This is a genomic window from Ruegeria lacuscaerulensis (genome assembly GCF_013034745.1).
GTDB lineage: Bacteria > Pseudomonadota > Alphaproteobacteria > Rhodobacterales > Rhodobacteraceae > Ruegeria > Ruegeria lacuscaerulensis_B.
On sequence record NZ_WQGP01000007.1, the window covers coordinates 1 to 55805 of the forward strand.

The 55805-nt window shown below is 59.9% G+C and carries 56 protein-coding genes; 26 read left to right on the plus strand and 30 right to left on the minus strand.

What is annotated here, in order from left to right; translation table 11 throughout:
• Window positions 1-229 precede the first annotated feature (229 nt).
• Window positions 230-976, plus strand: coding sequence for an FkbM family methyltransferase (locus GOV79_RS14410; RefSeq protein WP_170790302.1), 747 nt, complete (start codon window positions 230-232; stop codon window positions 974-976).
• 54 nt (window positions 977-1030) lie between these two features.
• Here GOV79_RS14410 and GOV79_RS14415 read toward each other — a convergent pair whose 3' ends face one another.
• Both GOV79_RS14415 and rpe read right to left on the minus strand, forming a co-directional pair.
• Window positions 1031-1249, minus strand: a complete 219-nt coding sequence (locus tag GOV79_RS14415) for a hypothetical protein (protein ID WP_170790303.1) — start codon at window positions 1247-1249, stop codon at window positions 1031-1033.
• Between the two features lie 114 nt (window positions 1250-1363).
• Window positions 1364-2050 (minus strand): ribulose-phosphate 3-epimerase, encoded by a 687-nt coding sequence (gene rpe, locus GOV79_RS14420; RefSeq protein WP_170782970.1) that lies wholly within the window; start codon window positions 2048-2050, stop codon window positions 1364-1366.
• Window positions 2051-2213: 163 nt separating this feature from the next.
• Here rpe and phnC point away from each other — a divergent pair, with 163 nt between their 5' ends.
• From phnC to GOV79_RS14445, 5 genes are all read left to right on the plus strand, one after another.
• Window positions 2214-3035, plus strand: coding sequence for a phosphonate ABC transporter ATP-binding protein (phnC, locus tag GOV79_RS14425; protein ID WP_170790304.1), 822 nt, complete (start codon window positions 2214-2216; stop codon window positions 3033-3035).
• Between the two features lie 63 nt (window positions 3036-3098).
• Entirely contained in the window at window positions 3099-4001 is a 903-nt protein-coding gene (gene phnD, locus GOV79_RS14430) for a phosphonate ABC transporter substrate-binding protein (RefSeq protein WP_170790305.1), read from the plus strand.
• A gap of 69 nt (window positions 4002-4070) precedes the next feature.
• Entirely contained in the window at window positions 4071-4952 is an 882-nt protein-coding gene (gene phnE / locus GOV79_RS14435) for a phosphonate ABC transporter, permease protein PhnE (RefSeq protein WP_170790306.1), read from the plus strand.
• Window positions 4949-6307 carry a phosphonate ABC transporter, permease protein PhnE gene (gene phnE / locus GOV79_RS14440; protein ID WP_170790307.1) on the plus strand — a complete coding sequence of 453 codons (1359 nt, stop codon included), beginning with the start codon at window positions 4949-4951 and terminating at the stop codon, window positions 6305-6307. The genes phnE (GOV79_RS14435) and phnE (GOV79_RS14440) overlap by 4 nt, the downstream gene beginning before the upstream one ends.
• Window positions 6308-6316: 9 nt before the next feature.
• Window positions 6317-6931 (plus strand): LbetaH domain-containing protein, encoded by a 615-nt coding sequence (locus GOV79_RS14445; RefSeq protein ID WP_170790308.1) that lies wholly within the window; start codon window positions 6317-6319, stop codon window positions 6929-6931.
• A 161-nt stretch (window positions 6932-7092) separates the two neighbouring features.
• Here the strand turns inward: GOV79_RS14445 and phnF are convergent, their stop codons facing one another.
• Complete coding sequence (phnF, locus tag GOV79_RS14450; RefSeq protein WP_170790309.1) at window positions 7093-7803, minus strand: phosphonate metabolism transcriptional regulator PhnF; 711 nt, start codon at window positions 7801-7803, stop codon at window positions 7093-7095.
• A 103-nt stretch (window positions 7804-7906) separates the two neighbouring features.
• On the opposite strand from phnF, the gene phnG reads away from it, so the two are divergent.
• Genes phnG through phnN form a run of 9 tightly spaced genes read left to right on the plus strand, consistent with a single transcriptional unit; the run spans window position 7907 to window position 13893 of the window.
• Entirely contained in the window at window positions 7907-8365 is a 459-nt protein-coding gene (gene phnG, locus GOV79_RS14455; RefSeq protein WP_170790310.1) for a phosphonate C-P lyase system protein PhnG, read from the plus strand.
• Window positions 8365-8940 (plus strand): phosphonate C-P lyase system protein PhnH, encoded by a 576-nt coding sequence (gene phnH, locus GOV79_RS14460; RefSeq protein WP_170790311.1) that lies wholly within the window; start codon window positions 8365-8367, stop codon window positions 8938-8940. Before phnG ends, phnH begins: the two co-directional genes overlap by 1 nt.
• Before the next feature lie 3 nt (window positions 8941-8943).
• Entirely contained in the window at window positions 8944-10035 is a 1092-nt protein-coding gene (locus GOV79_RS14465; protein ID WP_170790312.1) for a carbon-phosphorus lyase complex subunit, read from the plus strand.
• On the plus strand, window positions 10032-10628 hold the full coding sequence (locus GOV79_RS14470) for an HAD family hydrolase (protein ID WP_170790313.1): 597 nt from the start codon (window positions 10032-10034) through the stop codon (window positions 10626-10628). Before GOV79_RS14465 ends, GOV79_RS14470 begins: the two co-directional genes overlap by 4 nt.
• Window positions 10625-11485, plus strand: coding sequence for an alpha-D-ribose 1-methylphosphonate 5-phosphate C-P-lyase PhnJ (locus tag GOV79_RS14475; RefSeq protein ID WP_170790314.1), 861 nt, complete (start codon window positions 10625-10627; stop codon window positions 11483-11485). The genes GOV79_RS14470 and GOV79_RS14475 overlap by 4 nt, the downstream gene beginning before the upstream one ends.
• Window positions 11482-11886, plus strand: coding sequence for a VOC family protein (locus GOV79_RS14480; protein WP_214646777.1), 405 nt, complete (start codon window positions 11482-11484; stop codon window positions 11884-11886). Before GOV79_RS14475 ends, GOV79_RS14480 begins: the two co-directional genes overlap by 4 nt.
• Before the next feature lie 4 nt (window positions 11887-11890).
• Window positions 11891-12661 (plus strand): phosphonate C-P lyase system protein PhnK, encoded by a 771-nt coding sequence (phnK, locus tag GOV79_RS14485; RefSeq protein WP_170790315.1) that lies wholly within the window; start codon window positions 11891-11893, stop codon window positions 12659-12661.
• 3 nt (window positions 12662-12664) lie between these two features.
• Window positions 12665-13348, plus strand: coding sequence for a phosphonate C-P lyase system protein PhnL (gene phnL / locus GOV79_RS14490; RefSeq protein ID WP_170790316.1), 684 nt, complete (start codon window positions 12665-12667; stop codon window positions 13346-13348).
• Window positions 13345-13893 (plus strand): phosphonate metabolism protein/1,5-bisphosphokinase (PRPP-forming) PhnN, encoded by a 549-nt coding sequence (gene phnN, locus GOV79_RS14495; protein ID WP_170790317.1) that lies wholly within the window; start codon window positions 13345-13347, stop codon window positions 13891-13893. Before phnL ends, phnN begins: the two co-directional genes overlap by 4 nt.
• Here the strand turns inward: phnN and GOV79_RS14500 are convergent.
• Window positions 13875-14558, minus strand: coding sequence for a DUF1045 domain-containing protein (locus GOV79_RS14500; RefSeq protein WP_170790318.1), 684 nt, complete (start codon window positions 14556-14558; stop codon window positions 13875-13877). The genes phnN and GOV79_RS14500 overlap by 19 nt on opposite strands.
• A 52-nt stretch (window positions 14559-14610) precedes the next feature.
• On the opposite strand from GOV79_RS14500, the gene GOV79_RS14505 reads away from it, so the two are divergent.
• A complete protein-coding gene (locus tag GOV79_RS14505; RefSeq protein WP_170769870.1) occupies window positions 14611-15750 on the plus strand; it encodes an alpha-D-ribose 1-methylphosphonate 5-triphosphate diphosphatase in 1140 nt (379 codons plus the stop codon).
• 22 nt (window positions 15751-15772) lie between these two features.
• On the opposite strand, the gene GOV79_RS14510 is transcribed toward GOV79_RS14505, so the two are convergent.
• The 7 genes from GOV79_RS14510 to GOV79_RS14540 are packed head-to-tail and all read right to left on the minus strand — an operon-like array spanning window position 15773 to window position 22264.
• Window positions 15773-16249 (minus strand): class I SAM-dependent methyltransferase, encoded by a 477-nt coding sequence (locus GOV79_RS14510; RefSeq protein ID WP_170790319.1) that lies wholly within the window; start codon window positions 16247-16249, stop codon window positions 15773-15775.
• Window positions 16246-17013, minus strand: coding sequence for a polysaccharide deacetylase family protein (locus GOV79_RS14515; protein ID WP_170790320.1), 768 nt, complete (start codon window positions 17011-17013; stop codon window positions 16246-16248). The genes GOV79_RS14510 and GOV79_RS14515 overlap by 4 nt, the downstream gene beginning before the upstream one ends.
• On the minus strand, window positions 17010-18152 hold the full coding sequence (locus GOV79_RS14520) for a glycosyltransferase family protein (protein WP_170790321.1): 1143 nt from the start codon (window positions 18150-18152) through the stop codon (window positions 17010-17012). The genes GOV79_RS14515 and GOV79_RS14520 overlap by 4 nt, the downstream gene beginning before the upstream one ends.
• Window positions 18149-18733: a histidine phosphatase family protein gene (locus tag GOV79_RS14525; RefSeq protein WP_170790322.1), complete on the minus strand. Its 585-nt coding sequence runs from the start codon at window positions 18731-18733 to the stop codon at window positions 18149-18151. The genes GOV79_RS14520 and GOV79_RS14525 overlap by 4 nt, the downstream gene beginning before the upstream one ends.
• Complete coding sequence (locus GOV79_RS14530; protein WP_170790323.1) at window positions 18730-19806, minus strand: glycosyltransferase family 4 protein; 1077 nt, start codon at window positions 19804-19806, stop codon at window positions 18730-18732. Before GOV79_RS14530 ends, GOV79_RS14525 begins: the two co-directional genes overlap by 4 nt.
• Window positions 19806-21053 carry a glycosyltransferase gene (locus tag GOV79_RS14535; protein WP_170790324.1) on the minus strand — a complete coding sequence of 416 codons (1248 nt, stop codon included), beginning with the start codon at window positions 21051-21053 and terminating at the stop codon, window positions 19806-19808. Before GOV79_RS14535 ends, GOV79_RS14530 begins: the two co-directional genes overlap by 1 nt.
• Window positions 21050-22264 carry a glycosyltransferase family protein gene (locus GOV79_RS14540; protein ID WP_170790325.1) on the minus strand — a complete coding sequence of 405 codons (1215 nt, stop codon included), beginning with the start codon at window positions 22262-22264 and terminating at the stop codon, window positions 21050-21052. The genes GOV79_RS14535 and GOV79_RS14540 overlap by 4 nt, the downstream gene beginning before the upstream one ends.
• A gap of 367 nt (window positions 22265-22631) precedes the next feature.
• On the opposite strand from GOV79_RS14540, the gene GOV79_RS14545 reads away from it, so the two are divergent.
• Window positions 22632-25004, plus strand: a complete 2373-nt coding sequence (locus tag GOV79_RS14545) for a mechanosensitive ion channel domain-containing protein (RefSeq protein ID WP_170790326.1) — start codon at window positions 22632-22634, stop codon at window positions 25002-25004.
• Between the two features lie 88 nt (window positions 25005-25092).
• On the opposite strand, the gene GOV79_RS14550 is transcribed toward GOV79_RS14545, so the two are convergent.
• The 5 genes from GOV79_RS14550 to GOV79_RS14570 are packed head-to-tail and all read right to left on the minus strand — an operon-like array spanning window position 25093 to window position 32313.
• Window positions 25093-26448 carry a CoA transferase gene (locus GOV79_RS14550; protein WP_170790327.1) on the minus strand — a complete coding sequence of 452 codons (1356 nt, stop codon included), beginning with the start codon at window positions 26446-26448 and terminating at the stop codon, window positions 25093-25095.
• Window positions 26445-27599, minus strand: a complete 1155-nt coding sequence (locus GOV79_RS14555; RefSeq protein ID WP_170769880.1) for an ABC transporter permease — start codon at window positions 27597-27599, stop codon at window positions 26445-26447. The genes GOV79_RS14550 and GOV79_RS14555 overlap by 4 nt, the downstream gene beginning before the upstream one ends.
• Window positions 27596-28624: an ABC transporter permease gene (locus tag GOV79_RS14560; RefSeq protein ID WP_170790328.1), complete on the minus strand. Its 1029-nt coding sequence runs from the start codon at window positions 28622-28624 to the stop codon at window positions 27596-27598. Before GOV79_RS14560 ends, GOV79_RS14555 begins: the two co-directional genes overlap by 4 nt.
• A gap of 13 nt (window positions 28625-28637) precedes the next feature.
• A complete protein-coding gene (locus GOV79_RS14565) occupies window positions 28638-30548 on the minus strand; it encodes an ABC transporter substrate-binding protein (RefSeq protein ID WP_170769882.1) in 1911 nt (636 codons plus the stop codon).
• Window positions 30541-32313, minus strand: a complete 1773-nt coding sequence (locus tag GOV79_RS14570; protein ID WP_170769883.1) for an ABC transporter ATP-binding protein — start codon at window positions 32311-32313, stop codon at window positions 30541-30543. The genes GOV79_RS14565 and GOV79_RS14570 overlap by 8 nt, the downstream gene beginning before the upstream one ends.
• Window positions 32314-32546: 233 nt before the next feature.
• Between GOV79_RS14570 and GOV79_RS14575 the strand changes: the two genes are divergently transcribed.
• The 7 genes from GOV79_RS14575 (at window position 32547) to GOV79_RS14605 (ending at window position 40514) form a co-directional block, all read left to right on the plus strand.
• A complete protein-coding gene (locus GOV79_RS14575) occupies window positions 32547-33044 on the plus strand; it encodes a class I SAM-dependent methyltransferase (protein ID WP_331252079.1) in 498 nt (165 codons plus the stop codon).
• A gap of 11 nt (window positions 33045-33055) precedes the next feature.
• Complete coding sequence (locus GOV79_RS14580; RefSeq protein WP_170790330.1) at window positions 33056-33685, plus strand: glutathione S-transferase family protein; 630 nt, start codon at window positions 33056-33058, stop codon at window positions 33683-33685.
• A 111-nt stretch (window positions 33686-33796) separates the two neighbouring features.
• Window positions 33797-36199: a GcvT family protein gene (locus GOV79_RS14585; RefSeq protein WP_170790331.1), complete on the plus strand. Its 2403-nt coding sequence runs from the start codon at window positions 33797-33799 to the stop codon at window positions 36197-36199.
• Window positions 36200-36201: 2 nt separating this feature from the next.
• On the plus strand, window positions 36202-37752 hold the full coding sequence (locus GOV79_RS14590) for a trimethylamine methyltransferase family protein (RefSeq protein ID WP_170790332.1): 1551 nt from the start codon (window positions 36202-36204) through the stop codon (window positions 37750-37752).
• On the plus strand, window positions 37753-38427 hold the full coding sequence (locus tag GOV79_RS14595) for a TetR/AcrR family transcriptional regulator (protein ID WP_170790333.1): 675 nt from the start codon (window positions 37753-37755) through the stop codon (window positions 38425-38427).
• Window positions 38424-39728, plus strand: coding sequence for an NAD(P)/FAD-dependent oxidoreductase (locus GOV79_RS14600; RefSeq protein WP_170790334.1), 1305 nt, complete (start codon window positions 38424-38426; stop codon window positions 39726-39728). The genes GOV79_RS14595 and GOV79_RS14600 overlap by 4 nt, the downstream gene beginning before the upstream one ends.
• A gap of 54 nt (window positions 39729-39782) precedes the next feature.
• Entirely contained in the window at window positions 39783-40514 is a 732-nt protein-coding gene (locus tag GOV79_RS14605; RefSeq protein WP_170790335.1) for a hypothetical protein, read from the plus strand.
• On the opposite strand, the gene GOV79_RS14610 is transcribed toward GOV79_RS14605, so the two are convergent.
• A complete protein-coding gene (locus GOV79_RS14610) occupies window positions 40511-40870 on the minus strand; it encodes a DUF3307 domain-containing protein (RefSeq protein ID WP_170783009.1) in 360 nt (119 codons plus the stop codon). The genes GOV79_RS14605 and GOV79_RS14610 overlap by 4 nt on opposite strands.
• Window positions 40871-41114: 244 nt before the next feature.
• Here GOV79_RS14610 and GOV79_RS14615 point away from each other — a divergent pair, with 244 nt between their 5' ends.
• Window positions 41115-44111: a cyclic nucleotide-binding domain-containing protein gene (locus tag GOV79_RS14615; protein ID WP_170790499.1), complete on the plus strand. Its 2997-nt coding sequence runs from the start codon at window positions 41115-41117 to the stop codon at window positions 44109-44111.
• On the opposite strand, the gene GOV79_RS14620 is transcribed toward GOV79_RS14615, so the two are convergent.
• The 9 genes from GOV79_RS14620 to GOV79_RS14660 all read right to left on the minus strand — a co-directional run bounded on the left by GOV79_RS14620 (window position 44108) and on the right by GOV79_RS14660 (window position 52260).
• Complete coding sequence (locus tag GOV79_RS14620; protein WP_170770588.1) at window positions 44108-44395, minus strand: ArsR/SmtB family transcription factor; 288 nt, start codon at window positions 44393-44395, stop codon at window positions 44108-44110. The two genes, GOV79_RS14615 and GOV79_RS14620, sit on opposite strands and share 4 nt — an antisense overlap.
• Before the next feature lie 109 nt (window positions 44396-44504).
• A complete protein-coding gene (locus GOV79_RS14625; protein ID WP_170790336.1) occupies window positions 44505-45737 on the minus strand; it encodes a mandelate racemase/muconate lactonizing enzyme family protein in 1233 nt (410 codons plus the stop codon).
• A gap of 6 nt (window positions 45738-45743) precedes the next feature.
• Window positions 45744-46838 (minus strand): Zn-dependent alcohol dehydrogenase, encoded by a 1095-nt coding sequence (locus GOV79_RS14630; RefSeq protein ID WP_170790337.1) that lies wholly within the window; start codon window positions 46836-46838, stop codon window positions 45744-45746.
• Window positions 46839-46920: 82 nt separating this feature from the next.
• Complete coding sequence (locus tag GOV79_RS14635) at window positions 46921-48120, minus strand: TCR/Tet family MFS transporter (RefSeq protein ID WP_170790338.1); 1200 nt, start codon at window positions 48118-48120, stop codon at window positions 46921-46923.
• Between the two features lie 61 nt (window positions 48121-48181).
• Complete coding sequence (locus GOV79_RS14640) at window positions 48182-48916, minus strand: alpha/beta fold hydrolase (RefSeq protein WP_170790339.1); 735 nt, start codon at window positions 48914-48916, stop codon at window positions 48182-48184.
• 11 nt (window positions 48917-48927) lie between these two features.
• Window positions 48928-49716 (minus strand): 3-oxoadipate enol-lactonase, encoded by a 789-nt coding sequence (gene pcaD, locus GOV79_RS14645; RefSeq protein ID WP_170790340.1) that lies wholly within the window; start codon window positions 49714-49716, stop codon window positions 48928-48930.
• Between the two features lie 59 nt (window positions 49717-49775).
• Window positions 49776-50750: a threonine ammonia-lyase gene (locus GOV79_RS14650; protein ID WP_170790341.1), complete on the minus strand. Its 975-nt coding sequence runs from the start codon at window positions 50748-50750 to the stop codon at window positions 49776-49778.
• Entirely contained in the window at window positions 50747-51574 is an 828-nt protein-coding gene (locus tag GOV79_RS14655; protein ID WP_170790342.1) for an alpha/beta fold hydrolase, read from the minus strand. Before GOV79_RS14655 ends, GOV79_RS14650 begins: the two co-directional genes overlap by 4 nt.
• Window positions 51571-52260, minus strand: a complete 690-nt coding sequence (locus GOV79_RS14660; RefSeq protein WP_170790343.1) for a haloacid dehalogenase type II — start codon at window positions 52258-52260, stop codon at window positions 51571-51573. Before GOV79_RS14660 ends, GOV79_RS14655 begins: the two co-directional genes overlap by 4 nt.
• Window positions 52261-52368: 108 nt before the next feature.
• Here GOV79_RS14660 and GOV79_RS14665 point away from each other — a divergent pair, with 108 nt between their 5' ends.
• Window positions 52369-52797, plus strand: a complete 429-nt coding sequence (locus tag GOV79_RS14665) for an FKBP-type peptidyl-prolyl cis-trans isomerase (protein WP_170769899.1) — start codon at window positions 52369-52371, stop codon at window positions 52795-52797.
• Between the two features lie 17 nt (window positions 52798-52814).
• Here the strand turns inward: GOV79_RS14665 and GOV79_RS14670 are convergent, their stop codons facing one another.
• From GOV79_RS14670 to fabA, 4 genes are read right to left on the minus strand one after another with little or no spacing between them, the layout of a single operon-like run.
• Window positions 52815-53006 (minus strand): hypothetical protein, encoded by a 192-nt coding sequence (locus GOV79_RS14670; protein WP_170769900.1) that lies wholly within the window; start codon window positions 53004-53006, stop codon window positions 52815-52817.
• Window positions 53007-53065: 59 nt separating this feature from the next.
• Complete coding sequence (locus GOV79_RS14675; RefSeq protein WP_170769901.1) at window positions 53066-53857, minus strand: enoyl-ACP reductase FabI; 792 nt, start codon at window positions 53855-53857, stop codon at window positions 53066-53068.
• Between the two features lie 5 nt (window positions 53858-53862).
• Window positions 53863-55092, minus strand: coding sequence for a beta-ketoacyl-ACP synthase I (gene fabB / locus GOV79_RS14680; RefSeq protein WP_170354844.1), 1230 nt, complete (start codon window positions 55090-55092; stop codon window positions 53863-53865).
• Between the two features lie 31 nt (window positions 55093-55123).
• A complete protein-coding gene (gene fabA / locus GOV79_RS14685; protein ID WP_170326986.1) occupies window positions 55124-55633 on the minus strand; it encodes a bifunctional 3-hydroxydecanoyl-ACP dehydratase/trans-2-decenoyl-ACP isomerase in 510 nt (169 codons plus the stop codon).
• Between the last annotated feature and the right edge of the window lie 172 nt (window positions 55634-55805).

The following is a 55805-nucleotide window of genomic DNA, read 5'->3' on the forward strand; positions in this document are numbered from 1 at the left end:
CGATCCGCGAAGGCGGCCGCACTGTCGGCGCCGGCGTTGTGTCGAAAATCACTGAGTAATCAGTGAAGGTGCTGAGATTATTCGTCGAATAATCTCGGCCCTAAACGTTGAACTAAAGAAGGCCGTTCCATAGGGGGCGGCCTTTTTCGTTGTGCTTGTGGCAAAGCGATGTTTCTTTAGCTCGACTGCTTCGCCGACTGTGTTAGGCGCGCCAACGGAGAATTCACCTATGGATGACATCGAAATTCGATTGGCTCGGCGTCTGAAACGTCGCGGCTATCAAGTATCGGTCAATAGAGAGAGCGGGGACTATATCGCAAGCCTGGGCTTTGAGGCCGCCACTATTTTCGATGTTGGCGTCGCGTCGGGCACCTCTCATCTGTATGAGGCCTTTCCAAAGGCGAAATTTGTTCTGGTCGAGCCGATCGCGGACTATGAAATTAAGCTGCGCAAGAATTGGGGCGACAAAATTGATTTCGACTTCCATGCCTGCGGTGTTGGCGCGGAAAACGGGCAGACCACCCTTCATATACCGACAGTTGCTGGCCGAGTGCTGGGAACGCGCGCTACGATGATGGCCTTTGACGAAGCCGCCAGTGCGCATACGTCCGGCATTGAGGAAAGACTGGTGCCCATCCGCACGTTGGATGAGATTGCGCGTTCTTACGATGGGCCTTTTGGCCTGAAGATCGATACCGAAGGGTTCGAGATTGAGGTGATCAAGGGCGCAAGCGAAATGCTGCAAAACTGCGCCTTTGTTCTGGCCGAGGTCTCGGTTCGGCGGCGATACCAAGGTGGTTATAGGTTCAGTGACTTTGTGGCAGTGATGGCCGAGCAGGGCTTTGAACTGCACGATTTCATTCGGCCTCCATCACCAGATGCCACGGATTGCGACGCGATCTTCGCGCCCTATCGCAGCGCGAAATTTGACTATCGGGACGCAAAGCTGTCCCGGATGACAAGCAAAGCCAAATAGCGCAGGGATGCGCCTGAGCCCTGCACCACAAATCGCCTTGGGTGGGGACTGTGTTTAGATCACATCCGCCAGAACCAGTCGGATGATGTCTTCGCGTCTCAAGCTGCGTGCGCGCAGGTCCTGATCGCTCATGACCCAATAGGCACGGATGCGTCGAGCCGAAGATCGCGCCTTGGACAGCTTGTGCAGTGCTGTGCGCAATCTATGCGGCAAGCGCCCGGTCAGGCCAACGGGGTTAAAGCTGTACGGGCGGGGTGAAGAGGGTTTGGACATGGAAACACGCCATAGGTTTGAATTCTGACAGTCCGAAACCTAATCGCAGCTTGTGCGATTAGGTAGCTGAAATCAGGCATAGCCGCAGTGCAGCAGGTGCATGGCCCGAAGGCGTTAAAGTGCTGTTTCTGCGGCGGCGCGCACGGTGCGGATGTTCTCGCCATATACTTCGGGGGTCGAGACTGATCCGCCTTTGAACACAGCCGACCCTGCGACCAGAACGTCTGCACCGGCCGCCGCGACCAGTGGGGCGGTGTTTGGATCGACGCCGCCGTCGATCTCAATATGGATGGGGCGGTCGCCGATCATCTGGCGCAGACGGCGGACCTTGTCGGTCATGTCGATGAATTTCTGCCCGCCAAAACCGGGGTTCACGGTCATCACACAAACCAGATCAGTCAGGTCTAACAGGTGTTCGACCGCCTCGGCCGGGGTGCCGGGGTTCAGGGCAACACCAGCCTTCATGCCAGCAGCGCGGATCGCTTGCAGGGTTCGGTGAGTGTGCGGCCCTGCCTCAATGTGCGCGGTCAGGATGTCGGCTCCGGCATCGGCATAGGCCTGAATGTAAGGATCGACCGGAGTGATCATCAGATGGACATCCATCACCGTTTTCACATGCGGTCGGAACGCTTTGACCGCCGGAGGGCCGAAGGTCAGGTTAGGTACGAAATGACCGTCCATCACATCCACATGGACCCAATCGGCGCCCTGGGCTTCGATGGCCTGAATCTCGGCCCCGAAATTGGCGAAATCGGCGGAGAGGATCGACGGTGCGATCTTGATGGTGCGGTCAAAGCTCATGGCGGCCTCATGTCATCAGTAGAGTCGTCGTCGCATATACCGCCGACGTCCTACAAAGGGTAGCCCCCGCGCATTTTGCGCCGTTACAAAACTTTCACTGCCCTGACACATATTCGTTGAGCAGGATCTGTAGCTGACCGCCAACATGTATTGGGGGTGGCACGTGCTGCGTATCGAAAAACTGACCAAGCGCTTTGGCGACAATATCGCCGTGGACCGGGCCACGCTGGACGTGGACAAACCTTGCATGATCGGGATCATCGGTCGTTCCGGTGCAGGGAAATCGACCTTGCTGCGGATGATCAACCGTCTGACGGACGCCAGCGAAGGCGAGATCACTTTCCAAGGACGTGAAGTCACCAAGCTGAAGGGCCGCGACAAGCGTGCCTGGCAGGCCGATTGCGCGATGATCTTCCAACAGTTCAATCTGGTGCCGCGCATGGATGTGGTGTCGAACGTGCTGCATGGTACGCTGAACCGCCATTCGACATTGGCGACCATGTTTAACCTATTTCCGATGGAGGAAATTCACCGCGCCATCGATATTCTTGACCGTCTGGGCATTGCAGAGCACGCACCCAAACGGGCCGAGGCGCTGTCAGGTGGGCAGCAACAGCGGGTCGCCATTGCGCGCGCGCTGATGCAGGATCCAAGCATAATTCTGGCGGACGAACCCATTGCCTCGCTGGACCCGATGAATGCGCAGGTCGTCATGCAGGCACTGCGCCGCATCCATGAAGAAGACGGCCGCACAGTAATCGCCAACCTACACACGCTGGATACGGCTCGTCGCTATTGCGACCGCGTTGTCGGTATGCGTGACGGTCGCATCGTGTTCGACGGCCTGCCTGAGCAACTGACAACCGGCGTCGCCCGCGAGATCTATGGCGCTGATGCCAGCTTCTCGGAAGAGGCGACATCGACCGAGATTGAGACGCTGGATGCGACTCGGAAGGCCCTGATGGAAGCAGAAGCAACCATCTAAGCCAACTACCCCTTTCATCGACCGGCCGATGAAAGGCCGGCATATCAAACCGGAGAGAAACAGATGAAAAAACTGATGGCAGCCCTAGTGGCCACAACTGCAATGGCCGCGCCGGCCCTGGCCGCGGATATCAACGAATTCCGCATCGGCATTCTGGGCGGTGAAAACGCTCAGGACCGTCTGAACAACAACGAATGCCTGCGCGAATACACCGAGGAAACACTGGGTGTTGAAACCAAACTGTTTGCACCGGCTGACTATGACGGCGTGATCCAGGGCCTACTGGGCGGCACCATCGACATGGCGTGGCTGGGTGCTTCGGGTTATGCGAAAACCTACTTGTCTGATCCCGAAGCGGTCGAGCCGGTTCTGGTCAAGGTCAACACCGATGGCGGTTATGGCTATTTCTCGATCGGTTTTGCGCGCAAAGACAGCGGCATCACCTCGCTGGAAGACATGAAGGGCAAGACCTTTGGTTTTGGCGATCCGAACTCGACCTCTGGCTACCTGATCCCGTCGATCGAAATACCTGCGGCAACGGGTTCCACCATGGAATCGGGCGACTATTTCGGTGAGGTGAAATTCACCGGTGGCCACGAGCAGACCATCGTTGCCGTGAACAACGGTGACGTCGATGGTGGCGTGACTTGGGCTGACGGCCTGGGCGATTGGGAAGATGGGTATCAGTCGGGCGCGCTGCGTCGCGCTGTTGATGCCGGTCTGGTCGACATGAACGACATGGTCCAGATTTGGAAATCCAAGCCGATCCCCGAAGGTCCGGTTGTTCTGCGCACCGCGCTGCCTGCAGACGTAAAAGAGAAAATGACCGCCCTGATGGCGGGTCTGGCTGAGAAAGACCGTGAGTGCTTCTACGGCGTTGCTGCTGGTGAAGCCCGCGCGTTCGAGCCGATCACGCATGACGCGTATGAGATCATCATCGAAGCGCGCAAGCTGAAGTCCAACTAAGCCTGCACACCCCTAAGACCGGGGTCCGGTGTTCCAAGCCGGGCCCCGTTTTCCACTCAGGAGCATTCCATGACAGACCTGACCGCAGGGTCCCCGACCGTCGACCAGATCCGGGCCGACTATACCGAGATGACACGACGCAAGCGGGTCTATGGTGGTATTCTTCTGATCGTTTTCGTGGCCTTGATGGCCGCCGGGTTCCGCACAGCGGATGACCGCAACGCAGGCAGTTTTGCGGATGGTTGGCACCGTATCTTTGACTACCCGGCAGAGGTGCTGTCAGAAGCCTGGGAAAAGATCGACGCGTTGCCTGCCAATCTGGTCAAGTTCTTCCCTGCGCTGGTTGAAACGATCAACATCGCCGCCGCATCTACGCTGATCGGCACCATTGCGGGTACGTTCCTAGCGCTGATGTCCACACGCGGAATGGCGCTTTGGCCTGCGCTGATCCCCCTGTTCCGGCGTATCGCCGATATCTGCCGCGCAATCCCTGAAATCGTGATCGCTCTGGTCCTGATCTTTATTCTGGGTGGCGGCCCGGTTCCGGCGATGATCGCCATTGCAATCCATACGGCTGGCGCACTGGGCAAGTTGTTTTCTGAGGTGAATGAGAACGCCTCATTGAAACCGGTCGAGGGTTTGGCTTCGGTCGGCGCGAACTGGTCGCAGCGCATGTACCTGGGCGTGATCCCTCAGGTTGGGCCGAACTATGTCAGCTACGCGCTGCTGCGGTTCGAGATCAACATTCGCGCCTCGGCCATTCTGGGTTTCGTCGGTGCAGGTGGTCTTGGCTATGAGCTGCGCAACTCGATGTCTTGGGGGCAGGGCAAGTACGATCAGGCTGCCGCGATTTTCTTGCTGTTGTTCGTCACCATCGTTGTGGTCGACCAAATCTCGGGCCATCTGCGTGATCGCCTGACCCACGGATCCGAGAAAGGAGCGCGGAAATGAGCACCTTCGCCACTGACCTCACCCTTCATGAGTTGAAGGCCGAGGCTGATCGTCTGTTCAGCCGAAAGCGCCTGATCAATTTTGGATTGCCTGCGTTGGTGCTGGTCTATCTGACCTATGTGTTTTTCGCTTTCGACGTGCCCGGATTGGCCGGACGCGCCAACTGGGAAAACGGCAAGACGCTTGTGGCTGACAGCTACAGTTACAAAACCCACATCGAGCGTGACAATCGCACAGGTGAAGTCTCGGCCGCAATCGAAGGTGAGCGCAAGGGCGCTTATCCCGAAGGCCAAGCGCCGGATTGGGTCGCTCTGGGCGAGACCACGGTGATTGATTTGGAAGACGGCCATATCGTGCGGTTTGGCCCTGAGACGGTGGAATATGACATCCCAGGGTATGGCACGGTGCGTGCAACGCCGACCCGTTCGGCGGGCGTTCAGGCCGAGCTACCCGCAGGCGACGTGCCCGATTGGATCAATGTCTCAAAGAACCGGATGGCGATCACCACGGATGCGGGCCGCCTGACTGTGACGCGCAACCGGTCCGAGGTGTTCCGCTATTTCAACGGGTGGGAGCTGTTCTTCTTCACCCTCGATAGCCCCTACTATGGCAAGTCGGTCCCGCAACTCATCGGGCTGGCCGCAAATGGTGAGGCGGGCGCGATCCTGAATGATTTCTGGACCAACAAGATGTGGCGCCATCAGGACGTGGCTTGGGCCATTTTCGAGACGATCCTGATGGCCTTCCTCGGAACCTTGGGGGCAGGCATTGTGGCCCTGCCGCTGGCTTTCCTTGCGACCCGCAATTTCAACCCGCTGCGTTCGGTTCGGTTTCTCACGCGCCGGGTGTTTGATTTTGTGCGCGGTGTGGACGCTCTGATCTGGACCGTCGTTCTGGCGCGGGCATTCGGACCCGGTCCGCTGACGGGTGCGCTGGCCATTCTGGTGACAGACACGGGGACGTTCGGCAAGATTTTTTCGGAAGCGCTGGAGAATGTGGATCAAAAACAGATCGAAGGCGTCCAATCGACCGGAGCCAATGCGCCGCAACGTTATCGGTTCGGGGTGATCCCGCAGGTGACGCCGGTGCTGCTCAGCCAGTTGCTCTATTTCCTCGAATCCAACACGCGCAGCGCCACTGTGATTGGTGCGATTACGGGCGGTGGGATCGGCTTGTTGCTGACGCAGTCCATCATCACCCAGAAAGACTGGGAAGAGGTTGCCTACTACATCGTTCTGATCATCCTGATGGTGATGCTGATGGATTGGTTCTCGGGCTGGTTGCGCCGCCGATTGATCCAGGGCGAAACGAAGCCGCAACGGAAAAAGGCAAAGATCGCGTTATCCGCGAGCTAAGGAAATCACATGGCACGACTGAGTTCCGATCAACCGTTTATCCACCCAGATTGTGCGATCACCAACAGCACATTCGGCGCGTATGTCGAAATTGGTGCCGGGACGCGATTGGCCAATGTGGAGCTTGGGAACTATTCATATTGTGACAGGACCTGTGATATCGCGAACGCACAGATCGGCAAGTTTGCCAACATCGCCAGTTTTACCCGGGTCGGTGCAACGGATCACCCGATGGAGAAAGCCTCGTTGCATCACTTCCTGTATCGTTCGGCGGATTATTGGGATGACGTAGAAGATGATGCAGCTTGGTTCGAACATCGCGCCAGTCGGATGACCGTGATTGGTCATGACACGTGGGTCGGCCATGCTGCGATCATCAAACCCGAAGTCACAATTGGTCACGGTGCGATTGTGGCCTCAGGCGCGGTCGTGACCAAGGATGTCACACCATACACCATTGTAGGTGGTGTGACGGCTGCTCCGATCCGGCCGAGATACCCCGCTGGCGTCGCGGAACGAATGCTGGCCTTGGCCTGGTGGGATTGGGACAATGCGCGCCTGCGGGCTGCGCTTCCGGATTTCCGGTCGCTGCAGGCGGAAGCCTTCCTAGAGAAATACGAGTAGCCGCAACATGTGTGGGCGTGGTCCTCCCGCGCCCGCGCACGCATCGGCTACGCCGATACCCGCTAGCGGCCTTGGGCCCGGCGCCGCGCTTTGCGCGGCGCTATGCCCAACAGGATGAGACCTCCGGCAGGAGGTTGAAGACGGGCGGGAGCATTTTGGGCTCAATCATCCCCAAGTGTCAGAGTAACGCGCTCACCGGCAAATGTGGTGCGGCCATATTCGATGGGTGTGCCATCGGGCGCTATGTTGATACCGATCGAATGCAGGACAGGGGCACCCTCGGGCAAGCGCAGGTGCAAAGCCTGGGTTGCGCTCGCGGCGCGTGCGGTCAGGCGGGTGGAGTGGCGGGTGTAGTCGTCGATCCCACAGCGTTGCAATGCTTTGGTCACGGATTGCGTCTCGGACAAGGCGGTCAGTATTTTGGGCAGGCGCTTGGCCGGAAAGACGCTTTGAAACAGAGCGATCGGCTGACCATCCGCTAAAGACAAGCCGTCATAGACGTGCACCGGATCGCCGGGGGTCAGACTCAGGGCCTCGGCCTCGGCCGCATCGGACGTTCGCGTTGTCAGGCTCAGGATTTTCTTGCCCGGAATTTTTCCGCTGGCCGATATGCTTTGGTGGTACCTGACGCGTTTTCCGATCGGATAGTCGGTGGGTCGCGCTGCCACAAAGACACCTGCTCCGCGCCGGGGGTGAACTAGCCCTTGCTCGGTCAGGTCTGCCAGAGCGCGTCGCACCGTATGGCGGTTCACACCATGCTTGGCGGCCAGTTGCGCCTCGGTCGGCAGTCGGTCGCCAGTGTCATAGCGGCCTTCGGCAATATCTGAGATCAGGGCCAACGCGATGCTTTTCCAGATGGGTGTTTTACTCATGTCATCAAATCTTCATGCACCGGTGGATTGCGGAAGGTACCGTTGAGGTGTAATATTTGTCTAGTTGTATAGTATAAATAGACAACCCATCCAAGAGGGTCCGATGACGGAATTGTCAGAAATCAACACCGAAGCGCGTCGGGCGTGGATGGGTCTTCTGGCCCGCGCGCCCGAAGACGCATTAATGGCCCTTTGGCAGAAATATGCCACGCCTCCGCGCTTTGAATGGCTGCGACGCCCTGAAATCGGCGGCGTTATGGTGCGGGGTCGTGCGGGGGCTACGGGTGCCCCATTCAACCTGGGGGAAATGACCGTTACCCGGTGTTCGGTGGTGTTGGAGGATGGCACGGTCGGGCATGGCTATGTCCAGGGCCGGTCCAAGCCGAAATCCGAGGCTGCCGCGCTGATTGACGCGTTGATGCAAACGGCAGCGGCGAATGACGTGCGTGCGCAGGTGATCGCGCCTTTGTCAGAGGGTGTGCAGGCAGACCGCACCCGGCGCGCGGCCAAAGCTGCTGCCACCAAGGTTGAGTTCTTCACGCTGGTTCGGGGAGAGGATTGATGACCGCACAAGCTCAGTTTTCGGGTGGATTCGACAATGCTCCGGTTCAATCGTCTCACGCCTTTCGCGCCGCGATGACCGTTATGGCGCGGCCGGGTGAGATCAGAACGCTGGCCGGGGCACAGCCACCTGCGCCGCTATCGGTTGCGGCGGGCACGTTGCTGCTGACATTGTGTGACCCCGACACCAAGGTTTGTCTGGCCGGAGAGTTAGACACGGATGCCGTGCGGCAATGGCTGACATTCCACACCGGCGCACCCTTTACGGATGCAGCGCAGGCCGACTTCGTGGTCGGTACGTGGCAAGCGCTGTTGCCGATCGGGCAATACCGCATTGGGACGGCAGAATATCCTGACCGCTCGGCCACCCTGATCGTGGAGTGTGATGGTCTGAGAGCGCAGGGGGCCCAGTTGTCAGGACCGGGAATCCGGGACACGGCCCGACTGTCGCTGCCTGATATTCCGGCGCTGCAAGCCAACGCGGCGCTTTATCCGCTGGGCTGCGATTTCTTTTTCACATCTGGTGCAACCGTAGCGGCCTTGCCGCGCAGTACCCAGATCAGCGCGGAGGTGTAACCGATGTATGTCGCTGTCAAAGGGGGTGAGAAGGCGATCGAGAACGCCCATGCCTGGCTGGCCGAAGAGCGCCGAGGCGCGCTGGACGTGGCCGAGCTGAGCGTCGCCCAAATCCGCGAACAACTAAGCCTTGCAGTGAACCGGGTGATGGCGGAAGGGTCGCTGTATGACCCTGATCTTGCTGCACTGGCGATCAAACAGGCGCGCGGAGATCTGATCGAGGCGATTTTCCTGATCCGAGCCTACCGCACGACGCTGCCGCGCTTTGGGTACACCAACCCGGTTGCGACAGGCAACATGGCCTGCGACCGGCGCATTTCGGCCACGTTCAAGGATGCGCCCGGCGGGCAGGTGCTGGGGCCGACCTTCGACTACACCCATCGTTTGCTGGATTTCAAACTGGCCGCAGAAGGCGGCGACCCGATTGCGCCCGAAGCCGCGCCGCGCACCGAGCCAACGCCACATATCACCGAATTCCTCAAGGGTGAGGACATCATTCAGGATGAGCTCACAAGCGACGAAACACCGGGCGACCTGACACGTGAACCGATGGAGTTCCCCTCGACCCGTCCCCTGCGTCTGCAATCCCTGACCCGCGGGGATGAAGGGTTCGTGTTGGGTATGGCGTATTCCACGCAACGCGGATACGCCCGCAACCATGCGTTCGTGGGCGAACTGCGAATTGGCAGCGTCGCGGTTGAGATGGATATTCCGGAACTGGGCTTTGCCATCGAAATCGGTGAAGTCGAGTTGACCGAATGCGAGACGGTCAACCAGTTCAAGGGCTCAAAAACCGAACCACCTCAGTTCACCCGCGGTTATGGTTTGGTCTTTGGTCAATCCGAGCGTAAATCCATTGCCATGGCTCTGGTCGATCGCGCGCTGCGTTGGAAGGAGCTGGGCGAGGACAATTTGGGCGCGCCCGCGCAGGATGAGGAATTTGTCCTAAGCCATGCCGACAACATTCAGGCCACCGGTTTCTTGGAACATATCAAGCTACCGCATTACGTGGATTTCCAGTCCGAACTGGAATTGGTCCGAAAACTGCGCCGCGAGGCTGAGGAACGGATCACGCCCAAGGAGGCTGCGGAATGAAGGTCGTTGTATTCGATATCGGCGGCGTATTGGTTGATTGGCACCCCCATCTTGCCTGGGTTGACGATCTGGGGTCCGAGGACGCCGCCCATGCCTTTATCGAACGCACCGGGTTCAAAGCCAAAAACGCGCGGGGAGACAATGGCGAGCGGTTCGCGGATATGGCCAAAGAGTTGGCGGACCCGGAGGATCAGAACCTGTTCGCCTCCTACGTGGAGCGATATACACTCACTGTTCAGAACGCGGTTAACGGCACTTGGGATATCCTCGATTGCCTCAAGGCGAATGGAACCCCCGTCCACGCTATTACCAATTGGTCGGCCGAAACCTGGCCAGAGGGTCTGAAAGTGCATCCCCGGTTGGGTGAGGTGTTCGGCACGTTGGTGGTGTCGGGTCAGGAAGGCGTCATGAAGCCTGATCCGCGTATTTTTAGACTTCTGTGCGAACGGGCCGCTGTTCAGCCCCAAAACTGCGTGTTCATCGACGATGGTTTGCACAATGTCGAAGGCGCGCGTGCTGTAGGAATGGACGCTATTCATTTTGTCGGCGCCGAAGCACTGGAAACTGAATTGTCCGAGAGGGGAATACTATGAGTGAGTACAATTTCGCCTATCTCGACGAGCAAACCAAGCGGATGATCCGGCGGGCGATCCTCAAAGGACTGGCGATACCTGGATATCAGGTGCCCTTTGCCAGCCGCGAGATGCCGATGCCTTATGGCTGGGGCACCGGCGGGGTGCAGGTCTCGGCCGCGACGCTGACGCCGGATGATACGTTCAAGGTGATTGATCAGGGCGCGGATGACACGACTAACGCGGTCTCGATCCGTAAGTTCTTTGAGAACACCGCCGGGGTCGCGACCACCGAAGAAACCGAAAAGGCCACTGTCATCCAGACCCGCCACCGGATCCCCGAGGCCAAGCTGACCGAGGATCAGATACTGGTCTATCAGGTGCCGATCCCCGAGCCTCTGCGCTTTCTGGAACCGCGTGAGACGGAAACGCGCAAGATGCACGCGCTTGAAGAATACGGACTGATGCATGTGAAGCTGTATGAAGATATTAGTCAGCACGGGGCAATTTCGACCTCATACGCCTATCCGGTAAAAGTGTCCGGGCGCTATGTGATGGATCCGTCTCCGATCCCTAAATTCGACAACCCCAAGCTGGAAATGGACGCGATCCAGCTGTTCGGCGCGGGGCGCGAGCAGCGCATCTATGCGGTGCCGCCGTACACCAAGGTCGTCAGCCTCGACTTCGAGGACCATCCGTTCGAGGCGACCAAGGCAGACCATCCCTGCGACCTGTGCGGGGCCGAAGACAGCTATCTGGACGAGTTGATCATGGATGATGCGGGCAACCGAATGTTTGTCTGCTCCGACACCGATTACTGCCGCTCACGCCGCGCTGCGGGGCACGAAGGGCGTTTGGCCAAGGAGGATGCAGCATGATGCGTGAACACGTACTGGGAATTGATCATCTGGGCCTGACGGTTTCGGACCTTGAGGCGACCAAGGCGTTCTTTGTCGAGGCGCTGGGCTGGGATGTGGTCGGTGGACGGCCCGAATACCCCTCGGCCTTTATCAGCAACGGCTCGGCGGTTCTGACGCTGTGGCAGCAAAAGGGCGAAGATCAGCACGGCTTCGATCGTCATGCCAATGTCGGGTTGCACCATGTGGCGTTCAAAATCCCGTCGCGCGAGTCTTTGGATGTGGTGTTTGCCGCTGTGAAAGACTGGCCCGGCGTTCAGGTGGAATTTGCCCCCGAACCTTCGGGTGCTGGGCCAAAAATCCATTTCATGATCCAAGAGCCTGGCGGCAATCGGATCGAATTTGCCTATGATCCGAGGTAGAGCCATGACCCCGCTGTTAAGCGTTCAGAACATCCGAAAAACCTATGGCACCCGGATCGGCTGTACCGACGTCAGCTTTGATCTCTATCCCGGTGAGGTGATGGGAATTGTGGGCGAAAGCGGCTCGGGCAAGTCGACGTTACTGAATTGTCTGGCCGGTCATCTCGAACCGGACGGGGGGCGGGTTGTTTTCGATACGCGAACCGACGGGCCGGTGGATACGGTGACGATGTCGGAACCCGAGCGCCGGATGCTGGGTCGTACCGACTGGGCCTTTGTCCACCAGCACGCCCGCGACGGGCTGCGTATGACAGTCAGCGCGGGCGGTAATATTGGTGAGCGTCTGATGGCCGTGGGCGACCGTCACTATGGTGACATCCGCGACAAGGCCATCGACTGGCTGGGCCGGGTCGAGATCGAAGCGAACCGCGTCGATGACCGCCCCACCGCCTTTTCCGGTGGGATGCAGCAGCGGTTGCAGATCGCGCGCAATCTGGTGACCGGGCCTCGGCTGGTTTTCATGGATGAACCGACGGGCGGGCTGGATGTTTCGGTTCAGGCGCGTCTGCTGGATTTGCTGCGCGGGTTGGTGCGCGAGATGGGGTTGAGCGCCATCATCGTCACGCATGATCTGGCTGTGGTGCGCCTGTTGGCGGACCGGCTGATGGTGATGAAAGACGGTCATGTGGTCGAATCCGGCCTGACCGATCAGGTGCTGGACGATCCGCAACATGCGTACACGCAGTTGCTGGTCTCAAGCGTGTTGCAGGTGTGAGAGATGATTGAACTGAACAACGTCAGCAAAAGCTTTACCCTGCACAATCAGGGCAGCGCGGTGATCCCTGTGATGGAGGGCGCGACACTCAGCGTGGCCCCCGGGGAATGCGTGGCTTTGACCGGAGCGTCCGGGGCGGGCAAATCCACCCTGATGCGGGTGATCTATGGCAACTATCTGGCCGCCTCGGGGCAAGTCATGGTGGGCGGCGTGGATGTGGCGCAGGCTGAGCCGCGCGAGATTCTGGCCCTGCGGCGGGACACTCTGGGCTATGTCAGCCAGTTCCTGCGGGTGGTGCCGCGCGTGCCGACGCTTGAGGTGGTGGCCGAGCCTCTGCTGGCCGTCGGATGCGACCGTCAGGCGGCGCTCGATAAGGCGGCAGGGCTACTGGCCCGGCTGAACATTCCTGAGCGCCTCTGGACGCTCAGCCCCACGACCTTTTCGGGCGGCGAGCAGCAGCGCGTGAACATCGCGCGAGGCTTTGCGCACGACTATCCGGCGATGCTGCTGGATGAGCCCACCGCCTCGCTTGACGTGCAGAACCGTGAAACCGTGCTGAGCCTGATCGAAGAAGCGAAGGCGCGCGGTGCGGCGATCATCGGCATTTTCCACGATGTCGGCGCGCGTGAACGGGTGTGCGACCGTGAGATCAACGTATCGGATTTCACACCGGGGATGGCCGCATGACCCTTGCACCGGTCATTGCGGTCGTCGGACCCTCGGGCGTTGGCAAGGACAGCGTGATCGAGGCGCTAGAGGCGCGCTCCGCACGTATTCACCGGATGCGCCGGGTGATCACCCGCCCCGAGGGCGAGGACGGCGAAGATTTCGACCGGGTCTCCGAAGGCACATTTCAGCAGATGGTGGATGAGGATGCCTTTGCCCTGCACTGGCCGGCCCATGGGTTGCTGTATGGGGTGCCCCAAAGCATCCAGCAGCTGCGGGGGCAGGCGGATGCAGTTTTGGTGAACCTGTCCCGATCCGTGCTTTTGCGCGCGCAAGAGGTGTTTGGTGATCTGGTTGTGATCTCGCTGACTGCCGACCCGCGGGTGCTGGCGCAGCGCCTGTCGGCGCGTGGGCGCGAAAGTGCGACGGATCAGGCTCGTCGGCTTGAACGCGCGCAGATCACGCTGCCCGATGGATTGCGCCGGGTGGTGCAGATCGACAATTCCGGTCCGCTGGACCAGACGGTCAGTGCCATCCTGACCCAGCTTCAGCCGGAAAGGGCATAGCGATGGATCAGGTGAAACCGCCCGTCCTCGGTCTCGCCCATCAGCGCCAGATCGGTGATGTGGAACGGCGTGGGCAGCAGGGGCGCAAGCCGCGTGTCCAACGCATCCTGAACGGTGGCCAGCGTGGGTTTGTCCAACTTGCCGCTGAGGGTGATGTGAAAGCGGAACGAGTCCATCACGTAAGGGTATCCCCATTGCACCAGATTGGCCTCATGCGCTGGCGACAGCCCGGTGCCACGACGACGCTGCAATTCGGCCTCGGATGCGGGCGCGCGGAAGCTGTCCAGATCACGCACGCAGGCGGCGGCCAGCGCGTTCAGCGCGGCCCCGTCACCTTTGGGGCGCAGGGCCAGGAACCGACCCAGTCGTGCGATCTCAAGCCCCTCCAACGTGACCGGAGCCTGCGCAGCAGCCATCTGCGCGCAAGCCTCGCGCAGCGCTTGAACGGATTGCCCGTCGCGCAGCCGGAACGGCGGCTTCATCGTCGCATGCAGCCCGTATTTGCGCGGCACCTGCGTGACGACAGCCACGTCAACATCTGGGATATCGGGGTGCGCGACCGTCGCGCCGGTCTCAACGTCCCAGCCCAGCCAGCTTGTGCCAAACCGGGTCCACTCGGCCCCGTCGGGTGGCGCAAAATAGATCGCGTATCGCGTGAATGTCACATTGGCCTCCTATGCGTGGCCTACCCAATAGCTCATACCGTGTGAAGTTCAGATGACAGAAGAAATGATCCTTGCCAATGCCACGCTGGTTCTGCCCGATGAGACGGTCACAGGCAGCATCCGCGTCACCGGTGAAACCATCGCCGAGATCGCCACGGGCAGCACCGTGCCGCCCGGCGCAGTGGATTGCGGCGGCGACTATGTCTGCCCCGGTCTGGTCGAACTGCACACGGACAATCTGGAACGCCACATCCAGCCGCGCCCCAAAGTCGACTGGCCCCACGCGGCGGCGATTTTGGCGCACGATGCGGAACTGGCCAGCACCGGGATCACCACTGTGTTCGACGCCATGCGCATCGGTTCGATCCCATCGGGCAACCGCTACAAGAAATACGCCCGCGAGCTGTCGCGCGAACTGTGGGATCTGCGCGAACAGGATGCGCTGAAGATCAGCCATTTTCTACACCTGCGGGCCGAGGTCTGCTCGGAAACCCTCGTGGCCGAGCTGGACGAGTTCGGCCCCGAGGATCGCGTCGGTTTGGTGTCGCTTATGGATCACACGCCCGGCCAGAGGCAGTTCCGCGATATGACCCAGCTTGAGGCCTACATGAAGGGCAAGCATGGCATGAACGATGATGACTTCCTGCAGCACGTGGCACAACTGAAGGCGTTGCGCGATCGGTTCGGCGATCAGCACGAGGTCGAGACGGTCAAGGCCGCCAAACGGTTCGGGGCGATGCTGGCCAGCCACGATGACACGACGCAGGATCAGGTGGCCGTTTCGGCGGGGCATGGCATCACGCTGGCCGAATTCCCTACCACGGTCGAGGCCGCCCGGGCCTGCCACGATCACGGAATCAAGGTTATGATGGGGGCGCCCAATGTGATCCGGGGTGGGTCTCATTCCGGCAATGTCGCGGCGCAGGAACTGGCTGATCTGGGCCATCTGGATATTTTGTCGTCAGACTATGTGCCCGCCGCGCTGCTGCTGTCGGCAACCCGCCTGGGCGATATGTGGGGCAATATGGCGCGTGGTCTGCGCACTGTGACGCAAACACCTGCACAAGCTGTGGGTCTGCAGGATCGCGGTGAGCTGCGTGAAGGTGCACGCGCCGATGTCATTCGGTTCCGTCTGCGCGAAGGTGCTCCTGCGTTGAACGGCGTTTGGTCGCGCGGACGGCGTGTGGCCTGATTGGTGCGTCAGATCAGTCTGATCAGGCGCGATAGAACAGGTAGCGGTCTGGCGCGATGGTTTCGGGCCCGGTGATTTGGTCGAAACCTACCAGTGGTTGCCCCGAGATCAGCAGCCCTCCGGGCAACATGACCTGCGCGATCAAGGGGCTGAGGCGGGCGGCTTCGGCCACGTCATCGGCCTTGATGCCGCGCCCGAAATCATAGTGTGCCATGGCGATCTTCGGCCCGCCTTGGGCCAGTTTTTCCAGCATGGGTTTAGCTTCGCCTTGCAGGAAATCCTCGGCAGGGGGGGTGCTGGAGGGGTGGCATTGCAGCACCCGGTCCATCACCCAGATGCGCCGGTCGGGTAGGATTTCGCGCAGGTGGTCATAGGTCCGGCCATTACCAAGACCCATGTCCAGAACGTCTCCGGGGTGGTCCGCTATCTGCGCGACCGCCCAGTTCAGCCCGTCGCGCTGGGCAGTCAGGCGGCGCAGCATGGAATCCAATCGGCTCATTGAGGTCTCCGTAAGGTCTCGGGGGCAGTCCAAAGGGTCGTGGGCCCATCCAGAAGCCGCCGCAAGAAGTCATGGGTGAAGGTCCAGATGTCGTCATCATGAACCAGATGATGGGTCAGGTAGCCGAAGGGTTCGGCGTTGTCCGCGCGTCCCAAACGCCTGTCGCGAAGCAGATCGACAGTCTGGACGACAAGCTGATCCGGCGCGATCAGCCCGCGCGTGCCGCGCCAGTCAATCGGGTCTAGATGGGTGTTCACCTGATCCAGCCCCGGTGCGGTTTGCGCGATTTTGCGCGGTGTCGCGGTCGAAAGTGTTGTGAAACCCAGCGTCGGCAAGTTCTGCACTACTTCGGGCGCGATACGGTTCCACGGGGGCACGAATAGCGGCCGTAGCCGGTGCCCAAACAGGGTGGTCAACCTATCCAGCCCGGCTTTGGCGTCTTTCATGATATCGGGCAAGGGTCGGTGCAGCCGGAATTCGGCTTTCTTTTCGGCCGCCGGAGCATGGTTCTGATGCGCCCAGCCGTGGACGACTGGGACCAGCGCTGAATATGCCTGTACATAGTCGGCCAAAGCGTGATCGGCATTCCGTGGGATCACGGCGAGATGAACAGGCAGCCCAAGCGCGTCGGACAGCTGAGTCAGACGCTCCAATTGCGGGGTTGTGGTGATCGCATCGTCATCCCGCCACCAAAGCGGCAGTGACAATCCCTCTTGCCGCCACAGTGCCAGTTCTGCATCCAGAGAGTGCCAATCGACCTTCATCCCCGACGCTCCAGCAGAGCCTTGGCGATCTCGACAGATTTGGCCGCGCCGTCAAACCCGTGGTCGGGAACGGGCCGCGCGGGTGCGTTCAGAACGCGGTCTACAGCCTGTGCAAGGGATGCACCGCTCAGATCGTGGCTGGCAACCAATGCGACCCCCGGCTGATCCGATAGGCTTTGGGCGCGCAAGGTCTGTTCGACCTCATTGCCGTCATCGAACGGGACAAAGACCGCAGGTGTCGCGGCCTGAAGAATATCAAGTGCTGTATTGTAGCCGCACATGCTGACCGAGGCTGCGGCGTGGCGCAGCATCTGGCGAAAATCGGGTCGCACAGGTTCCACGGTGACATTGGCGATGCCCACCAAATCCGACAGTTGAGCAATGCGCACCTGAGCGTCCTGCCCCCCAACCAGCAGGCGCCAGCGCCTGTTGGTCATCTTTTGGGCGGCCTCGATGGCCGCGCGAAAGATCGGCTGCCCGACCGAGCCTCCGCCCGCGCTGACCAGAACCTCACCTTGCCCCAACGCGTCGGGGTGTGGAGGGGCCGCATCCGGGGCGACAAACCCGGTGTAGTACAGCCTTGGGCGCAACCGCTCTGACACTGGCCAGCTTACGTCCAGCGAAACCATCTGCGAGTCAGAATGCACCAGAACCCCATCGTATGTGGTCAGCACGATCTCTTCTGCGCGCGTGGCTTTGCTTGGTTTTGAGGGCGGCGCAAGGATGTCCCGGATCGAGCCCAAAATGACCGGTCGTTTGGGCAGTGCAGAGGCGGCCTTGAGCAAGGCAATGAACTCAGCGCTCAGGGACCGTCGGCCAAACGGAAATAGTTCGGTTATCAGCACATCAGGGGCAAAACTGCGCACCGCCTCAACCAGAGCTGCCTGCCGCCCGGCCAGATATGCTACATCGGCAACTTCGTCGGTCTGGGTCAGCAGCCGGGTGAAATCTGTTCCGTCCGAGCGCAGCGGCGGCAGACCCAGCAAGGTCATGCCCGTCACATTCAGCTGCGGCGCAGGCATTCCGCCCGTTACCACCAGAACCTGATGGCCGTCTTGCACAAACGCGCGCCCCAATGTCAGCGCGCGGCTCAGGTGCCCCGTGCCCAACAGATGAGTGACGACGATCATCACCTTCATGCCGCGCCATCCCTTTTGATCAGGCGGAGAGGTTCGGTCTGGGCGCGCATGGTCTTCATATCAATGATATAAAGCCGGTTCCGTTTGATTTTGAAAGGGGCGGGTCCATCAAATTCCCAAGACCAAGCTTGCGCCAGAATGACCCGCATGATGCCGATATGGCAGACAGCAACCGTGTCGCCCGTCAGGCAACCTAACCACGGGCGTAGACGGTCGCGAACTTCGGCCGGACTTTCGCCGTTTGGGGGGCGGAAGTCCCACCCCCAATCTTCGATATGTCGATAGCCACTGTCGGGCTCAGCCAGTAAATCAACGCCGCGCAACCCTTCCCAATCGCCCCAATTCATCTCGGTCAGCGCCTCTGCGGTCAGAGGGTCGCGCCCGGCCAGCAGACGCGCTGTTTCCTGCGCGCGTTTCAGGGGGCTGGACCAGAGCGCCGCCTGATCCCACGGCTCGGGCAATGCGTAAGTCGCAAGCTCGGACCGGGCCGCGTCATCCAATGGAATATCGCTGCGCCCTTGGATGCGCCCGGCGCGGTTCCATGTCGTATGTCCATGGCGGAGCAAGGCAAGCTGGGTCATTTCTGCCCTCCGATCAGGGGTCGCACCGTTTGCCAGAAGCGTTCGGTGGCGGCGGGTTGAAGATGGCGCGCGGCAACATGCGCTTGGGCCGCAGCGCCAATGTCTCGGCGCAGTAAGGGATTGGCCAAAAGGGTTTGCAGCCGATGGGCCAACCCGGCCGGGCCGTCCTCGACCGTTGGGTAGTCCGACGGGGCCAGAACGTCGCGCACGCCCGGACGGTCTTGCGCAACGACCGGCAGGCCGCAGGATTGCGCCTCAAGATAAACCATGCCGTAGGCTTCGTTCACACCAGGCCAGACCAACAGCGACGCCTTTTGATAGTGCGCCTGCATATCGGCGCGATCCAATTGGCCCAGAAACCGAACTTTCGCCCCAAAAGGCGCCATCAAAGCCTCAACCTCGGCCCGCGCCGGGCCATCGCCCGCGATATCCAGAGACCAGGCGCCGTCCAGCAACGCCAGAGCCTGTGCCAGAATCTGGTACGAGGCCAGCTTGTCCCCGTGCCGCATCATCCCGACGACCAGCATAGGGCCTTCACAAACCGCCGCACCCGGAAGGTCCACGCGAGGCAGGAAGGGCGGCAATTCGATCAGCTGCTGTGACCCGTATCTTTCACGTTCCAGTGTGATCAGATCGTTGGCCGTGTGGTAGAAGATCACCTGTGCCGCATCGCAGGCCTCATGGGCGGCTTGGGCGAACCCTGCCCAGGGGCCGGTTAGACGGCTGGTCGCGCGCGTGCTTTCCAGTTGCACATAGGGGATTTTCCGCGCCCGGCTGATACGCGGGCCCAGCAGGTCAGGTGCCTTGTAATAGTTGTGATACGTCACCCAAAGGGCGGTATCCGGCGAGAGCGTATGGATCAGGCGCTTGGCTTCGGCGTCAGCCTCGGTGCGCAGCTTATCCTGCACCTGAGCGTCGCCGGTTTTGTCGAAAACGCGCAGATGCGAGACCAGATCGACCGGGTCCCCCTGCGCACCAATCGCTGCCAAAAGGTTGCGCGCCATTTCCCTGTCGCCGGACGGCACCGGACTGTTGGGGGATTTCATCGGCGTGTAGAACGCAACGCGTGCCATCAGCCCCGGTCCGCCCCCAATGCGTTTAGCCGTTTTGACAGCAAAGCAATGCCGGGATCCATGCGGAATTCGGCGATCAGGCGGTCATAGGCGTTTCTTGCCATCTGCATCGCCTCAGCAGGGTCTTGCGCCATTTGGGTGATCGCTGCGGCTAATGCGGCGGGCGCATCCTCGGATAACAACCCATGGATTCCGGTGTCGATGAATTCCGGGATGGCCGAAACCGGTGTGGACAGGATCGGCAGCTTTTGCGAGGCGGCCTCCATTAGTACATTGGGCAGGCCGTCCCGGTCGCCGTCGGCGGCGATGCGGCTGGGCAGGACGAAGAGATCGGCCTTGCGCATGGCTTCGATAACTTCGGGTTGGTCGCAGGCCCCTTTCCAGGTGATCCGCCCTGCAAGCCCGGCATCTTCGGCACGCCCGGCCAGCGTTTCGGCCAGCGTGCCGCCGCCGATATGCGTCCAGTGCCAGTCCAGACCCTCGGACAACAGCGCGAAGGCGTCGATCAGGCGGTCAAAGCCCTTTTTCTCGACCAGCCGCCCGACCGAGATCATGTGAAACGGCGCGTCAGGCGCGCGCTGCGTGCGCTCGGGCGGGTCCGGAAAACGACTCAGGTCCAGCCCGTGATAGATCAGATCGACCCGCTTGGGATCGTCGGCCAGGTCGCGCAGATGTGCGGCGCCGATGGCTGTGCAGGTTGCACCAAAGGCAGCACCATGGGTGCTGGCCTGAAGCTTTTCAGCTTTTTCCCAATCAGGAGAAGTCCAGATATCCTTGGCGTGGGCGGAGAAGCTCCACGGCAGGCCGCGCATGATGGCGGCATAGCGCGCGACCGAGGACGGCGTGTGCATGAAATGCGCATACATGACCCGCGTGTCCTGCGGCAATTCAGCGGCAAGCACGCAAGCCTGACCAAAGCGGCGAATGCGGTTGTGAGTCGGGTCGCGGCGCAGATCTGCACGCCAGATCCGGTAGGCCTCGGCATAACCGGGCAGGGCCTGCGCGGCACGGCGCGCGGCCCAGACGCGTTGGGGTTCCTGATACAGATATTCGGGCAGATAATGCACCTGACCTTTGAACCGGTCATGCAGCGGATGGCGTTTGACGTCGGTGGGATGGCGTAGTGACCAGATGTCGAACCGATGGCCCGCATCCTGCAATGCAACCAGTTCCTGAGCGATGAACGTTTCCGACAGGCGCGGCCACCCTTTGACCAGCACCGCCAGATTAGGAGGCGCAGATGTCATCCGATAGCCCGTTCCTGTTCTCCGTTCAGCAGGGAGTCAACGCGGTCCGTGACATAGTCCAGCCCGTCCAACAGCCCGTCGCCAATGGCTTGGGACGGCAGGGGCTGATCGGGCAGGGCGCGAATGGCTGCAATCATTGCCTCGGGAGTCAGGCCATCGCGGCTTTCGTCCAGCATCCGCACCAGCCCCAGCTCTTCTGCGCGCGAGGCGCGAATCCACTGTTCCAGACGCGGGGTCGTGCGAGGAACAATGACGGCGCGTTTGTCAAAGGACAGCACTTCGCAGAACGTGTTGTAGCCGCCCATGCAGACGACACCGGCGGCCCCGGCAAACAGGGTTTCAATCTGGGATTCAAAACCGACAGCAGTCACGCGACCGTTCAACGCCGCAACGCGCGTTTCGAAATCGTCCCGCAACTCGCCCGACAGGAACGGACCATAGACCAGCACGGCGCGGGGCGACAGGGTGGGGTCTTTTTCGTATGCCGACAGAACAAGGTTCACCATCGCCTTGCCGTCGCCGCCCCCTCCGGGGGTGATCAGGATATATGGCTGCTCGGGCGGTTCGCCCACGGGGCCAAGATCACGGCGCAGATAGCCGGTCCAATGGATGCGCGATTGCACCTCGGGGCTCAGCGGTAGGCCACGTGTCGGGTCGTAGATCGAGCGTAGCCCATAGACCCAGACCTCGTCATAATAGGCCTCGGTTGCAGCGACCGCCTCTTTACGATCCCATTCAGCGGCCAGAACCTCGGGCTCATCCAGAACGTCGCGCAATCCAAGGACCATTTTGGTTCTTCTGCTTTGCATCAGACAGTCAAGGGTCGGCAGCAGCTCGCCCCGGAAGCCGGTAGGTTCCTTGTCGACGATAAGCACATCCGGATCGAATTGCTGCACTGACGTTCGGATTAAACCCGAGCGTAGTTCGGTCACTTCTTCGATACCCATGCCCATGGTCTGTGAGGCATAGGACCCGTCAGCGCGTTTTGTAACACCGGGTAGACGAACGTGATCCACCCGACGCGGAAAGGTAAACCGCCCGGCAACGGGCGAGCCGGTCAGGATCAGTGCCGAGGCCGAAGGGTCCGCCTGTGTCATCGCAGCGGCCAGAGCACGCGAGCGGCGCAGATGACCCAAACCAAAGGTGTCGTGGCTGTAGAACAGAATACGGGGCGCACGTCCGGCTATTTTCTGTTTTCTTTTAAGGCTCATACTTTTGCCTGTGTCCGTGTCTTGGTGCATGTCCGCGCGGGTGCACTTCTATCGTATTTGTTTTCGGTCGGCTTGCAAAAAACGCGGTTCCGGCGGGTCAAAACCGACAAACATTGCGATTTGGCTACATGTTGCAATGAAATGGCCCAACGTCGCTTTGCTTTACATCAGGTTCCGGGTCGAAAACCTCAATTGTTGTCCGGCCCGGTCTTATTCACTTTCCATCGCGATGGAAATACTTCGGTCACCGCTATTGCGGTGGGAACACGTGGAAAGACGAACTGGGCTCGACATCTGTTGAGCATTTGAACACGGGATTGTGCTTCTATAGGCTGCGGGGCAAATGCGGACGTGGATGAAAGACCCGATGACAACAAGATTATTTGCCGTTTTTGCGCTGTTGACCTGGGCAATCGCGTTGACTTTTGCAGGCGGAGCTGAAGCGCAAACATCGCTCATTCCCGGCTACACAACGGGTGCGGACAGCACCGACGAGGCCTCGGAAGATGGGGATCTGGCTGCTGCGATCCGCTCAGCAACCGAGGCTGGTGCCAGCGTTATCGTCATCGACAGTGCGGGGAAAATCGTATCGTCGGGTGCACCTGCACAGGCCAATCAGGACGCCGCAGGCGACCCGATGGCCGATGGGTCGCAATTGATGAAGGCGCAGGAGCGGTTTTCGAAATTCCGCGAGTCGATGCAGTCGCGGCTTGAGGCGCTGCCTTATTCGATTTTCGAGGTGAAATACGTCCTGCGCCAAACCAGCCCCGATGGCCGAATACAGACCTATGTCGAGGTGCTGTTCTGGAATATCCTGTTCCTGCTGCTGGGGCGGTGGCTGTCGACCGAGATCTACGGCAAGCGCATCGCCAAGGGAATCGTGGTCGCGCGATCCAAGGAAAATCCGCAGGGCTACCGCGAAAAAATGCCGTTTCTGGTGTTCCGTTTCCTTATGGGGATCGGGGGTACAATCTTTGCCATGCTGATGGCCCTGATCGTCGGGTTCCTGTTTTTCGGCGAGGCCGAAGATATCTCGATCCAGTTCACGGTCACGGCGATATTCGCGGCCTTCTTCCTGTCGCGCACGGTGTCCGATCTGTGGCGTATGGTGCTGTCGCCCTATCTTAGCCAGTACCGCCTGCCGCCGTTTTCGGACCGGGACGCCAAACGGCTTTATATCTGGGCTTCGGCGATTGCGACCTATGACATCTCGGTCGTGATGTTTTCGACCTGGGTCGCGGATTTCGGGCTGAACTATAACGTTTATGCCATGGTCTATGGCGGCCTGACCATGTTGGGTGCGTTGGGCAATTTGCTGATGATCGCGTTCAATGGGCGTGCCATTTCCCATGCCATCCGGGGAGGACGTACCAAGGAACAAGTGTCGTGGATCCTGCGTTTCATCTCGCTGGCTTGGGCACCTGTGCTGATCGTCTATATCGTGTTCAGCTGGTTCAAACTGGCTGTCGATCTGGTGCTTGAAAACCAGAACTCGATCCCGATCGTGGCCAGTAGCTATGCCATCTTTATGTCGGTGGTGATCGCTTACGGTGCGATGAACTATCTGCTTGAGCGGTATTTCGACCGCAACCGTCAGATGGAGGAGATGAACGCCGAAGACGCCGATGCGCCCGAGGAGGAGTTAATCGAGACCCCTCTGGCCGAAAAACGCGCGCATTCCATCGTGACGTACGAGGATCTGGCGCGCCGTGTGGCTGGTATTCTGGCCTTTGTGGTTGGGCTTTACGCGCTGGTCGTCATCTGGAACCCGGATGCCAGCTGGAGCGAGGAACTGCCTATCGAGCGTTTCCTGGACGTGATGGTGATCATCTTCATTGGCTATGTCCTGTTCCATTTCTTCCGCATCTGGATTGACAGCAAGATTGCTGAAGAGATTGACGATGGCGGGGCCGAGGCCGAGCTGGGCGATGAAGGTGGCGAAGGCGGGCAAAGCCGTCTAGCCACTCTGCTGCCGCTGTTCCGGGGGGCGATCTTGGCGGTGGTTGTCGTAACCATTGCGCTGATCGCGCTGATGGAAATGGGCATCAATGTCAGCCCCCTGTTTGCGGGCGCGGGTGTTGTGGGTCTGGCCGTTGGGTTTGGATCGCAGACGCTGGTGCGGGATATTTTCTCAGGGGCGTTTTTCCTGATGGATGATGCGTTCCGCAAAGGGGAATATATCGACATTGGTGATGTGAAAGGCACTGTCGAGAAAATATCGGTCCGGTCGTTCCAGCTGCGTCATCATCTGGGTGCGCTGAACACCATTCCTTTTGGTGAGATCAAGGTGCTGACCAACTATTCCCGTGACTGGGTGATCATGAAGCTACCCTTGCGCGTAACTTATGACACTGATGTCGAGAAGGTGCGCAAACTGATCAAGAAGCTGGGGCAGCAATTGCTGAGCGACCCGGTCATCGGCGACAATTTCATCCAGCCGCTCAAGTCGCAGGGCGTGATCGAGATGCAGGATTCCGCAATGATCATCCGCGTCAAGTTCATGACCAAGCCGGGTGATCAGTGGCTGGTGCGCAAGAAGGTCTATCAGGAAATCCGCGAACTGTTCGCCCGTGAAGGCATCCGCTTTGCCCACCGCGAAGTGACGGTGCGTCTGGCTGATGAGAAAGCGTCCGAAGACCTGACACCGAAACAGCGCGAGGCGGTAACCGGCGCGGTGCAGGCCGCGATAGACGAAGATTATCTGGACGATATCGGCCCCGGCGGAGGGGATGACAGATAGGGCGTGCTCCCGCCCCTTTGGGCCTCGTTTCTGACGAAACGCATCCAAAAGCGTTGGGCCGGGCCGCGCGTGTCGCGCGGCGGATGCGCTAGGGCTTCAGCGTTGGCCAGACGGGTTGGTACGTGCCCAGTTTCGATGCAGGCAGAGGCCAGTGCATTTCCGTTGTGCTCAGCCTCAGGGCCGGTTTCAGACGATGGCCGACACCCCAGCCGGATTCCTCGGGCGTGCGGGCATAGTCGGTCGGGTTGGCATTTTCGATATCCTCAGACGTTTCGGACTTGCTGAGAATGGCCAGCAATTCAGCAGTTCGGGCAAGGGACAAGCGGGCCTGCATGATTGAGTTACCTTGGGCGGCCTCGGCCAGAGCAGACAGCACGGCGGCGGCCATCAGATAGCCGGTTGCGTGGTCCAGCGCCTGCACTGGCAGGGGCGTCGGCTTGTCTGCCTTGGCCCAGATGCGGCCAGTATCGGCGATGCCTGCGCTCATCTGCACAAGGCTGTCAAATCCGCGCCGGTTCGCCCATGGCCCCTGCCAGCCATAGGCGTTCAATGTGACTTCGACCCGGTTGGGCGCAATCGCGTCCCGTTTCGCTTGCGTCAACCCCAGCGCATCCAGCGCGCCTGGGCGATAGCCATGCACGAACACATCCGCCTGAGACAGCAATTCCTGTAATGTCTCCATTCCGGCGGGCGACTTTAGATCCAGATAGGCACAGTGTTTGCCCAGCGAGACATCCGGGATCACGCCGGGTTCGTCCCAGCCGGGCGGATCAATACGCAAAACCTCGGCCCCGACCCCGGCTAGAGTGCGGGTGGCAATGGGGCCTGCCAGAACGCGGGTCAGGTCCAGAACGCGCAGGCCCTGAAGCGGCCGTTTGTCCGTGGCCTCTGGACGGTCGCGCAGCATGATCTGACGGGGGTTGTGCCAGCCGATCAACGGATCACGCGACACCGCCCGGCCTTGGGGATGCTCCAGCCATTCGGCCCTGCTGCGCATTGCGGCGGTGGCGCCGCCCTCGGCCACGATGGCGGTTTCCAGATCGGCGACAGCCCATGTCTTGAGGGCCTGAGCGACAGCATCACGGTTCGCATCGACCTTGAGCACTTTCAATGCGGCCAGTCGGTGGCGCGCTAGGTTGGTATGTAGCCTGATCCACCCGTCAGAAGCTTGATAATCCCCAGCGATGGCGTCCCAGAGGCTCGGCATCTCCCACCCTTCGGGCTTGAAGGAAAACCCGTACCACAGTGAAGCCAGCCGGTGATCAACCGTGACGTTGGGCGCGCTGGACGTCAGGTTCAGGGACACCATCAAGCGCGCCAGCTCTTGCCCCACCGCGGCAAAGCTGGCGGTGGCCAGTTCAGATACGGCAAAGGCGCTGGGCCGCGCTCCGCTTCCGATTACTCGATAGCTTTCCGGGTCAGGAAGCGCCGAAACCAGTGTCATTGCTGATAGGGGTCGAGACTGTCACGCAGCCCGTCGCCAAGGAAGTTGAAAGCCAGCACAACCACGATGATCGGCAGCATCGGGATCGCCGTCCACGGGTAGATCTCGATCGAAGCGAGGTTCTGCGCGTCATTCAGCATCACGCCCCAACTAACCGCTGGAGCCCGAAGGCCGAGGCCTAGGAAAGACAGCGCCGTTTCCCCCAGGATCATCGCCGGGATCGACAGAGTGGCCGAGGCAATAAGGTGGGACATGAAGTTCGGCAGCAGGTGCTTGCGGATCACACGGCCCGAGCTTGCACCCATCATTTCGGCTGCGCGCACATATTCTTCCTCGCGCAACGACAGGAACTTGGCGCGCACAGATCGGGCAAGGCCGGGCCAGTCGAGTATCCCGAGGATGATCGAGATTATGAAGAACACTGCCACTGGGCTCCAGTTCGAGGGCACCGCTGCAGACAAGGCCAGCCACAATGGCAGTTCGGGCAGTGAGCGCAGAATCTCGATGACGCGGTTGATGACCCAGTCGATCTTGCCGCCGAAGTAACCCGCCATCGACCCGAACAGGATGCCTAGGAAGAACGACACCGAGATGCCGATCAGGCCCACGGTCAGCGACAGTTGCGCGCCATAAAGAATGCGGCTGAAGACATCCCGACCCAGACGGTCGGACCCCCACAGGAACAGCGTTGCCCCTTCGGGCGCACAGAACAAATGCGTGTCCGACTTGATCAGCCCCGCCAGCTTGTACTCGGCCCCTTCACAGAAGAATTGGAGCGGGCGCGGATCGCTGGTGTCGGTCACGGCTTTCCACTGGAAGGTCTCAAGGTCGGCCTCGATCACCGTCGGGTAGACAAACGGACCGACGAATTCGCCTTCGTGGAACCAGTTGACGCTTTGGGGTGGGGCATAAAGATGCTCGTCATTGCGTTCATTCGCACCATAGGGGGCAATGAACCCGGCAAAGGGCAGCATCAGGTAGCACAGCAGCAAGAAGATACCCGAGATCAAGCCCAGTTTGTGGGTGCGGAATTTGCGCCAGACCAGCAGCCAGTTGGGGGCGTCCAGATCAGCTCGCTCGAGCTGTTGCAGGGCGGCGTCTGGATCGAAGGGGGCATCGTCGACATAGCGACCGTCAGAGCGTTTGGTCATGCTTCACGCCCCTCATACCGAATTCGCGGGTCCAACATGACCAGCAAGATGTCCGAAATCATTGTCCCGATCAACGTCAGCAGTGCGACGAACATCAGGATGAAGGCAGACAGGAACTGATCCTGCGTCTTCAGCGCGGTCAGCAAGGTCGGGCCGATGGTCTGCAGCCCTAGCACCACCGAGACCAGAACCGACCCCGACACCATTGAGGGCAGCAGGTTGCCGATATCGGCGACAAAGGGGTTGAAGGCCACGCGCAGCGGATATTTGGTCAGCATCCGCGACGGAGCCATGCCTTTTGCGATGGCGGTTTCCACATAGGGTTTACCCAGCTCGTCCAACATATTCGCGCGCAGCCGTTGCATCATCGCCGAGGCGCCCGAGGTACCGATTACAAAGGTTGGCACAATCAGGTGGAGAAGTATGGATTTCATCTTGTCCCAGCTCATCGGCTCACCCTCGTAAATCGGGTCCATGAGCCCGCCGATGGGCAGGTTGAAATATTGGTGGCCGTAGTAGAACAGGATCAGGGCCAGCAGGAAGTTCGGCGTGGCCAGACCCAGATAGCCCACAAAGGCCGAGGTATAGTCGATCCACGTCCGCGACCGCGCCGCCGCAAGGACACCAAGCGGCAAAGCGACCGCGTAGACAAACAGGATTGCGGCAAGGTTCACCAACACGGTCAGCCACAGTGTGTCGCCCACAATCTCGGCCACCGGGCGGTCAAATTCAAAGGACCAGCCGTAATTGCCTTGAATCAGCCCCTCAAACCCATGGGGGCCGGGCCAGAAGCCCATCCAGATCAGGTATTGCTCCCACATCGGACGGTCCAGCGCGTATTCGGTCCGCAGGAATTCGGCCTTGGCCACACCGGCGGATTGCCCCGAGGCCTGAAGCTCGGCGATTTGGTTGCTGAGGTAATCGCCAGGCGGCAGGTTGATGATCACGAAGATCAGAACCGACACCACAAGCAGTGTCAGCAGCATCGTGAAAAAGCGATACACCGCGTAGCGCAGCATTACCATTTAGCTGCTCCTGTCAGTCGGCGAAGTAGAACTCGTCAGGGCGATGGATGCCGAAATGCGCGCCGGGTTCCCATGCCCACATGGCCTGTTCGGGCACGTTGCGCAGGCGGTTGGACACAACGATGGGCTGCGGGGCGCCATTCAGAATGCCGATGGCATAAAGCTGATCGGCGTGGATCTTCAGCATCTCGGACCAGACGGCCTTGCGTTCGTCATCCGATGTGGCGATTTCCCAGTCATGGGCAAGTTCCATCAGGCGCTCGGCCTCGGGCATATCGGGCGCTTCGCCGACATCGCCGCCGGTCTGGTAATACTGCCCCCATTTAGGCCAGGCCAGAAACACCTGATCGGTGGGTGCCAGATAGGCGGGTGAGGTGTGGGCCTGCGGGATACCGTCATCCCAGCCAAACCAGACCGAGGCCATGGTATTCCCCGCAAACACCCGGTTCCGCAGGATGTCCCGGTCCAGCGGGCGCATCACCAGATCGACGCCTATCTCGCGCCATGTGTCGGTAACGATCTGCAAGGCGTTCTCGACCTCTTGCCGCTCACCGGCGGTTTCAATGATCAGCTCCATCGGGCGGCCATCGGGTAGCAAACGAATACCATCCTTGTCGCGCTGATTCAGGCCAGCTTCGTCCAGCAAAGCGTTTGCGGTTTCGATGTCATATTGCGCCCAGGCCTTGGCGTTTTCCTCGTCATAGAAGGGTGAGGCAGGCAAAACCGACATCGCGCCCGGTTGCGCCAGTTTGAAGTACAGCGCCTGATTGATCGTCTTGCGGTCAATGGCCAGCGACAGCGCGCGACGCACACGCACGTCGCGCAGAACCTCTCGCCATCCGTCATCGGCAAAGTTCAGGTTGGGATAGATCGCAATCTGCGAGGCAACACCGGTTTTCCACAGCAGGGTTTTGTAATTCCCCCCGGCTTCACCCTTTTTCAGGATCGAGGCGTCCCGGAACGCCAGCCCACGCCCTTGCAAATCGGTCTCGCCCGCATTGGTCTTGGCGGCGACCAGACCAGGTGCCACGATCTCCATCTCGACCACGTCGATATAGGGTAGTTGCACACCTTTGCTGTCGATGCGGTGGTAATAGGGGTTGCGGACAAAGTTGTGCCGGATCTTTTTGCCCGAGCTGGCATTCAGCCAAGGTTGCAGCGTCGGCAACTCGTGATTGTCGAACTTATAGAGGTTATCCAGCTTGTTATGTAGCGCCGCCCAGCTTTTGACCCGGGCGTCTTCGACCTGAAAGGCCAGCTCATCGGCGTCAGCGAAGCTCTCGTGATATTGTTTCAGAAACGCGGATGGGCGGTAGATGAACGGCGGGCGCGCCTGTGCCAGTGATTGCAGGAAATCAGGGTTCGGGTCGGCCCATTCGAACACGATGGTCGTTTCATCAGGGAAAGTGACGGTCGGGCTCTTGCCTTCGACAATCAGGAAATCCGGCGGCCCCGACGGGCTGAGCAATTCGTTATTGGCTACGTCCTCCCACCAGTATCGAAAATCTTCGGACGTAAAGGGCGACCCATCGGACCATTTGTGGCCTTCGCGCAGGTTCAGGGTGAATTTGCGGTTGTCTTCATTGGTGAAGGATTCCAGCAGATCAGGGACAATTTCGTAATCTTCGTCAAAACCGACCAGGCGGGCATAGCCATAGACCACCATCTGCCGAATGTCCTTGGATCGCGTCACCATGGTGCGCAACGTGCCGCCCGGCGTTCCGAACTCACGCCCCTTGGCGGCCAGATCGACCACCAGCGGCTCAGCCGGTAGGCGTTCTGCGACGGGAGGCATGTTTCCGGCGGCCACTTCGTCTTCCCAGAACGCGCTTTCCTGAGGGGTGGGGGTCTCTGCCGTGGCGGGCAGAAACCACAGCGCCGACATTGCGGCTGCCAGGATCAGGGGGCGAGTGGTCTTAAACATGGCATCGTACCTTATGGCCGGGCTCCATTTCCACCAATGAAGGTATCACGGAGTCGGTAAATCGGAAGGCGTCATCCCAACTGTCGGGCGAACCGGCGCCCAAAGCAACCAAATTCAGGTCGATGGGCCGGTTGATGTCGGGTTCCGGTTGTGCGGCGATCAGCGCCTTTGTGTAGGGGTGGTGCGGGTTGTAGAACAGTGTCTCGGGCGGGGCTTGTTCCACCACAAGGCCCCGGCGCATCACTGCAACTTCGTCTGCGATGCGCGCCACGACGGCAAGGTCGTGCGAGATAAAGAAATAGGACAGTTTCAAGCTGTCTTGCAGGTTTTCCAGCAGCGTCAGGATCTGTTCCTGCACCGAGACATCCAAAGCCGAGGTCGGCTCGTCACAGACAATCAGCTGTGGGTCCAACATCATCGCCCGTGCGATGGAAAGGCGCTGTCGCTGACCGCCTGAAAACGCGTGAGGATAGCGTTTCAGCATGTCGGCGTTCAGCCCGACCCGTTGCAGCATCTCGGCCGCTTTGTCCCGTTGTTCAGCGGGCGAGCCGATCTTGTGGATCTCCAACGGCTCGGTCATCGCGTCCTGAATGCGCATCCGCGGGCTGAGCGAGCTGTAGGGGTCCTGAAACACCATCTGCGCCTTGCGCTGAAACGCAGTGCGCTGGGCGCGGGTCATGTGGTGAACCGTGATCGGGTCGGCGTCGGGCGCGGTGCGAAACAGAACCTCTCCGCCCGGATCGGGGGGCTCGGCCCCGAGCGCAATGCGGGCGGCCGTGGTTTTGCCTGATCCGCTTTCGCCGACAATGGCCAGTGTCTTGCCACGTGCCAGATTCAGATCAACACCGCGACAGGCATGGATCAGCCGGTCACCTTGCCACCCTTTGCTGGAGCGCATGGTATAGGTTTTGGAGACACTGTTCATTTGCAGGATTAGGTCCTCGCCGGGCATCGGAATGCCAACAGCTTCCTTGTCGGGAATCTGGGGCGCGGCGTTGAACAATTGCTGGGTGTAGGGATGCGCAGGTGTGGTCAAAATAGGCGCGGCCGCCCCGGATTCCATCACCCTACCCTTGTGCATAACGACCACTTGTTCGGCCATATTGGCAACGACGCCCAGGTCGTGGGTCACAAGGATCAGCGCCATGCCCGTCTCGCGCTGCAACTCTTTGATCAACCCCAAAACCTGCGCCTGCGTGGTGACATCCAGCGCGGTGGTTGGCTCATCCGCGATCAGCAGTTCCGGCTTGGCAACCATTGCCATGGCAATCATCGCACGTTGGCGCATGCCGCCGGACAGCTCGAACGGGTAAGAATCATAGGCGCGCTGGGGGTCAGGAAAGCCCACGCGTTCGAACTGGGTCAGAACTTCTTTGCGGGCCTGCGCCTCGGACGCGCCGCGATGCAGCCACAGAACCTCGCTGACCTGATTGCCGATCTTGTGCAAGGGCGACAGCGACCGCATCGGTTCCTGAAAAATCATCGAGACCCGATTGCCGCGAATGTCACGCATCTGGCGCTCACTGATTGCCGTCAGGTCTTCCAATCCTTTGGAATCATTCAGAGTAATGGTGCCGCTGCGTATCTGGGCCGTGCGCGGCAGGATGCGAAGCGCCGCGCGGCACGAGATGGTTTTTCCAGACCCGGACTCGCCCACCAACGCCAAAGTCTGCCCGGCCTCGACGTCGAAACTGACGCCCTGAACCACGGCCTCACCCGCACCGAAGCCGATGCTGAGGTCCCTGACAGACAACAACGCAGTCATGCGGGTTTCCCACCCGTTCGGCCGTCACTCGGCATAGGCTTGATCAACTCCCCGTGTTTTTTGTCGCAGTTTCGCGCGGTTGGGCCTGATTAGTCAAACCCGTTCTTGGGCTGAAATGTCGCGGGAATATGAAACTGAGGCGAAATTGCCTACACAAACCCTTGAGGATTTGTCATCACAGGCGGCGTCGATGCCTGATTAAGCTTCGGCAACTATCAAGGAGAGATTTTCCCGTGCCCGATCCCCAAAGCCGCCTCGATCTGTTCATTGACCGCATGGTCTCGCAACGGGCCTGTCTGGACTATGCCATCGCTCAAACGCAGGGGATGGACGGGCCGGTTTTCGAGCTGGGCCTGGGTAATGGCCGTACTTATCACCACATGGTGCAGTATGTGCGGAACCGCCCGGTCTATGTGTTCGAACGCGCCGTGGCCTCGCACCCGGATTCGACCCCGCCGGAAGATCTGGTGATTCTGGGCGATGTGCGCGAGACGTTGCCCGCATCGCTGGATCGATTCGGCGCTACGGCCAGTTTGATCCATGCCGATCTGGGCGGGCATAACCGCGAAAAGAACGACGCTTTTGCCCGGTTCGTGTCCCCGTTGATCGAGCCGCTTCTAGCCGAGGGCGGATTGATGGTCTCCAGCGATCGGATGTATTTCGATGGGCTGACTGAACTGCCCCTGCCAGACGGAGCAGTTGAAGGGCGTTGTTTCATTTATCGCCGCTGAAGGGGGCTCTAATGCTATTCTACGATTGCTCGACTGCCCCGAACCCACGCCGCGCGCGGATGTTCATTGCTGAAAAAGGGCTGGAGATTGAGACCCGCGATATCTCGATCGCAAAGGGGGAACAGCTGGCTGAGGACTTCCGTGCGATCAACCCCAATGCCACGCTGCCCGTGCTGGTGACGTATGAAGGGACGGTATTGACCGAAAACCTCGGAATCGCGGCCTATCTTGAGGCACAGTTCCCAGAACCGCCGCTGATGGGGCGTACCCCGGATGAAAAAGGGTTGGTTTTGATGTGGAACAGCATCGTCGAACAGCAAGGCGGTGCCCCTGTGGCCGAGGCGCTGCGCAACGCGCATCCAGCTTTCGAAGGACGAGCGATTCCCGGTCCTGCAAACTATGCCCAAATTCCTGAGCTGGCGCAGCGCGGGGTCGAGCGGGTGGAACGGTTCTTTGCGATGCTTGAAAATCGGCTGACAGACAGTGCCAATGTGGCTGGGCCAGAGTTTACGCTGGCCGATATCTCGACCTTTGTGTTTGTGGATTTCGCTCGGGTGATCAAGATGCGGATCCCGCAGGAAAATTCGGCGACGCTTGCGTGGTTCGATAAGGTCGCCGGCCGCCACAGCGCCCAGCTTTAAGGCCCATTGAACCCCGAGACGCGTTCTAAAGTTCAGAACTGTACAGAAATGTCTAGACAGATATGAACAGTGCGTCTAGCGTTCCCCGCGAGCCATGCAGGGGAGGGCAAGATGAAATCTCAGTATCGCGTAGTGGTCATTGGGGGCGGCGTCGTGGGGGCGTCTGTATTGTATCATCTGGCCAAGTTTGGCTGGTCGGATGTGGTTATGCTGGAGCGGCGGCGGTTGGCCTCGGGGTCGTCTTGGCATGCGGCGGGCGGTATCCATGCGTTGAACGCCGATCCCAACATGGCGGCGTTGCAAGCCTATACAATCGACCTGCTGAGCGAGATCGAGAAAGAATCCGGCCAGAATATCGGCCTGCACATGACTGGTGGTCTGACTTTGGCTGGTACACCCGAGCGTTGGGAGTGGTTGCAGGCCAATTACCGCATCTTCCAGTCCATCGGCATTGATGATTGCGAGTTGCTGACCCCGGAAGAGGCGCAGAGGCGTTGTCCGATCATGTCGACCGAGGGCGTGTTGGGCGCAATGTGGGCTGATCGCGAGGGATATATCGACACAACCGGCACGGTGCAGGCCTATGCGACAGCAGCCAAAAAGCGCGGTGCGGAATATTACGAGGAAACCAAGGTCGAAAGCCTGACGCAGACGGTCGATGGTTGGTTAGTTGTCACCGACAAAGGCACCATCTCCTGCGAGCATGTGGTCAACGCAGCGGGTCTGTGGGCCAAGCAGGTGGGACGTATGGCCGGGGTCGAATTGCCGGTCTCGCCGCTCAAGCACCACTATCTAATCACCGACACGGTGCCCGAGGTCGCGCAAGCGGATTTCGAGATGCCGATGACCGTGGACCTAGAAGGGTTCACCTATATGCGGCAGGACCAGAAAGGCGTTCTGGTCGGTATTTATGAAGTTGAGCATGAACACTGGGCGATGGATGGCGCGCCGTGGAACTATGGCGAGGAACTGTTTCAGGAACAGCTGGATCGGATCGAGAATGAGCTGACGCTGGGCTTTGAGCGGTATCCGTCGATCCAGAATGTGGGCATCAAGACCTGGGTGAACGGCGCGTTTACCTTTGCGCCGGATGGCAACCCTCTGGTCGGGCCGGTGCCCGGCAAGCGCGGCTATTGGTCGGCCTGTGCGGTGATGGCCGGGTTCTTGCAGGGCGGCGGCGTTGGCAAAACACTGGCCGAGTGGATGATCCATGGCGAGCCCGAGGCGGATGCGTGGCCGATGGATGTGGCGCGTTTCGGGGATTTTGCGCAGAACAAGCGGTATATCCGCGAAACCACGGGGCAGTTCTATTCGCGCCGCTTCGTGATGACCTATCCGAACGAGCAACTGCCCGCAGGCCGCCCGCTGAAAATGGCCCCCGCGCACGACGCGATGACCGAGGCCGGGTGCAAGTGGGGCGTCAGTTGGGATCTTGAGGTGCCGCTCTATTTCGCGCCGAAAGGGTTCGAGGAAACGCCGACGCTCAAACGGTCAAACGCGCATGACATTGTGGCCGAGGAATGCAAGGTGATCCGCGAAGGTGCGGGTCTTTTGGATATTTCCGGCTTTTCGCGTTTCGAGGTCAGCGGCCCCAATGCGCAGCTTTGGCTGGACAAGGTCATGGCTTCGAAACTGCCTGCGCCGGGGTGTGCCAAGCTTGCCCCGATGCTGGGCGAGAACGGGCGGCTCAAAGGCGATCTGACTGTCCTTAACTGGGGCGACGGAACGTGGTGGATCATGGGTAGCTACTACCTGCGGGCCTGGCACATGCGCTGGTTCGATGACCACATGATTGACGGTGTCTCGGTCCGCGATCTTGGTGAGGAATATTGCGGATTCGCCGTGGTTGGACCGAAGTCGCAGGCGGTGGTCGAAAAACTGGCCGAGCAGGATATCGCAAGCCTTCCTTTCATGGGCTGTGGGGATTTCGACATCGGTCTGGTCCGCGCGCGCGTGGCCCGCATGTCGGTGACGGGCGAGAAAGGCTATGAGATCAATTGCCGCTATGGTGATCACATCAAACTGCGCCGAATTTTGCTTGAGGCCGGGGCTGACGAAGGCATCCGCGAATGCGGTTTTAACGCGATGCTGTCTACGCGACTTGAGAAAAGCTTTGGGATCTGGTCGGCTGAATTTACTCAGGCGTACACGCCGGGCATGACCGGGATGGATCGTTGGATCGACTGGGACAAATCCTTTGTGGGCAAAGAGGCCGCCATGGCCGAACGCGACGGCAACGGACCAGCGCAGGTTCAGGTCACGCTAGAGGTCGATGCGCTGGATGCGGATGCCAGCGGGTATGAACCGATCTGGTCGAGTGATGAGCGGGTGGGCTTTGTGACCTCGGGCGGCTACGGGCACTACACCGGCAAATCCTTGGCGATGGCCCTGGTTAACCGCGACAAGGCCGAGCCGGGGACCGAGTTGTCCGTGCATGTGGTTGGCGTCGAGCGTCCCGCGCGGGTCATTTCTGCTTCGCCCTACGATCCGCAGGGCAAAGCGATGCGGGGTTGAACATGAACGCGCAAACGTCTGAACGGGGCCGAAGACGGCGTGGACGCGGTGGGGACACCGCGCCACCGCCCAGTCGCGACGTCAACTACCGCCAGCTCAGAAATCCCTTTCCGCAGATGGAAGTGTTCCCTGCAGATCAGATCGCGGACATTCACAACACTGCGCTGCGCATCCTGCAAGAACTTGGGGTCAAGGTCCTGCTGCCGGAGGCACGTCGTATCTATGCCGCTGCTGGAGCGCGCGTGGATGAAGGCAGTGAAATGGTTTTTATCGGTCGCGACATGGTTGAGGCCGCCGTCGCCTCGGCCCCCAAGTCGATTGCCTGCCGTGCCGGGTCACGTGGTCGCGATTTCACGCTGGAGCTGGGCTCATTGGTGTTTCAGCCAGGGGCGGGGGCGCCAAACGCCACCGATCTGGAAAGGGGTCGCCGTCCTGCGACGGGGCAGGATTATCTGGATTTCCTGAAGCTGACGCATCATTTCGATGTGTTCCAGATGATCTCACCCCAGGTAGAGCCGCAGGATGTGCCGACCAATTTGCGGCACTATTTCACCACGCAGGCGCAAATGGAACTGACAGACAAGTTCCCCTTCTTCTTCTCGCGCGGAACGCCGCAGGTGATGGATTGTTTCGAAATGCTCTCGACCGCGCGGGGGCTAAGCGATGACGAATTCCGTACAAACCCGCATTGTTACACGATCATCAATACCAACAGCCCGCGCACGCTGGATATCCCCATGGCACAGGGGCTGATCGATTTTGCGCGGCATGGGCAGATGTCGATTATCACGCCTTTTACCCTGATGGGAGCAATGGCCCCGATCACCGTGGCGGGCGCGATCACACTGTCCCATGCCGAGGCTCTGGCGGCCCTGACCTTGACCCAACTAACCAATCAGGGCGCGCCGGTGTGCTATGGCACGTTCACCAGTAACGTGGACATGAAATCGGGCGCGCCTGCTTTCGGAACGCCCTCGCATTTTCAAGCGTCACTGGCTGCAGGGCAACTGGCGCGGCATTTGGGCTTGCCATGGCGATCCGCTGCAGGATCGGCCTCGAACATTAACGATGTGCAGGCGGCGAATGAGAACCAGTTTGGCCTGTGGGGCTGTCTGATGGCCGGGGCCACCGTGATTATCCACTCGGCTGGTTGGCTTGAGGGGGGACTGTCCGTCTCATTCGAAAAGCTGATCTGTGACGCCGAGGTGTTGAACATGGTGGCTGAACTTTGCGCTGGCGCGCAGGCCGGCACTGCCGAGATCGGTTTTGACACCGCGCTGAGCGAGGTCGACCCCAGCGGGCATTTCTTTGCCTCAACTCAGACAATGGAACGGTACAACACCGAATTCTATCAGCCCCACGTCCATGACTACGCCAATTTCGGGACGTGGACCGAGCGTGGTTCGGTCGATGCCAATCACCGCGCAACGGGTGTATGGAAGGGTATCCTGAGTGACTTCCAACCCCCCAGAAGCGATAACGATAGGCTGGGTGCCCTGCAGGATTTCATCGCGCGCCGAACCGCCGAGGGCGGCGCTCCACCGGAGAGTTGAATGAACACCAAACCCATTCTTCACCGTGATGATCCGGACGCCGAACCTTTGGTCGGCAATATCAAGGTCACGCGGGACGACTGGCTGAATGTCGCGATGGACGTGCTGATCTCGGACGGGGTCGAGCAGGTCAAGGTGATGAACCTGGCCGAGCGTATGGCCGTGTCGCGGTCGTCTTTCTATTGGTATTTCAAGTCCCGGCAGGAGCTGTTGGATGCGTTGCTCGCCAAATGGCAGGCGACCAATACGGCGGCCCTGATCGCCCAATCCGAACTCCCTGCCGCAACGATCACCGCCGCTGTTTGCAATGTGCAGCGTTGTGTCGTGAACTCTGAACTCTTCGATACCGCGCTGGACTTTGCTGTGCGCGACTGGGCGCGGCGGTCGGGCAAGGTACGGCGAATGCTGGATCAGTCGGATGCACGGCGGCTGGCGGCGCTGCGGGCAATGTTCATCCGCTATGACTATGATGAGACCGAGGCGGAGACGCGGGCGCGCGTGCTCTACTACATGCAGATTGGCTACGATCTGGCGCAGTTGAATGAGCCGATGTCGCTGCGGCTGTCGCTGGTCTCTCACTACCTGTTTGTTTTCACTGGTGTTGAACCGCTCGACGAAGAGATCGAGGAGTTCAGCGCCTATTCGCGGTTTTACTGGGAGAAGAACACGTCATGAGCCAACCTGACGCAATCATCATCGGCACCGGAGTGATCGGGTCTGCCGTCGCATTCGAGATGGCCAAGGCAGGATGGAAAACCCTGTCACTGGACCGCAACGCTCAGGTCGGGCATGGGTCCACTGCTGGGTCCTGCGCCATCATTCGAATGCACTACTCGACGTTCGACGGCACCGCGTTCGCGTGGGAGGGGTATCACTATTGGCGCGACTGGGCTGCCTATCTGGGCCTGCCCGCTGATGCCAATCTGGCGCAGTTCCGCGAGACGGGGTGTCTGGTGATGAAGACCGATGCCAACGGGATGCTGGACAAGCATATGAAAAACAGCGCTGATCTGGATTGCCCTTTTGAGGAATGGTCGCCTGAGCAGATCACCGAGCGCTTGCCTGTCTATTCGCTGGACAGTTTCACACCGCCCAAACGCATGGATGACCCGGAATTTGGCCAACCCAACGGGGGCAAGATGCAGGGCGCGGTGTTCTGGCCGCAAGCGGGCTACGTCACCGACCCGGCACTATCGGCGCAGAACCTGATGGACGCGGCCAAATTGAACGGGGCCGAAGTACGCACCGGGGCCGAAGTGGTCGAGATTCTGACCGAGGGCGGGCGCGTGGCTGGGGTCAAGCTGGCCTCCGGTGAGGAAATCCGTGCCAAGGTGGTGGTGAATGTGGCTGGGCCGGGCTCGGCCATCATCAACGGTATGGCGGGTGTACTGGATGACATGACCATCGAAACCCGCCCCCTGCGGCAAGAGGTGGTGCACGTCCCCGCGCCCGAAGGGTTTGATTTCGAAAATGACGGCACCATCGTGTCGGACAGCGATATCGCGCTTTACTGTCGGCCGGAACATGGCAACCACATCCTTGTTGGCTCGGAAGATCCCGAATGCGATCCGCATCAGTGGTGCGAGGATGATGTGCACTACAACCGCGACTTCACCGATCAGTGGACCACTCAGGCGATGCGCTATGCACAACGGGTGCCCAGCCTCGGCCTTCCCTCGAAAACGCGCGGAGTGGTGGACTTGTATGATGCGTCGACCGACTGGATTCCGATCTACGACAAATCCAGCCTGCCGGGGTTCTACATGGCCTGCGGGACCAGCGGGAACCAGTACAAGAACGCGCCAATTGCCGGCAAGATGATGGCCGCGCTGATCAACTATTGCGAGGGCGGTGCAGATCACGATGCGCAACCGCTGCAATTCGAACTGCCCTATATCAAGCGGACCATCGATGTGGGGTTCTATTCCCGCAAGCGCCCCATTAACGAAGAAAGCAGTTTTTCGGTTCTGGGCTAGCCGTCAGGCTGAATCGCTCTAGAATTCCGGGAGCAGAATGGGACGGAGCCCAGAATGACCGAACCGAGGAACCGAGTTCTGATACTGGGCAGCGCCCCAAGCGCAGTGGCCGCCCGACAGTGGCCCCGCGCGCCCTTTACCCATATAGTCGCCATCAATAATGCCTGGCGTGTCCGACCGGATTGGGATGTGTTGATTCACCCCGAGGATTTTCCGGTCGATAACAGACCTGCCGCGTCAGATCCGGGTCAGCGCATTGTCGAGGCCTCGGAGTATGTTCCGCTGCAAAATGCTTATGGCGGTTTCGTCTATGCGGGCGGGACGATGGCCTTGACGGCTGGGTATTGGGCTTTGGCATCGCTGCGCCCGGCGGTTCTAGCCTACTTTGGCTGCGACATGATTTACCCGAAAGTAGGCAAGACGCATTTCTACGGTCGCGGGGCCGCCGATCCCTTGCGTGATGATGTCACGCTTAGATCGCTCGAGGCCAAGTCCGCGCGTCTGGGCTTGTTCGGGGCTGCGCAGGGCTGCCGGGTCGTGCGGCTGTCGCAAGGGTGCAGCAGGTTGGTCTACCCCTCAGTTTCCACGACCTCTTTGATGTCACCTCAGTTGCCATCGACGGATGGGATGGACAACGTTTTGCGGTGCGAACGGGATCTGGGATATTATGTTCCGAGTGGTCGGTATTGGGAACATGCAGACAATTTTGACGTTGAGAAGCTGGATGTGCTGGATGACATGTGGTTGTCGATCTACAGTCGATCCGGCCTTGTTGACGTGGCCTAAACCGCAAATTTTACCCAAGCCCAGACCATAGCGACATACGTCAGATTGTGCAGGCATTGGTCTAGACCGGCAGCACGCCAGAAGGCCGATTGCGTCGGTACCAGTTGCTTTTTGTCGGAATAACTGGCCTTGGCGAAATCAATGTTGAAATGAACGATCCATTCCAACGCGGCGATGATCAGAATAAAGGCCCAGGGCGCGCCGAACAGCAAAAACACAAGGACAGAGCCCACTACATGCACCGCTGCATGTTGTGCCCGTCCCATGTGAAAATATTCTCCGCGTCCCGCCAGCATTTTTGGCGTTTGGAGGTAGTAGTCCGCAAACATATGTTTGATCTGCAATAAGCAGAGCATCAAAAACACTGCGCCTAAACTGGCATGCAAATGAATCCTCCCGACATCGTCCTGATGCAAAGTCTAGGCGCTAACTTGTGGTTGCGCAAATGAACTTGTTCACATTCGGCAAAAATCTGATCAAATTGGAAACTGTTTGCGTCGCTGGTCTCGATTGCGGTAAATTCAAAGCAACGGTTGTGCGGCGATGCTGTTCAGGCCGGGTCCATGAACCGTAGCAGGGGCAGGTTCCATAGAACGCACGATCTTCCGCTTTATTTGGAAATATTCGAAGCGCGACCAGTTAATCCTGCTGGCTGTGACTTCGACGCTGTTTCCCTTGCTGTATCTCACGCTGGAGTTGCCTAAGCGGATCATCAATGACGCCATCGGGGCCGGAAGCTCGGTGGTGAATGTGCTTGGCTACCAACTGCCGCAAACCACATTTCTGATCATCCTGTGTTTTGCTTTCCTTGCCGCAGTTTTGGCTCATGGCCTGATGAAAATGCGGATCAACACGATGAAAGGTGTGCTGAGCGAGCGGATGCTGCGCCGCTTTCGTTATCAGTTAATCAGCCGTGCCCTTCGGTTCCCTCAACCCTATTTTGAACGGGTCAGTCAGGGTGAGATGGTGTCGATGATCACCGCCGAAAGCGAGCCGATGGGCGGGCTGATGGGCGATGCGATCAGTCAGCCGGTGTTGCAGGCAGGACAGATGATTACCATCCTGTCCTTCCTGTTTTTGCAAAGCGTCTGGTTCGGCCTGGCCGCTGTTGCGTTGATCCCGGTGCAGGCGTGGCTGATCCCCAAGCTTCAACGCCAGATCAACCTGCTGAACAAGAAGCGTATTCAGGAAGTCCGCGTTCTGGCCGCCCAGATCGGTGAAAACGCGGCTGGTGCCTCCACCCTGCGCACCAATGGCGGATGGCGGTATCGGCGGGCGATGGTCTCGGATCAGTTGGGGCGTCTGTTCGGTATCCGGTTCGAGATCTACCAGAAAAAGTTCTTTATGAAGTTCATCAACAACTTCATCTCGCAACTGACCCCGTTCATGTTCTATCTGGTCGGTGGTTTGCTGGTACTTCAGGGTTCGGTCTCGCTGGGGGCGCTGGTGGCGGCGCTGGCGGCGTATAAGGACCTCAGCTCGCCCTGGAAGGAATTGCTGACCTACTACAACCAGACTCAGGACATGTCGCTGAGATGGGAGGTGGTCGTCGAGCGATTTGCCCCACCGGGCATGCTGGACGAAAAGCTGTTTGAGGGTGAGCCCGAAAAACAACCGCGTCTGCGGGGCGATATCGTGCTGGATCATGTCTCGGTCCGGGATATGGACGGCAATCAGGTGCTGGATGATCTGAACCTCAGCTTTCCGGCGGGTAAGACTATCGGGATCGCGGCACCCAGCGAGGAAGATCGCCGCGCCATTGCCGAGCTGCTGACGCGCGAGATGCTGCCCAGTGCCGGGCGAGTGTCGATAGGGACACAGGATATTGCGAGCCTGCATCAGGGGGTCGTCGCGGCGCGTATCGGCTATGCTTCGTCTCGCCCGGTGATGTTTCAGGGCACGCTGGGCGACAACGTAATGATGCCGATCCGGTTCAAACCGCTAAGCGCGTCCACAGACGATCCCGGATTTGCCGAAACTCGACGGGCGGGCAACAGCGATGACCCGTTGCAGGCCCAATGGCTGGACCCGTCGCGTGCGGATCTGGACAGCCCCGAGGCGCTACGCGACTGGTGGTTGCACCTGATTGACGGGATGGGCTCGGGTGGGGCGTTGTTCCAGCGCGGGGCGGAACAGGCGTTTGATCCGGACACGCACCAAAATCTGGCGGGAAAACTGATTGAGCTGCGCCCGGTGGTGCAGCAGGCCGTGCGTGATGCCGGGCTGGAGCAACAGGCGCTGGTCTTTGATCGCTGCTGCTACAACGCGGCCCTGCCGGTGGCCGAGAACCTGCTGTTTGCCACCCCGCGCGTTCCGGTGACGCAGGCCCTGTTGGCACAGCAGACCGTTTTCCTTGGCCAGCTCCGGGAATTGGGGCTGGATGAAACGCTGGTGCATCTGACCCGCGACGTAATCGAAATGCTGCGCCAGATTTTCGGTCTGGACGGAACCGATCACCCTTTGTTCCGAAAGCTTGGGCTTGAGGCGCAGACCTATGAAAAGGCCATCGAACTTTTGGAACGCACGCGGGACGAAGGCGTATCAGGTCTGGATGATGAACAGCTTGCCACGCTTCTGGCCGTGCCTGTTGTAATCTCGGCCGAGCAGATCGGGCCTGCGTTCACCGATGAGCTGAAGGATCGGATTCTGGAACTGCGCCACAGTCACTCGCAAAAGCTGCTGGAAACGCTGCACGATGTGTTTGTGCCACTGAACGCAGATGCTTTTGCACCGGGTTTGACGGTGATGGAGAATGCGCTGTTCGGAAAAGTCAGCCAGATCGGTGGCGCGCGCTCGGACGAGGTGCGCAAGCTGATCGTGGATGTGCTGGATCAGAACGGCGCACGGCCTTTAGTGGTCGAGTTGATATATGACGTGCCAGTGGCGTTGGGCGGGCAGAACCTGCCTGCGGTTTTTGCCGAACCGCTTTCCTTTACCCGTGCGACGATCAAGAAACCCGATATCCTGATCCTCGATAGTGCGCTCGCCAGCTATGACATGTCCACGCAGGTTGCGGTCTATAAGAACCTGCGATCGCTGCTACCCGAGACGACTGTCATCTATCTGAACGACCAGTTCGACAACCCCGGCGTATTCGACATGTTTGTCGAAATACGGCAAGGTCGTGTGGTTTCAGACGAAGGACCTACGGACGTGGAAGAAGACAGTGCTGCATCGGCCGACCTCGCGCGCAAACTGCGCGCGTTGGAGCAGACGCCGCTGTTTTCTGGCCTCGACCGTCGCCAACTTCGCCTGCTGGCATTTGGTGCCCGCTGGTTCGACGCCAAACCGGGCGAGATTGTTTTCCTCAAAGATGACCAGCCTACCGACGGGGCCTATGTAGTTCTGGAAGGGGAGGCTGGGCTGTACTTGCCGCAGCCCGACGGACCGGATCAGTTGATCACCACTGTAGGCGCAGGGGCGTTGGTGGGCGAACTGGGACTGATCCGCAAAGAACCGCGCGCGCTGAGCATGATCGCCGAGACAGAGCTGTCCTGTCTGCGCGTGGGCGAAGAGGAATTCCTGGCCGTTGTGGAAAATGACGCCGCGACGGCGTTTAAGCTGATGCAGGTGATTGCGGGCTACGTGTCGAACTAATCCTGCGGCTTGCAGAACAGATCGTAAAGCAGGCCGATCACCTGCTCGGTATTGCCGTCTTTCAACGAGTAATAGATCGTCTTGCCATCGCGACGGGTTGAAACCAGCCCCTCGGCCCGCAAACGCGCCAGCATCTGGCTGACGGCGGCCTGACGGATTTCCAGCAGCCTTTCCAACTCACCCACCGATTTTTCGCCCGTTCCCAAATGGCATAGGATCATCAGTCGGCCTTCATGGGCCAGAGCTTTGAGAAAAGCCGCCGCCTGCGCGGCGCTTTCCTTCATATCTGTTACGGCACCATCTGCCGTTTGCGTGTCGTTTTCCATGAGTGTCATGGGTGGCCTGTCTGAAACTAGGGGGTTCATGCAATATGCCGCAAAACCCTGCGGTTTGTCACCCCTCGGTTGCAGGCGCGCCGCCCTGAAACGCATTTCCGTTGACATAGTCGCAAGGTTCTTCCTGCATCTGTAAATGCAGACCCGTTCCGTCAAAGGGATGCGCGCGGGCCAATTCCTCGTCTACTTCAATTCCCAACCCCGGCGCGGTGGGCGCGGTGACAAACCCGTCCTCAACCCGAAGGCTGCCCTTGATCAGCGCGTCATGGAACGGGGTTTCGATCGTCTCAAGCAGAAGTAGGTTCGGGATTGAGGCCGCCAGATGGATATTCGCGGCCCACTCGATCGGCCCGGCATAAAGATGCGGTGCCATCTGGGCGTTGAAAACCTCGGCCATGGCGGCGACCTTTTTCATCTCCCATATCCCGCCAGCACGTCCCAATGCGGGCTGCAGGATCTCAGCCGCACCCGCGCGCAGGACCGCGCCGAATTCGGCCTTGGTCGTCATTCGTTCACCGGTTGCCACCGGGATGCGGACATTTCGGGCGACGCGGGCCATGTCCTCGATCATGTCGGGCGGTGTCGGTTCTTCGAACCATAGCGGAGAATATGGTTCCAGCGCTTGTCCCAGACGGATCGCGCCTGCGGTGTTGAACTGGCCGTGGGTTCCGAACAACAGGTCGGCTTTGTCGCCAACCGCCTCGCGGATCGCTTTGCAGAAGGCCACGGACATTGAGATATCGGACATCGCGGGCATGTGCCCGCCCCGGATCGTGTAAGGCCCGGCGGGGTCGAATTTGACGGCTGTAAAGCCGCGCCGCACCATCTCGGCCGCGCATTCCCCGGCCTGTTCGGGCGAAGTCCAGAAGTCGGTCAGGTTATGCTGGGGTAGGGGATAGAGGTACGTATAGGCGCGAATGCGGTCATTCATCAGCCCACCCAACAAGGCATAGACCGGGCGGTCGCGGTCTTTGCCCAGAATGTCCCAGCAAGCGATCTCGAGCCCCGAAAACGCGCCCATCACCGTCAGGTCGGGGCGCTGCGTGAAGCCGCTGGAATAGGCGCGGCGGAACATGAGTTCGATGTTCTCGGGGTTCTCGCCCAGCATATGCCGCTCGAACACGTCGCGGATGACGTGGCGCATCGCCTTGGGCCCGACGGAGGATGCATAGCATTCCCCCCAGCCGGTAATCCCGGTATCGGTCGTGAGCTTCACCAGTATCCAATAACGCCCGCCCCAGCCCGGCGCAGGCGGGGCGGTGACGATGATGTCGAGATCTTGCAGTTTCATGCGCGGCTAGCCTCGGTCAAATAGGATCACGTTGCGTTTGGCCGATCCGGTCTTGGTGTCGGCAATGGCCTCGTTGATTTGATCCAGTGACCAGCGGCCCGAGATCAGCTCATCCAGTTTCAGCCGCCCTTGTTCATAGAGGTCGATCATCCATGGGATATCCCGCTGAATGACCACATCGCCCATTTTCGACCCGATCACGCCTTGGCCCAAAGCGGCCAGCATAACCGGTTCATAGGTCGACATATCCCCGGAATGCGGCATCCCGATCATGATCGCCTTGCCGCCGCGTCCCAGATAGCGCGGGGCTTGATCATAGGCCGGGATGGTGCCGACGGTAATCAGTACCGCATCCGCGCCGCGCCCGCCCAAAGCCTTGTAGGATTCCTTCCAAGGGGCTTTGGCCGTTGCCAGAACGCCATGGGTCGCACCGAATTCTTTCGCGATCTCAAGCTTCTCTTCGGTCATGTCGACAGCCACGATACGGCGGGCCCCGGCTATACGAGCGCCTTGAATTGCGTTCAGGCCCACCCCACCCGCGCCGATCACGACAACGTCCTGACCGGCCCGCAAACCAGCGGCGTTGACGGCAGCACCTACACCGGTGATCACACCGCAGGACAGCAGGCTGGCAACGTCCTTGGGCATGGTTTCGGGGATTTTCACGATCTGCCTATGGCTGACGACGACCTTTTCGGCAAAGGCACCGCAGGCCATGGCCTGTTCCAGCGGATCGCCGTCCGAGGTCCGCAGTGGGCCTTTCACTGTGTCGTAGGGCGTTTCGCAAATGGTCGGTTGCCCACCCGCACAGGACGGACAGGACCCGCAGGCGCGGATCAGCGTGACAACGACTGGATCCCCGACCTGAAACCCGTCGGTTGCAGCGCCCACGGCGGAGATCACACCCGCAGCCTCATGCCCATAGACCGCAGGCAGGAACCCGCCCCACGCGCCACTGGCGTAGGAAATGTCCGAGTGGCAGATCGCCACCGCATCCAGGGTCACTTCGACCTCGCCCGTTCCCGGTGGTGCCAGTTGCACGTCCTCGATGACCAGAGGTTCGTTAAACGCCCGGCATACGGCGGCTTTGATGGTTTGCATGGTTTGCCCTCGTCCTTTTCCGGTCACGGTGACGCGGACGGGCGCGCGATGCAAGGTGGAAACCGTCACAAAAGTGTCGTTGTCAGGTCATGACCTTAGGTGACCGGAAGAAAAGGATAAAGCCCACAACCATCAACAGCATGGCCAGAAAAAACGGTGCCCCCGGCAGATAGAGCACGGCATCCGGGCGCGCAAACTGCGCAAAGACGCTGGTCATCACCAAAGGCGATATTACCATCGACAAGGCATGCAGTGAGGTGAGGACGCCCTGCAACTCTCCTTGCTGGGAATCCGGCGTGGCGCGGGATGTCATCGCTTGCAACGCCGGGGTGACGATTGCACCAATGGCGGTGATCGGGATCAGCATCAGGGCGATGAAGCCGTTGGTCAGAAATCCCAGTATGATAAAGCTGACGATCTCGAAGCCCATGCCGTAGATGATGGTCTTGCGCTCACCAAAATACCGCATGGCCGGTCGGATCAACCCGCCCTGAACCGCGGCCATTCCGATGCCGTAGACGCCCAGCGACAGGCCAATCATCTGCGGCGACCAGCCAAAGCGCTCGGTGGTGAAATAAGCCCAGATTGCCGGATAGACGTAGATCGACACGGAATAGAGGAAATAAACCCACAACAACGGGCGAATTCCGGGCAGGCTGGCTATGGCGCGCAAAGAGTTGACCGGATTGGCGCGGCGCAGGCTGAACGCGCGGCGGGTTTTGTCGGTAACGGTCTCGGGCATGACAAAGACACCGATGGCGAATGCGAGGGTTGAAAGCCCAGCGGCAGCCCAAAAGGGCGCGCGGGTTCCGTATTCGCTGAGCAATCCACCGATTACGGGGCCAAGGACAAAGCCGATGCCAAAAGCCGCGCCCAGCAGGCCGAAATTGGCTGCCTTGTCTTTCGGTTTCGAGACATCGGCCATGAAGGCGGCAGCGGTGGCATGGGTGGCTGCTGTGATACCTCCGACAAGGCGCCCAATCAGCAAGAGCCAAATGCTGCCTGCCAGTGCCATCACGACATAGTCCAGCGCCATCACGAACAGCGAGACCAGCAAAACAACCCGCCGCCCATACGCGTCCGAGAGGTTGCCCAGGATCGGGCCGAATACAAATTGCATGGCCGCGAATGTTGTGCTGAGCACGCCGCCCCAGATAGCGGCGCTTGCGAGGGTGCCGCCCTGAACCTCGACAATGAGCTCTGGCATGATTGGCAGAACAAGGCCGATGCCCATCGCGTCGATCATCACGGTCAGCAGGACAAAGAGGAAGGGCAGGCGCATCGTCAGCAATCACCCAAGTGGTCCGGCGGGCGCTGGTCCCTCGGTGATTGGACGAAAAGCGTCAACACGGACGACCGGATGGAAAGGTTTGTTCGGCGATGGCGTTCAGAATTCCGGCCAATGTGTCAGGGTGCGAGAAGAACGGAGAGTGCGAACTGTCGATGTCAAAGCGCATATCTGGCGGCACCGACAGGCTCATTTGTGCCTGATATTCTGGGGGAATGGTGCGGTCGTCGGTCGCGCGAATATAAGCCTTTGGAACTTGATCCCACCTGTCGGTGAGGGGCAGAGGCGTGTCCTGCGGCGCGATGGGTTGCGGGCACAGACGCGCCAGAGCGTTTCGCACGGTGGCAGGTGGGCAATCGTGATAGAACAGCTCTTGGACGCAATCGGGCTTTACGGTGTACGACAGGCCATCCGCGGATTTGTCGACCGCGTCAGCGATGGTCTGGCGCGGCGATTGGCGGCGCATCTCGACCATCGACATGCCATCTTTGGGCACATAGGCGCACAGATAGACCAGCGCCTTCATGGCGGCAGGATCGGCCTCGGCCGCGGCGCTGATCGGGTAGCCGCCCCAGGAATGTCCGACGATGATCGTTTCGGGGGTCGAGGCGGCCAACACCGCATCCCGGCACCCGGCCAATGTGACCTGCGCGACCGGCGTCGGATCCGAGCCATGGCTGGGCATGTCGATCGCGCGGGCCGTGTGCCCCAAAGCCTGAAGCGCCGGGATCAGATCGCGCCAGCACCACGCGCCGTGGCAGGAGCCGTGAACCAACAGAATATCCGCCATGTTTCCCTCCTTCAAATATGACCGATATCGGTCAGGAAACGGTGCAGCAGATTTGCATATTCTTCGGGTTGCTCGACGCAGGGCAAATGACCGGCCCTGCGCATCAACTCGAACTTCGATCCGGGGATCAACTCGATGGTCTCGCGCACCAGATCGGGCGGGGTCGAGCCATCCTCGCTGCCCGCAATGCCCATCGTGGGCAGGCGCAAGCCGCTTGTGGGGGTGTAAAAATCCGTGCCCGAAATGGCTGCACAACACCCAATATATCCTTCGGCAGGCTGGCGTTCCATCATGTTTCGCCACAGCAGCATATCAGGCGTGGTGCGAAACGCGCGCGAGAACCAGCGTTCCATCGTGGCGTCGGCCAGCGCCTCGATCCCATCCTTGCTGATGGCGTCGATCCGGTCCTGCCACATGGTGGGCGTGCCGATCTTGGCCGCCGTGTTCGACAGCACCAGTGCGCGCACCTGATCCATGCGTTTAACGGCCAAGCCTTGCGCAATCAGCCCGCCGATAGACAGGCCCACAAACACGCAGTCGCGCACATTCAGAAGATCTAGCAACGCTTCGGCATCCCGCACCAGCGCCCCCATCGAATAGGGACCCGTTGGGCACGACGACAGGCCGTGCCCGCGTTTGTCATACCGAATGATCCGCAGACCAGCGGGCAGATGGGGCAGCACGGCGTCCCACAGGCGCATATCGGTGCCCAGTGAGTTCGCGAACACCACGGTCGGCCCATCGGGGTCTCCGTCGACCCGATAGTGAATCTGGACATCCCCAAGATCAGCGATCTGCATGACTGTTTCCCCGTTCATCCCATCTGGAACCGACTAATACCCAAATCGCGTAGGGTTTGTCAGGTCAGGAACTCCAGCGCTTTGACAAAGACATCCGGGTCTGTGTTGCCGCCCGAGGCGACGACGATCACCGCATCACCCTCGATCTCGTCGCGCCGAAACAGGGCCGAGGCCAGCGATACCGCTCCGCCCGGTTCCAGAACAATCTTGAGGCGCAAGAAGGCCAGCGCCATGGCGTGCATGGCTTCATCTTCGGACACAGACAGGCCGGGGCCGCACAGGCGGTTGAGGATGGGGAAGGTGATGTCCCCCGGTTGCGGAGTCAGGATGGCGTCGCAGATATTGCCGCTGGTCGCTGCGTTGCTTTGGATTTGCCCTGTCGCCAAAGAGCGTTTCACGTCGTCAAACCCCTCGGGTTCGCAGGGGCGGGGACGCAGGCCGGGAGCGTGTTCTTCAAGCGCCAGCGCAATGCCCGAGGTCAGCCCGCCGCCACCGCAGCACACCAGCACATCTGCGTGTTTCACGCCCAAATCCGCAGCTTGCCGGGCGATCTCCAGACCAGTGGTGCCTTGCCCGGCAATCACTTGCGGTTCGTCATAGGGGCGGATCAGGGTCAGGCCACGCTCGACGGCCAAAGCCTCACCAATTTCTTCGCGGCTTTCCGTAGCGCGGTCGTACAGAACCACCTCACCGCCCAGAGCGCGGGTGTTGTTGATTTTCAACTGGGGCGCGTCTGACGGCATGATGATCACCGACGCGATACCGTGACGGGCGGCGGCGTGGGCCACGCCCTGCGCGTGATTGCCCGAGGAAAAAGCGATCACCCCGCGGCTGCGCTCGGCTTCGCTGAGCGCTGAAATCGCCGACCAAGCTCCGCGAAACTTGAAGCTGCCGGTATGTTGCAGGCATTCGGGTTTGACCAGCACCCGGCGGCCCGCAATCTCGTCCAGAAACGGGGAGGTCAGGATCGGTGTTTCCCGCACGTTGCCCCGCAACCGTTCTGCGGCCGCTTCAATCATTTGCAATGTGCTCATACGGCGTCCAATACGTTGCGGATCAGCTCCAGGGATTGCGGTTCGTCCAGAAAGGGCGCGTGGCCCCGGTCAGGGACTTCGACTGAGACCAGGCCGGGATGACGTCTATGCATCTCGGCCAGAGTGTCCTTGCCCAGCACATCGGAATTTGCACCCCGAATGACGCCGGTTGGAATGTCGCGCAAAGCCTCAAAAAACAGCCACATATCCGGGATCGCCCCGGCGGCGGCCTGTTCCAGCAAGGCGGTGCGCAACCCCAGATCATAGCGCAAAGCTAGGCCCTGTTCAGTTTCCTGATTCTGGAATTCAGCCATTTGCCGCCATCGCTCCAGCGGAACTCCGGGGAATTGTTCGGCCATCATATGCTGCAGGGCAAGAGCTGCTTCATCATAGGTTTTGGAAACCGGCTTTTTACCGACATAGCCCATGATTTTGGCAATCCCTGAAGTGTCGATAACCGGCCCGATATCGTTCAGCACGACCGAGGCCAAACGCTCGGGGTGACTGGCGGCGAGCGCCATGGCTATCAACCCGCCGCGCGAAGTGCCGATCACCGAAACCCGCTCAAGCCCAAGGTGGTCCAGCAATTCGATCGCGTCATGGGCTTCGCGCAGAACGTTATAGTTGCCGTGGTCGGTGTCATACTCCGACTGGCCGCGCCCTCGGTAGTCCATCGCAATCATCCGATGATCTGCCATATGCGGTGTCAGAAACGAGAAGTCCTGGGTATTACGTGTCAGCCCTGCAAGGCAAAGGACGGGCGAACCTGATCCGTTTTCTTCGAAATACAGGTTCTTTCCATCAGTTGTTGTAAAAAATGTCATTCCAGCCCAGCAAGTTGAGGGATCGTCGTCAGGTCGGACAATACATGCGCGGGCCTCCAGGGCAAGCGGTCCATTGGTTCCTTTGCGCGGTTGACCCATGCGGTGGTAAAACCATAGCCACTGGCACCTGCGGCGTCCCAGCCGTTTGAACTCACGAACAAAATCTCGTTCCGTTCGCCGCCGAACCGTTCCTGCACCAGATCGTAGACGCGTACATGGGGTTTGAAGACCCCGACGCTTTCGACCGACAGGACATCGTCCAGCACATCGCCAATCCCCGCAGATTGCACCGCACCGTCCAACATCGGCGGCGAGCCGTTCGACAGAATCGCGGTCTGCAATCCTCCGGCCTTGAGCGCTTGCAGCATCTGGGGCACTTCCGGATAGGCCTGCAATTCCCAATAGAGGTCGAGCAGCCGTTGCCGAAGTCTGGCATCGCCATCCAGACCGGTGGCCTCCAAAGCCCAATCTAACCCGTCCTGCGTGACATCCCAGAAATCCGCATGTGCGTCCGAGACTGCGCGCAACCAAGTATATTGCAACTGTTTGAGCCGCCAATAATTGGCCAGTTCGGGCCATTTCTGCCCCAGTGCTTCAAACCCCGGCTCGGCTGCGGCCTGTCGTGCGGCGGCGGCTACGTCAAACAGCGTTCCGTAGGCGTCGAAGATACATGTTTTGATCGGCATCTGATCCCTCCATCCCTGGGGCGCAGGTTGGCAAAAGAGGAACGGGTTTACAATGGCGTGTCACACTCTAGGGTTGGCCGTTCAACTATTTAACGGCCGGAGGCCAGAATGACCGCTATCAAACAGGGCGACACGGTTCGCATTCACTATACGGGGACGTTGCTGGACGGGAATGTCTTTGACAGCTCGGACGGGCGCGATCCGCTGGAATTCGTGGTGGGATCGGGGCAGATCATTCCGGGGCTCGACAGCGCCATGTCTGGCCTGACGGTGGGTGAAAAGAAGAAGGTCGAGATTGCCTGTGTCGACGCGTACGGGCCGATCAACCCGGCGATGCGGCAAAGCATCCCGCGCGAAGGCATCCCCGACGATATCCCGTTGGAGCCCGGTTCACGCCTGCAAATGCAGGCACCCGACGGGCAGGTCATGCCTGTGACGGTGGTTGATGCGGATGAGGCGACGGTGACACTGGACGCCAACCATCCCTTGGCCGGTCAGGATCTCGTGTTTGATATTGAGGTGGTGTCGATCAACTGACCCCGCGCCGATGCGGATCAGCCTGTCAGCAGGCTGGTCCAGGATGCGACTGCGGTTCTGACCTGCGGCTGGGTGAAGTACACAAACAGCATCAGCATTGTGGTCAGGCCCAGCAGGGCTATGCGCCCTCGCGCACCCAGAAATCCAGACTTGCGACGGGATCGGGATGTGCGCGCGGTGCTTGCCGCAATATGTTCAGCTTTACTCATACCCGTATCCCTGCCGGTGAAAGATGGTCAAATCTTGGCACCGGCGGGGAAAAGTGGGGTCACATAAAGTCAGGCTGTGGCATGCCCAGAACGTGGAAGCCACCATCTACCTTGATGATCTCGCCCGAGGTGCACGCCCCGGCCTCGGATGCCAGATAAACAGCGGTGCCGCCTACGGCCTCAAGCGTAGCGTTCGAGCGCATGGGCGCGTTCTGGTCGCAGAACTTGTAGGTCTTGCGTGCGCCACCGATGGCTGCACCGGCCAGCGTTTTCATCGGACCGGGCGAGATGGCGTTGACGCGAATACCTTCGGGACCCAGATCATTGGCCAGATAGCGCGTCGCCGATTCCAGCGCCGCTTTGGCCACACCCATCACGTTGTAATTCGGAACCACGCGGTTCGAGCCCTGATAGGTCAGCGTCAGCAGAGTGCCGCCATTGTCTTTCATCAGCGGATAAGCGCGGCGCGCGACCTCGATGAAGGAATAGGCCGACACGTCCATCGAGTGTTTGAAATTCGCCCGCGTTGTGTTCAGGAAGCGGCCGGTCAGTTCCGACTTGTCCGAATAGGCAATCGCATGGACCACGAAATCAATGGTCGGCCAGCGTTCGCCCAACTCGCCGAACGCACGATCCAGCGAGTCGTCATCGGTGACATCGGCGTCGACCATGAAGTCGCTGCCGAGGCTCTGGGCCAGCGGCTCCAGCCGTTTGCCGAAAGCCTCGCCCTGATAGGTGAATGCCAGTTCGGCACCGGCCTCGTGCATGGCTTTGGCGATACCCCACGCGATCGAGCGGTCGTTCGCCACGCCCATGATCAGGCCGCGTTTGCCTTTAAGAAGATCCGACATCACATTCACCCGTTATACTTTGAAAGAACCATGGATCCGTTGGTGCCGCCAAAGCCAAAGCTGTTGGTCATCACCGAGTCGAGTCCCGCATTTTCAACAACTTGCGTTGCAATTTCACCGGGCTGGATGCCTTCGGCGAGCGTTTCGACATTGATCGACGGTGTAATGAAATCATTGTCCAGCATCAGCAAGCAGAAGATCGCCTCTAGCGCGCCTGCGGCACCTTGCGCGTGGCCGGTCATCGACTTGGTCGAGGAAATCGGCGGCACGTTGCCTTCACCAAAGATGCGGCGTACGGCTTCAACCTCGCCCACATCGCCGACCGGGGTCGAGGTGCCGTGGGCGTTGATGTATCCAACCTTTCGGCCTTCGGGCAGGGTGGACAGGGCCAGACGCATCGCGCGTTCGCCGCCTTCACCCGAAGGGGCCACCATGTCATGCCCGTCCGAGGTTGCGGCATAACCGGTCACTTCGGCATAGATCTTGGCACCGCGTGCCAACGCGTGATCCAGATCCTCCAGCACGACAATGCCGCCGCCGCCGGAAATCACGAAACCGTCGCGATTCTGGTCAAAGGCGCGCGAGGCTTTGTCCGGTGTGTCATTGTATTTCGAAGACATCGCGCCCATCGCGTCAAACAGGCAGGACAGCGTCCAGTCCAGCTCTTCGCCGCCGCCTGCAAACATCACGTCCTGCTTGCCTAGCATGATCTGTTCCGCCGCGTTGCCGATGCAATGCAGTGAGGTCGAGCAAGCCGAGGTGATCGAGTAGTTAATGCCCTTGATCTTGAACGCGGTCGCAAGGTTGGCCGAAATCGTTGAGCACATGCATTTCGGCACTGCAAACGGCCCGATCCGCTTGGTCGCGCCATTCTTCAGTACGGTTTGGTGCGCAGTCAGCATCGCACTGGTCGAGGGGCCACCCGAGCCGGCCACCAGACCTGTGCGCGGGTTCACCACCTGATCTTCGGTCAGACCGGAATCTGCGATCGCCTGGCTCATCGCGATATGGGCATAAGCCGCGCCGGGACCCATGAAACGCAAGGTGCGCTTGTCCACATACTCGGTCACGTCGATCTTCAGCGACCCTGCAATCTGGCTGCGGAAACCGTGTTCGACCATCTGGTCGTTGGCCTCAATGCCGGATTTGCCAGCTTTGAGTGAGGCCAGAACCTCTTGGGCATTGTTCCCGATGGAGGAGACAATCCCCAAACCGGTGACAACTACTCGACGCATATGCGTGCTCCTTATTTCGGGCCGATCAGGCTCAGGCTTCGGACAGGACGACTTTCATGTCCTTGACGTCGTAAATCATTTCACCGTCCGCTTCGACGATACCATCCGCCACACCCATGGTCAGGCGGCGCGTCTGGATCGCTTTTTTGAAATCAATTTTGTAAGTCAGCATCTTGCGGTCGGGGCGGACCATGCCGGTCAGCTTGACCTCGCCCACGCCAACAGCCATGCCACGCCCCTGCCAGCCGCGCCAGCCCAGGTTAAAGCCGGTCAGCTGCCACAGGCCATCCAGCCCCAGACAACCGGGCATAATCGGGTTGCCGGGGAAGTGGCAGTCAAAGAACCACAGGTCCGGAGTAATGTCGAATTCCGCCAAAACATGACCTTTTCCATGGGCTCCACCATCGGCTGAGATATCGGTAATCCGGTCCATCATCAGCATCGGCGGGGCGGGCAACTGCGCGTTACCGGGGCCGAATAATTCGCCACGGGCGCATTTCAGCAGATCATCCTTGTCAAAGCTGCTCGGGAATTGGGCCATTCTTGCCGCCTCTCCTGCCAGGGGTCCGTTTATCTAATCTGGCCTCGTCTAGCACCCGTATGCAAGGTCCTGCAAGAGCGGTGACATACATCATGACCAGTTCCGTCTGTTCTTGCGAATGAATTTCATTTGAAATTCCTAGGCCTCAGCACTTATATATACACAAGCAACA

Bases quoted from the DNA above. Each gene is read 5' to 3' on its own strand.
- GOV79_RS14530 (WP_170790323.1), bottom strand. From the start codon at position 19,806: ATGGCACGCGTTGCGTTCTACACGCCGATGAAATCCCCCAACAGTCCG.
- GOV79_RS14465 (WP_170790312.1), top strand. From the start codon at position 8,944: ATGTATGTCGCTGTCAAAGGGGGTGAGAAGGCGATCGAGAACGCCCAT.
- GOV79_RS14620 (WP_170770588.1), bottom strand. From the start codon at position 44,395: ATGAAGGAAAGCGCCGCGCAGGCGGCGGCTTTTCTCAAAGCTCTGGCC.
- GOV79_RS14535 (WP_170790324.1), bottom strand. From the start codon at position 21,053: ATGACATCTGCGCCTCCTAATCTGGCGGTGCTGGTCAAAGGGTGGCCG.
- GOV79_RS14505 (WP_170769870.1), top strand. From the start codon at position 14,611: ATGACAGAAGAAATGATCCTTGCCAATGCCACGCTGGTTCTGCCCGAT.
- phnD (WP_170790305.1), top strand. From the start codon at position 3,099: ATGAAAAAACTGATGGCAGCCCTAGTGGCCACAACTGCAATGGCCGCG.
- GOV79_RS14600 (WP_170790334.1), top strand. From the start codon at position 38,424: ATGAGCCAACCTGACGCAATCATCATCGGCACCGGAGTGATCGGGTCT.
- GOV79_RS14650 (WP_170790341.1), bottom strand. From the start codon at position 50,750: ATGAGCACATTGCAAATGATTGAAGCGGCCGCAGAACGGTTGCGGGGC.
- GOV79_RS14470 (WP_170790313.1), top strand. From the start codon at position 10,032: ATGAAGGTCGTTGTATTCGATATCGGCGGCGTATTGGTTGATTGGCAC.
- GOV79_RS14475 (WP_170790314.1), top strand. From the start codon at position 10,625: ATGAGTGAGTACAATTTCGCCTATCTCGACGAGCAAACCAAGCGGATG.
- GOV79_RS14550 (WP_170790327.1), bottom strand. From the start codon at position 26,448: ATGACACTGGTTTCGGCGCTTCCTGACCCGGAAAGCTATCGAGTAATC.
- GOV79_RS14525 (WP_170790322.1), bottom strand. From the start codon at position 18,733: ATGACCCAGCTTGCCTTGCTCCGCCATGGACATACGACATGGAACCGC.
- GOV79_RS14445 (WP_170790308.1), top strand. From the start codon at position 6,317: ATGGCACGACTGAGTTCCGATCAACCGTTTATCCACCCAGATTGTGCG.
- GOV79_RS14565 (WP_170769882.1), bottom strand. From the start codon at position 30,548: ATGTTTAAGACCACTCGCCCCCTGATCCTGGCAGCCGCAATGTCGGCG.
- phnH (WP_170790311.1), top strand. From the start codon at position 8,365: ATGACCGCACAAGCTCAGTTTTCGGGTGGATTCGACAATGCTCCGGTT.
- phnK (WP_170790315.1), top strand. From the start codon at position 11,891: ATGACCCCGCTGTTAAGCGTTCAGAACATCCGAAAAACCTATGGCACC.
- GOV79_RS14540 (WP_170790325.1), bottom strand. From the start codon at position 22,264: ATGAGCCTTAAAAGAAAACAGAAAATAGCCGGACGTGCGCCCCGTATT.
- GOV79_RS14665 (WP_170769899.1), top strand. From the start codon at position 52,369: ATGACCGCTATCAAACAGGGCGACACGGTTCGCATTCACTATACGGGG.
- phnN (WP_170790317.1), top strand. From the start codon at position 13,345: ATGACCCTTGCACCGGTCATTGCGGTCGTCGGACCCTCGGGCGTTGGC.
- GOV79_RS14675 (WP_170769901.1), bottom strand. From the start codon at position 53,857: ATGTCGGATCTTCTTAAAGGCAAACGCGGCCTGATCATGGGCGTGGCG.
- phnG (WP_170790310.1), top strand. From the start codon at position 7,907: ATGACGGAATTGTCAGAAATCAACACCGAAGCGCGTCGGGCGTGGATG.
- GOV79_RS14640 (WP_170790339.1), bottom strand. From the start codon at position 48,916: ATGGCGGATATTCTGTTGGTTCACGGCTCCTGCCACGGCGCGTGGTGC.
- GOV79_RS14480 (WP_214646777.1), top strand. From the start codon at position 11,482: ATGATGCGTGAACACGTACTGGGAATTGATCATCTGGGCCTGACGGTT.
- GOV79_RS14555 (WP_170769880.1), bottom strand. From the start codon at position 27,599: ATGACCAAACGCTCTGACGGTCGCTATGTCGACGATGCCCCCTTCGAT.
- GOV79_RS14605 (WP_170790335.1), top strand. From the start codon at position 39,783: ATGACCGAACCGAGGAACCGAGTTCTGATACTGGGCAGCGCCCCAAGC.
- GOV79_RS14595 (WP_170790333.1), top strand. From the start codon at position 37,753: ATGAACACCAAACCCATTCTTCACCGTGATGATCCGGACGCCGAACCT.
- GOV79_RS14660 (WP_170790343.1), bottom strand. From the start codon at position 52,260: ATGCCGATCAAAACATGTATCTTCGACGCCTACGGAACGCTGTTTGAC.
- GOV79_RS14670 (WP_170769900.1), bottom strand. From the start codon at position 53,006: ATGAGTAAAGCTGAACATATTGCGGCAAGCACCGCGCGCACATCCCGA.
- phnE (WP_170790307.1), top strand. From the start codon at position 4,949: ATGAGCACCTTCGCCACTGACCTCACCCTTCATGAGTTGAAGGCCGAG.
- GOV79_RS14655 (WP_170790342.1), bottom strand. From the start codon at position 51,574: ATGACATTTTTTACAACAACTGATGGAAAGAACCTGTATTTCGAAGAA.
- GOV79_RS14585 (WP_170790331.1), top strand. From the start codon at position 33,797: ATGAAATCTCAGTATCGCGTAGTGGTCATTGGGGGCGGCGTCGTGGGG.
- GOV79_RS14560 (WP_170790328.1), bottom strand. From the start codon at position 28,624: ATGGTAATGCTGCGCTACGCGGTGTATCGCTTTTTCACGATGCTGCTG.
- GOV79_RS14520 (WP_170790321.1), bottom strand. From the start codon at position 18,152: ATGAAGGTGATGATCGTCGTCACTCATCTGTTGGGCACGGGGCACCTG.
- phnF (WP_170790309.1), bottom strand. From the start codon at position 7,803: ATGAGTAAAACACCCATCTGGAAAAGCATCGCGTTGGCCCTGATCTCA.
- pcaD (WP_170790340.1), bottom strand. From the start codon at position 49,716: ATGCAGATCGCTGATCTTGGGGATGTCCAGATTCACTATCGGGTCGAC.
- GOV79_RS14410 (WP_170790302.1), top strand. From the start codon at position 230: ATGGATGACATCGAAATTCGATTGGCTCGGCGTCTGAAACGTCGCGGC.
- phnL (WP_170790316.1), top strand. From the start codon at position 12,665: ATGATTGAACTGAACAACGTCAGCAAAAGCTTTACCCTGCACAATCAG.
- GOV79_RS14580 (WP_170790330.1), top strand. From the start codon at position 33,056: ATGCTATTCTACGATTGCTCGACTGCCCCGAACCCACGCCGCGCGCGG.
- fabB (WP_170354844.1), bottom strand. From the start codon at position 55,092: ATGCGTCGAGTAGTTGTCACCGGTTTGGGGATTGTCTCCTCCATCGGG.
- GOV79_RS14630 (WP_170790337.1), bottom strand. From the start codon at position 46,838: ATGCAAACCATCAAAGCCGCCGTATGCCGGGCGTTTAACGAACCTCTG.
- phnE (WP_170790306.1), top strand. From the start codon at position 4,071: ATGACAGACCTGACCGCAGGGTCCCCGACCGTCGACCAGATCCGGGCC.
- fabA (WP_170326986.1), bottom strand. From the start codon at position 55,633: ATGGCCCAATTCCCGAGCAGCTTTGACAAGGATGATCTGCTGAAATGC.
- GOV79_RS14510 (WP_170790319.1), bottom strand. From the start codon at position 16,249: ATGAGCCGATTGGATTCCATGCTGCGCCGCCTGACTGCCCAGCGCGAC.
- rpe (WP_170782970.1), bottom strand. From the start codon at position 2,050: ATGAGCTTTGACCGCACCATCAAGATCGCACCGTCGATCCTCTCCGCC.
- GOV79_RS14625 (WP_170790336.1), bottom strand. From the start codon at position 45,737: ATGAAACTGCAAGATCTCGACATCATCGTCACCGCCCCGCCTGCGCCG.
- GOV79_RS14610 (WP_170783009.1), bottom strand. From the start codon at position 40,870: ATGCTCTGCTTATTGCAGATCAAACATATGTTTGCGGACTACTACCTC.
- GOV79_RS14415 (WP_170790303.1), bottom strand. From the start codon at position 1,249: ATGTCCAAACCCTCTTCACCCCGCCCGTACAGCTTTAACCCCGTTGGC.
- GOV79_RS14635 (WP_170790338.1), bottom strand. From the start codon at position 48,120: ATGCGCCTGCCCTTCCTCTTTGTCCTGCTGACCGTGATGATCGACGCG.
- GOV79_RS14515 (WP_170790320.1), bottom strand. From the start codon at position 17,013: ATGAAGGTCGATTGGCACTCTCTGGATGCAGAACTGGCACTGTGGCGG.
- GOV79_RS14590 (WP_170790332.1), top strand. From the start codon at position 36,202: ATGAACGCGCAAACGTCTGAACGGGGCCGAAGACGGCGTGGACGCGGT.
- GOV79_RS14570 (WP_170769883.1), bottom strand. From the start codon at position 32,313: ATGACTGCGTTGTTGTCTGTCAGGGACCTCAGCATCGGCTTCGGTGCG.
- GOV79_RS14545 (WP_170790326.1), top strand. From the start codon at position 22,632: ATGACAACAAGATTATTTGCCGTTTTTGCGCTGTTGACCTGGGCAATC.